48 protein-coding genes, 1 tRNA gene, 1 rRNA gene and 1 pseudogene (1 of these 51 running past the window's edge) are annotated in these 57,551 nt (G+C 71.0%); 33 read left to right on the forward strand and 18 right to left on the reverse strand.

The window, feature by feature from the left end; translation table 11 throughout:
* The 3 genes from rrf to AC07F0_RS17940 form a co-directional block, all read left to right on the forward strand.
* Positions 1-86, forward strand: a 5S ribosomal RNA gene (gene rrf / locus AC07F0_RS17930); the annotation flags it as partial.
* 114 nt (positions 87-200) lie between these two features.
* On the forward strand, positions 201-863 hold the full coding sequence (locus AC07F0_RS17935; protein WP_478980429.1) for a DegT/DnrJ/EryC1/StrS family aminotransferase: 663 nt from the start codon (positions 201-203) through the stop codon (positions 861-863).
* Between the two features lie 74 nt (positions 864-937).
* Positions 938-1,013 (forward strand) — tRNA-Thr (locus AC07F0_RS17940).
* Between the two features lie 43 nt (positions 1,014-1,056).
* Here the strand turns inward: AC07F0_RS17940 and AC07F0_RS17945 are convergent.
* Complete coding sequence (locus AC07F0_RS17945) at positions 1,057-3,810, reverse strand: SpoIIE family protein phosphatase (RefSeq protein WP_478979934.1); 2,754 nt, start codon at positions 3,808-3,810, stop codon at positions 1,057-1,059.
* A 378-nt stretch (positions 3,811-4,188) separates the two neighbouring features.
* Between AC07F0_RS17945 and AC07F0_RS17950 the strand changes: the two genes are divergently transcribed.
* The 10 genes from AC07F0_RS17950 (at position 4,189) to AC07F0_RS17995 (ending at position 19,219) form a co-directional block, all read left to right on the forward strand.
* A complete protein-coding gene (locus AC07F0_RS17950) occupies positions 4,189-9,660 on the forward strand; it encodes a HAMP domain-containing protein (protein WP_478979936.1) in 5,472 nt (1,823 codons plus the stop codon).
* 307 nt (positions 9,661-9,967) lie between these two features.
* The gene (locus tag AC07F0_RS17955; protein WP_478979938.1) at positions 9,968-10,648 is read left to right on the forward strand and encodes a response regulator; all 681 of its coding nucleotides are present in this window, start codon (positions 9,968-9,970) and stop codon (positions 10,646-10,648) included.
* Positions 10,649-10,775: 127 nt separating this feature from the next.
* The gene (locus tag AC07F0_RS17960; protein ID WP_478979940.1) at positions 10,776-13,502 is read left to right on the forward strand and encodes an FtsK/SpoIIIE family DNA translocase; all 2,727 of its coding nucleotides are present in this window, start codon (positions 10,776-10,778) and stop codon (positions 13,500-13,502) included.
* A gap of 260 nt (positions 13,503-13,762) precedes the next feature.
* The gene (locus tag AC07F0_RS17965; protein ID WP_478979942.1) at positions 13,763-14,617 is read left to right on the forward strand and encodes a helix-turn-helix domain-containing protein; all 855 of its coding nucleotides are present in this window, start codon (positions 13,763-13,765) and stop codon (positions 14,615-14,617) included.
* Between the two features lie 93 nt (positions 14,618-14,710).
* On the forward strand, positions 14,711-16,192 hold the full coding sequence (gene rimO, locus AC07F0_RS17970) for a 30S ribosomal protein S12 methylthiotransferase RimO (RefSeq protein ID WP_436730811.1): 1,482 nt from the start codon (positions 14,711-14,713) through the stop codon (positions 16,190-16,192).
* Positions 16,189-17,061: a CDP-diacylglycerol--glycerol-3-phosphate 3-phosphatidyltransferase gene (pgsA, locus tag AC07F0_RS17975; protein ID WP_478979944.1), complete on the forward strand. Its 873-nt coding sequence runs from the start codon at positions 16,189-16,191 to the stop codon at positions 17,059-17,061. Before rimO ends, pgsA begins: the two co-directional genes overlap by 4 nt.
* The gene (locus AC07F0_RS17980) at positions 17,058-17,603 is read left to right on the forward strand and encodes a CinA family protein (protein ID WP_478979946.1); all 546 of its coding nucleotides are present in this window, start codon (positions 17,058-17,060) and stop codon (positions 17,601-17,603) included. The genes pgsA and AC07F0_RS17980 overlap by 4 nt, the downstream gene beginning before the upstream one ends.
* A 109-nt stretch (positions 17,604-17,712) precedes the next feature.
* A complete protein-coding gene (locus AC07F0_RS17985; protein ID WP_003993396.1) occupies positions 17,713-18,093 on the forward strand; it encodes a helix-turn-helix domain-containing protein in 381 nt (126 codons plus the stop codon).
* Between the two features lie 222 nt (positions 18,094-18,315).
* Positions 18,316-18,786 carry a Dps family protein gene (locus tag AC07F0_RS17990; RefSeq protein WP_478979948.1) on the forward strand — a complete coding sequence of 157 codons (471 nt, stop codon included), beginning with the start codon at positions 18,316-18,318 and terminating at the stop codon, positions 18,784-18,786.
* 175 nt (positions 18,787-18,961) lie between these two features.
* A complete protein-coding gene (locus AC07F0_RS17995) occupies positions 18,962-19,219 on the forward strand; it encodes a hypothetical protein (RefSeq protein ID WP_478979950.1) in 258 nt (85 codons plus the stop codon).
* A 73-nt stretch (positions 19,220-19,292) separates the two neighbouring features.
* Here AC07F0_RS17995 and AC07F0_RS18000 read toward each other — a convergent pair whose 3' ends face one another.
* Genes AC07F0_RS18000 through AC07F0_RS18010 form a run of 3 tightly spaced genes read right to left on the reverse strand, consistent with a single transcriptional unit; the run spans position 19,293 to position 25,912 of the window.
* Positions 19,293-20,057 carry an SDR family NAD(P)-dependent oxidoreductase gene (locus AC07F0_RS18000; protein WP_478979952.1) on the reverse strand — a complete coding sequence of 255 codons (765 nt, stop codon included), beginning with the start codon at positions 20,055-20,057 and terminating at the stop codon, positions 19,293-19,295.
* 36 nt (positions 20,058-20,093) lie between these two features.
* Positions 20,094-20,921, reverse strand: coding sequence for an Fpg/Nei family DNA glycosylase (locus AC07F0_RS18005; protein WP_478979953.1), 828 nt, complete (start codon positions 20,919-20,921; stop codon positions 20,094-20,096).
* A gap of 29 nt (positions 20,922-20,950) precedes the next feature.
* Positions 20,951-25,912: an ATP-dependent helicase gene (locus AC07F0_RS18010; RefSeq protein WP_478979955.1), complete on the reverse strand. Its 4,962-nt coding sequence runs from the start codon at positions 25,910-25,912 to the stop codon at positions 20,951-20,953.
* 92 nt (positions 25,913-26,004) lie between these two features.
* Between AC07F0_RS18010 and AC07F0_RS18015 the strand changes: the two are divergent.
* The 3 genes and pseudogenes from AC07F0_RS18015 to AC07F0_RS18025 form a co-directional block, all read left to right on the forward strand.
* Positions 26,005-26,826: pseudogene (locus AC07F0_RS18015) on the forward strand (AraC family transcriptional regulator); the annotation flags it as partial.
* Positions 26,827-26,858: 32 nt separating this feature from the next.
* On the forward strand, positions 26,859-27,581 hold the full coding sequence (locus tag AC07F0_RS18020; protein ID WP_478979957.1) for an AzlC family ABC transporter permease: 723 nt from the start codon (positions 26,859-26,861) through the stop codon (positions 27,579-27,581).
* Positions 27,578-27,886: an AzlD domain-containing protein gene (locus AC07F0_RS18025; protein ID WP_478979958.1), complete on the forward strand. Its 309-nt coding sequence runs from the start codon at positions 27,578-27,580 to the stop codon at positions 27,884-27,886. Before AC07F0_RS18020 ends, AC07F0_RS18025 begins: the two co-directional genes overlap by 4 nt.
* Here AC07F0_RS18025 and AC07F0_RS18030 read toward each other — a convergent pair whose 3' ends face one another.
* The gene (locus AC07F0_RS18030) at positions 27,887-28,831 is read right to left on the reverse strand and encodes a hypothetical protein (protein ID WP_478979960.1); all 945 of its coding nucleotides are present in this window, start codon (positions 28,829-28,831) and stop codon (positions 27,887-27,889) included. It abuts the gene before it with no gap.
* Positions 28,832-28,911: 80 nt separating this feature from the next.
* Here AC07F0_RS18030 and AC07F0_RS18035 point away from each other — a divergent pair, with 80 nt between their 5' ends.
* From AC07F0_RS18035 to recX, 4 genes are all read left to right on the forward strand, one after another.
* On the forward strand, positions 28,912-29,106 hold the full coding sequence (locus AC07F0_RS18035; RefSeq protein WP_356923573.1) for a DUF3046 domain-containing protein: 195 nt from the start codon (positions 28,912-28,914) through the stop codon (positions 29,104-29,106).
* An 84-nt stretch (positions 29,107-29,190) separates the two neighbouring features.
* Complete coding sequence (locus tag AC07F0_RS18040) at positions 29,191-30,534, forward strand: AI-2E family transporter (RefSeq protein ID WP_478979961.1); 1,344 nt, start codon at positions 29,191-29,193, stop codon at positions 30,532-30,534.
* A gap of 229 nt (positions 30,535-30,763) precedes the next feature.
* Positions 30,764-31,888 (forward strand): recombinase RecA, encoded by a 1,125-nt coding sequence (gene recA, locus AC07F0_RS18045; RefSeq protein ID WP_397616751.1) that lies wholly within the window; start codon positions 30,764-30,766, stop codon positions 31,886-31,888.
* A 3-nt stretch (positions 31,889-31,891) separates the two neighbouring features.
* Positions 31,892-32,731, forward strand: coding sequence for a recombination regulator RecX (gene recX / locus AC07F0_RS18050; protein WP_478979962.1), 840 nt, complete (start codon positions 31,892-31,894; stop codon positions 32,729-32,731).
* Positions 32,732-32,780: 49 nt separating this feature from the next.
* On the opposite strand, the gene AC07F0_RS18055 is transcribed toward recX, so the two are convergent.
* The 8 genes from AC07F0_RS18055 to AC07F0_RS18090 all read right to left on the reverse strand — a co-directional run bounded on the left by AC07F0_RS18055 (position 32,781) and on the right by AC07F0_RS18090 (position 39,398).
* Positions 32,781-33,206, reverse strand: coding sequence for a rhodanese-like domain-containing protein (locus AC07F0_RS18055; protein WP_478980431.1), 426 nt, complete (start codon positions 33,204-33,206; stop codon positions 32,781-32,783).
* Between the two features lie 17 nt (positions 33,207-33,223).
* The gene (locus tag AC07F0_RS18060) at positions 33,224-33,772 is read right to left on the reverse strand and encodes a cupin domain-containing protein (RefSeq protein WP_478980433.1); all 549 of its coding nucleotides are present in this window, start codon (positions 33,770-33,772) and stop codon (positions 33,224-33,226) included.
* A gap of 149 nt (positions 33,773-33,921) precedes the next feature.
* Entirely contained in the window at positions 33,922-33,969 is a 48-nt protein-coding gene (locus tag AC07F0_RS18065) for a hypothetical protein (RefSeq protein WP_309506048.1), read from the reverse strand.
* Positions 33,970-34,101: 132 nt separating this feature from the next.
* Positions 34,102-35,709: an FAD-dependent monooxygenase gene (locus AC07F0_RS18070; RefSeq protein WP_478980435.1), complete on the reverse strand. Its 1,608-nt coding sequence runs from the start codon at positions 35,707-35,709 to the stop codon at positions 34,102-34,104.
* 282 nt (positions 35,710-35,991) lie between these two features.
* Complete coding sequence (locus tag AC07F0_RS18075; RefSeq protein WP_478979963.1) at positions 35,992-36,900, reverse strand: amino acid ABC transporter permease; 909 nt, start codon at positions 36,898-36,900, stop codon at positions 35,992-35,994.
* Complete coding sequence (locus AC07F0_RS18080; RefSeq protein ID WP_478979964.1) at positions 36,897-37,574, reverse strand: amino acid ABC transporter permease; 678 nt, start codon at positions 37,572-37,574, stop codon at positions 36,897-36,899. Before AC07F0_RS18080 ends, AC07F0_RS18075 begins: the two co-directional genes overlap by 4 nt.
* 128 nt (positions 37,575-37,702) lie before the next feature.
* A complete protein-coding gene (locus tag AC07F0_RS18085) occupies positions 37,703-38,545 on the reverse strand; it encodes a glutamate ABC transporter substrate-binding protein (RefSeq protein WP_478979966.1) in 843 nt (280 codons plus the stop codon).
* Between the two features lie 76 nt (positions 38,546-38,621).
* Positions 38,622-39,398 (reverse strand): amino acid ABC transporter ATP-binding protein, encoded by a 777-nt coding sequence (locus AC07F0_RS18090; RefSeq protein WP_086600642.1) that lies wholly within the window; start codon positions 39,396-39,398, stop codon positions 38,622-38,624.
* A 290-nt stretch (positions 39,399-39,688) separates the two neighbouring features.
* On the opposite strand from AC07F0_RS18090, the gene AC07F0_RS18095 reads away from it, so the two are divergent.
* Together AC07F0_RS18095 and AC07F0_RS18100 are read left to right on the forward strand one after the other, a co-directional pair.
* On the forward strand, positions 39,689-40,375 hold the full coding sequence (locus tag AC07F0_RS18095) for a response regulator transcription factor (protein ID WP_467364932.1): 687 nt from the start codon (positions 39,689-39,691) through the stop codon (positions 40,373-40,375).
* Between the two features lie 9 nt (positions 40,376-40,384).
* Positions 40,385-41,788 (forward strand): sensor histidine kinase, encoded by a 1,404-nt coding sequence (locus tag AC07F0_RS18100; protein ID WP_478979968.1) that lies wholly within the window; start codon positions 40,385-40,387, stop codon positions 41,786-41,788.
* A 27-nt stretch (positions 41,789-41,815) separates the two neighbouring features.
* Here the strand turns inward: AC07F0_RS18100 and AC07F0_RS18105 are convergent, their stop codons facing one another.
* The gene (locus AC07F0_RS18105) at positions 41,816-42,817 is read right to left on the reverse strand and encodes a TAXI family TRAP transporter solute-binding subunit (RefSeq protein ID WP_478979969.1); all 1,002 of its coding nucleotides are present in this window, start codon (positions 42,815-42,817) and stop codon (positions 41,816-41,818) included.
* Between the two features lie 97 nt (positions 42,818-42,914).
* On the opposite strand from AC07F0_RS18105, the gene AC07F0_RS18110 reads away from it, so the two are divergent.
* Positions 42,915-43,322 (forward strand): pyrophosphohydrolase domain-containing protein, encoded by a 408-nt coding sequence (locus AC07F0_RS18110; protein ID WP_020276293.1) that lies wholly within the window; start codon positions 42,915-42,917, stop codon positions 43,320-43,322.
* Between the two features lie 66 nt (positions 43,323-43,388).
* Here AC07F0_RS18110 and AC07F0_RS18115 read toward each other — a convergent pair whose 3' ends face one another.
* Positions 43,389-44,612 carry a cation:proton antiporter gene (locus AC07F0_RS18115; protein WP_478979970.1) on the reverse strand — a complete coding sequence of 408 codons (1,224 nt, stop codon included), beginning with the start codon at positions 44,610-44,612 and terminating at the stop codon, positions 43,389-43,391.
* A 4-nt stretch (positions 44,613-44,616) separates the two neighbouring features.
* On the reverse strand, positions 44,617-45,102 hold the full coding sequence (locus tag AC07F0_RS18120; RefSeq protein WP_436730058.1) for a cation:proton antiporter regulatory subunit: 486 nt from the start codon (positions 45,100-45,102) through the stop codon (positions 44,617-44,619).
* A gap of 102 nt (positions 45,103-45,204) precedes the next feature.
* Here AC07F0_RS18120 and AC07F0_RS18125 point away from each other — a divergent pair, with 102 nt between their 5' ends.
* The 4 genes from AC07F0_RS18125 (at position 45,205) to AC07F0_RS18140 (ending at position 49,303) form a co-directional block, all read left to right on the forward strand.
* A complete protein-coding gene (locus tag AC07F0_RS18125) occupies positions 45,205-46,266 on the forward strand; it encodes a sensor histidine kinase (RefSeq protein ID WP_478979972.1) in 1,062 nt (353 codons plus the stop codon).
* Positions 46,266-46,919, forward strand: a complete 654-nt coding sequence (locus AC07F0_RS18130; RefSeq protein WP_478979973.1) for a response regulator — start codon at positions 46,266-46,268, stop codon at positions 46,917-46,919. The genes AC07F0_RS18125 and AC07F0_RS18130 overlap by 1 nt, the downstream gene beginning before the upstream one ends.
* 64 nt (positions 46,920-46,983) lie before the next feature.
* Positions 46,984-48,507, forward strand: coding sequence for a tRNA (N6-isopentenyl adenosine(37)-C2)-methylthiotransferase MiaB (gene miaB, locus AC07F0_RS18135; protein WP_478979975.1), 1,524 nt, complete (start codon positions 46,984-46,986; stop codon positions 48,505-48,507).
* An 82-nt stretch (positions 48,508-48,589) separates the two neighbouring features.
* A complete protein-coding gene (locus tag AC07F0_RS18140) occupies positions 48,590-49,303 on the forward strand; it encodes a class III extradiol dioxygenase subunit B-like domain-containing protein (RefSeq protein ID WP_478979976.1) in 714 nt (237 codons plus the stop codon).
* A gap of 137 nt (positions 49,304-49,440) precedes the next feature.
* On the opposite strand, the gene AC07F0_RS18145 is transcribed toward AC07F0_RS18140, so the two are convergent.
* Together AC07F0_RS18145 and AC07F0_RS18150 are read right to left on the reverse strand one after the other, a co-directional pair.
* On the reverse strand, positions 49,441-49,812 hold the full coding sequence (locus tag AC07F0_RS18145; RefSeq protein ID WP_478979978.1) for an antitoxin: 372 nt from the start codon (positions 49,810-49,812) through the stop codon (positions 49,441-49,443).
* 26 nt (positions 49,813-49,838) lie between these two features.
* Positions 49,839-50,111 carry a hypothetical protein gene (locus AC07F0_RS18150; RefSeq protein ID WP_478979980.1) on the reverse strand — a complete coding sequence of 91 codons (273 nt, stop codon included), beginning with the start codon at positions 50,109-50,111 and terminating at the stop codon, positions 49,839-49,841.
* 182 nt (positions 50,112-50,293) lie between these two features.
* Between AC07F0_RS18150 and miaA the strand changes: the two genes are divergently transcribed.
* From miaA to hflX, 6 genes are all read left to right on the forward strand, one after another.
* The gene (gene miaA, locus AC07F0_RS18155; protein WP_478979982.1) at positions 50,294-51,232 is read left to right on the forward strand and encodes a tRNA (adenosine(37)-N6)-dimethylallyltransferase MiaA; all 939 of its coding nucleotides are present in this window, start codon (positions 50,294-50,296) and stop codon (positions 51,230-51,232) included.
* 108 nt (positions 51,233-51,340) lie between these two features.
* On the forward strand, positions 51,341-51,889 hold the full coding sequence (locus AC07F0_RS18160; protein WP_478980437.1) for a hypothetical protein: 549 nt from the start codon (positions 51,341-51,343) through the stop codon (positions 51,887-51,889).
* Positions 51,890-52,026: 137 nt separating this feature from the next.
* Positions 52,027-52,899 carry a diaminopimelate epimerase gene (gene dapF / locus AC07F0_RS18165; RefSeq protein WP_478979984.1) on the forward strand — a complete coding sequence of 291 codons (873 nt, stop codon included), beginning with the start codon at positions 52,027-52,029 and terminating at the stop codon, positions 52,897-52,899.
* Between the two features lie 300 nt (positions 52,900-53,199).
* Positions 53,200-55,395, forward strand: coding sequence for a RelA/SpoT family protein (locus AC07F0_RS18170; protein WP_478979986.1), 2,196 nt, complete (start codon positions 53,200-53,202; stop codon positions 55,393-55,395).
* Positions 55,396-55,592: 197 nt separating this feature from the next.
* Complete coding sequence (locus AC07F0_RS18175) at positions 55,593-57,161, forward strand: M1 family metallopeptidase (protein WP_478979988.1); 1,569 nt, start codon at positions 55,593-55,595, stop codon at positions 57,159-57,161.
* 156 nt (positions 57,162-57,317) lie between these two features.
* Positions 57,318-57,551, forward strand: the 5' end (the start) of a protein-coding gene (gene hflX, locus AC07F0_RS18180) for a GTPase HflX (protein ID WP_478979990.1). 1,260 nt of this gene lie beyond the right edge of the window; 234 of the gene's 1,494 nt are visible here — the first part of the coding sequence; its start codon is at positions 57,318-57,320; its stop codon lies beyond the right edge, outside the window.

Raw genomic sequence — 57,551 nt, forward strand, 5'->3', positions numbered from 1 at the left:
GTTACATTCCGAACCCGGAAGCTAAGCCTTACAGCGCCGATGGTACTGCAGGGGGGACCCTGTGGGAGAGTAGGACGCCGCCGAACAATTATTGACAGGGCTGGACCCGTAACTTCGGTTACGGGTCCAGCCCTTTTTTGTTCTCCGTCACTTGAAGTTCACGTTGCGCGATCAGCATCCAGAGCATGGGTACTGCCGCAATGCTCAGGGCCGCCGGTGTCGGACTCGGTGACGAAGTCGTCGTGCCGGCCTTCGGAAACGTCGAGGTCGCCGAGGCCGTGGCCAAAGCCGGGGCGCTGCCGGTGTTCGCCGACATAGATCCGGTCAGCTACTGCCTCGATGCCTCCGCTGTCGAAGCGGCGGTGACCCCGCGGACCGCGGCCGTCGTCGTGGTCCACCGCTTCGGGCGGCTCGCCGATATCGCGCGGCTGCACACGCTGGGAGCGCGGCACGGGCTGCTCGTGCTGGAGCAGGGGGAGTCCGAGGCACCGTACGACGAGATAGCCCAGCGCAGGGAGCGGGCGGCTTATCTCCATGCGAAGTTGAGGGGCGTGCGGACGCCGGACGACGGTGACGGACACACGTATCAGCAGTACGTCGTGCGCGTTCCGGGCAATGGAAGGCCGGATCGGGACGCTTTCGCGCGGGCTGTGCGGGGGCGGGGAGTCGAGTGCCGGGTACCGGTGAAGACTCCGGTACATCGACTGCCCGAATTCCGGCGGTGTGTTTCCCTCCCGGAGACGGAGCGGGCTGCCGACGAGACGCTCGCCCTGCCGGTGGACGCGACCCTGACCAAGCGGGACATGCAACGCATCGTGTCCGCCTGTAATGCCCTTGGAGGGCTTCTCCAGCCCGCTTTCTGACGTGGTTGGGAGCACGGGTCTGTTCGGGGTATGATCTATCCCGTTGCCGCGCGGGAAACTCCGCAAAGCGACAGGCCCCTATAGCTCAGTCGGTAGAGCGTCTCCATGGTAAGGAGAAGGTCAACGGTTCGATTCCGTTTGGGGGCTCCAGCAGAAAAGGCCCCACCCTCACGGGTGGGGCCCTTTTCATGTCCTAGTCCTTGTGGAGGCCCGGGACGCGCATCGCCAGGATCGCCATGTCATCGGACGGGGCGTCCGAAGCGAAGCGTTCCACCGCACGCATGATGCGGGCCGCGACCGCGCCGGCCGTGAGGCCCGTGCAGGTCGTCAGGACGTCGGCGAGGCCGTCGTCGCCCAGCATGCGGGCGCCTTCGCGGCGTTCGGTGACGCCGTCCGTGACGCACAGCAGGACGTCACCCGGGTCGAGCGTGACCGTCTGCTCGTAGAGCTCCAGGTCGTCGATGACACCGAGGAGCGGCTGGGGTTCGGCTGCCGGTTCCACCGAGCCGTCCTGGCGCAGGCGCAGCGGGAGCGGGTGGCCGGCGCAGACGACCTTCAGTTCGGCGCTGCCGTCCTCCTGGGGTCGCATCTCGCCGTAGAGGAGGGTGAGGAAGCGGCTGCGGGCGCCTTCGTCGAGGATGGCGGAGTTCAGGCGTTCCAGGACCGCCGGGCCGCTGAGGCCCTCGCGGGCCAGGAGGCGCAGGGCGTGGCGGGCCAGGCCCGTGACCGCGGCCGCGTTCGGGCCCGTACCGCAGACGTCGCCGATGGCGAAGCCGTAGGCGCCGTCGCGGATGGGGAAGACGTCGTAGAAGTCGCCGCCGACTTCGTTGCCCTCGCCGGCGGCGCGGTAGATGACCTCGACCTCGACTCCCTCGATCGTGGGGAGTTCCGGGGGGAGGAGGCTGCGCTGGAGGGACTGGCTGATGGCCGTGCGCTCGGAGTAGAGGCGGGCGTTGTCCAGGGCCAGGGCAGCGCGGCGGGACAGGTCCTCGGCGAGTTCCAGGATCTCCTGGCGGAAGTGCTCGTCGGTCGGCTTGCCGAGGGTCAGCATGCCGATGACGCGGTTGCGGGCGACCAGGGGGAGGACGACCGTCTCGCCGCCCACCGCGGAGGCCGTGGCGAGGGTCGGGCCGATGCCGGGGGTGACCTGGTGGGTGGGGCCGCCACTGAGGCCGAGGCTGCGCATGGAGCTGCGCAGGGCCGCCTGGTGTGCCACCTCGGCGGGGGCCGTCCAGACGCGGGCGCCCGGGGCGGGGACGGGGTCGGGCGGGGGGACCTTCGACAGCAGGGACTTGATGCCGTCGATGAGTTCCTCGTCCTCGTGCAGGACGTACGAGAGGTAGGGCTCGGAGGCCTGGTGGGCGATCGTGTAGACGGCGCACCAGGTGGCGAGGGTGGGGACCGTCATCTGGGCCATCAGGGCCAGGGTCTGGTCGCGGTCCAGGGTGCCGGCCAGCAGGTCGGAGGCCTCGACCAGGAAGTTCAAGGAGCCGCGGCGCAGGCGCTCCAGTTCGCCGAGGCGGGCCGATTCGACGGCGAGTGCGATGCGGTCGGCGGCGAACTGGAGGCGCAGGGCTTCCTCGTTCGAGTATCTCCCGGGGGCCTCGGCGGCGACGCCCAGCGAGCCGGTGAGGCGGCCCTCGACCTTCAGCGGGACCGTGACGACCGAGCGCATGCCCGTGCCGTTCAGCAGCGGCACCGCGCCGGGGACCGCGGTCAGGTCGTCGTGGACGGCCGGCATGCGGGCGGAGCCGTAGCGGCCGGAGCCCGCCTCGACGGGGACGCGGGCGAAGCGCTGGCGGGCGGAAGGCAGGCCCGTGGAGGCGCGGACCTCCAGTTCCGTCTCGTCATCGGTGGCCAGCAGGAGGAACGCGGAGTCGCCGTCGAGCATGTCGCGGGCGCGTTCGACCGTGCGCTGGAGAAGGCCGTCGAGGTCGTCCGGGGCGGGGTAGCCGATGAACACCTCGAAGGGGTCGGTGCTCTGGCCCTCGGAGGTGGTGCCGGTGTCGGAGGCGGGGACACGCAGGGGTGTCTGGAGAACGGCCCGTTCGTGGTCCCGTACCAGGAGGCACACGGTTGACGGTTCGCCGCCGGTGTCGCGCACGCGCAGGTGGGAGGCGTAGACGGGGGTCACGCGGCCGTCGGCGGCGCGGATGCCGTAACTGCCTTCCCAGCGGGAGAGCGTCAGTGCCTCCGCGATGCCGGTGCTGGTGCCCGGGGTGTGCGGCCAGGCCGCGAGGTCGGTCAGGGGCTTGCCGGTGACCTGCTCGGCCGGGTAGCCGAAGAGGTCCTCGGCGTCCTCGTTCCAGGCGGTGATGTGGCCGGTGCGGTCGATCTGGACGACGGCCACGCGGACCCGGCCGTCGGCGAGGGGGAGGAGGTCGGCGGGGAGGGCCGGGCCGGCCGCTCGGGTGCCCACGGCCCGGGCCGGGAGGTCGAGTTGGAACCAGACGGTCTTGTGGGTGGGGGTGTACTCGACGCCCCAGCGGCCGGCGAGGGCCGCGCACAGCTGGAGGCCGCGTCCGCCCTCGCGGTCGGGGCTGCCCATGTTGATCGCCGAGGCCTGGAGCGGGATCTCACGCTCGGGGTACCGGTCGGCCACCTCGACGCGCACTCCCTCGTCGGTGCGCAGGCAGAGCAGGTCGGCGGAGGTGCCGGCGTGGACGACGGCGTTGGTCACCAGTTCGCTGGTGAGAACGACGGCGTCGTCGACGATGTCCGCGAAGCCCCAGCCCTGGAGGGTGTCGCGGACGAAGGAGCGGGCGCTCGCGACCGATCGCCCGACGGGCTCGAAACTGGCGGCCGCGCGCGCGGTGATCACAGAACTCCTCGACCGGTTCTCGACGTGCTGGGCTGCGTGGCCGACCGGCTCGCGCCGCTGTTGCGGCAGGCCGCCCGTCGGCCGGGGGTCCGGGGGCTGTCCCCCAGGGATCAGTCCGGTGGTCATGTGTGCGGCCGCCCCTCCGATGCCCGCTCGTCTTCGTGCCACCGCCCAGGCCGGACGAACCGGCGCGGCTGGACAGCCGGATGCAAGGTTACTTACCTTCGCGGTCCATGCGGATGCCGGTCTGCAGTGTTTCCGTCCGGAGGGTGTGCGGACGATGTGCGAAGCTGCCGAACTGTTATGGCCTGGTTCGGGCAGGGTGAAACACTGGGCAAGCTTCTTGTGAAAGTCCGGGCAGGCTGAATGCCGTCTGCGTACGGGGGGCAGCAGCCCCCTGGGCACGGCCTGGTATGCAGGGCGGAGAATACGCAGTAGTAACCGGTACGCCGAGCGTGGTACCCCAGCACAGCAGTGATGGTCGACCCCTGCGGGAGGGACACAGTGGAGTCTGGCGCAGCGACGCGTGGCAAGAGGACGCGCGCGAAAGGCGGACAGTCCCCGAGCAACCAGGGAAAAGTGCGCAGCGGCACGACTGAGGTGGACACTGCGGCCCTGAACCGGCTGATGGTCGCCCTGGTGGCGATGCGGGACGGCAACTTCCGCAAGCGCCTCACGGTGTCCGGGGACGGCGTGATGGCCGAGATCGCGGCGGTTTTCAACGAGGTGGCCGACCGTAATCTGCATCTGACGGGTGAGCTCTCGCGGGTGCGGCGGATGGTGGGCCGGGAGGGCAAGCTCACCGAGCGGCTGGAGACGGGGGCGTGCGAGGGCTCCTGGGCGACCGCGATCGACAACTCGAACGCCCTGGTGGACGACCTGGTGCGGCCGGTCTCCGAGGTCAGCCGGGTGCTGTCCGCGGTGGCCGAGGGTGATCTGTCGCCGCGCATGGAGCTGCGCACGCAGGTGCCGGATGGGAACGGGCAGCCGTTGCGCGGCGAGTTCCTGAAGGTCGGGCGGACCGTCAACAACCTGGTCGACCAGCTGTCGACGTTCACCGACGAGGTCACGCGGGTGGCCAGCGAGGTGGGCACCGAGGGCAAGCTGGGCGGGCAGGCACGCGTGCGGGGCATGTCGGGTTCCTGGCGGGACCTGACGGACTCCGTCAACACGATGGCGAACCGGCTCACCGCTCAGGTGAGGGACATCGCGCTGGTGACGACAGCGGTCGCCAAGGGTGACCTGTCGCGGAAGGTCACGGTCCAGGTGGCCGGCGAGATGCTGGAGCTGAAGAACACCGTCAACACGATGGTGGACCAGCTGTCGGCGTTCTCCTCCGAGGTGACCCGGGTGGCCCGTGAGGTGGGCACCGAGGGCGCGCTGGGCGGCCAGGCGCAGGTGCCGGGCGTCGCCGGTGTGTGGAAGGAACTCACCGATTCGGTGAACACCATGGCCGGGAACCTCACAGCCCAGGTCCGTGGGATCGCGGAGGTGACGACCGCGGTCGCCAACGGTGACCTGTCACGCAAGGTGACGGTGCCGGCGCGCGGTGAGGTCGCGCAGCTCGCCGACACGATCAACCAGATGACCGAGACGCTGCGGATCTTCGCGGACGAGGTCACGCGCGTGGCCAACGAGGTCGGGGCCGAGGGGCAGCTCGGCGGTCAGGCGAACGTGCCGGGTGCGGCGGGGACGTGGAAGGACCTCACCGATTCGGTGAACACGGTCTTCCGGAATCTGACCACTCAGGTGCGGGACATCGCCGCCGTGACGACGGCCGTGGCCAATGGTGATCTGTCGCAGAAGGTCACCGTGGACGTGGCCGGCGAGATGCTGGAGCTGAAGAACACCGTCAACACGATGGTCGACCAGCTGTCCGCCTTCGGTGCCGAAGTGACCCGTGTGGCCCGCGAGATCGGTGTCGAGGGTGAGCTGGGCGGTCAGGCGCAGGTGCCGGGTGTGGCCGGGACGTGGAAGGACCTGACGGACTCCGTCAACACGGCGTTCCGGAACCTCACCGGACAGGTGCGCAACATCGCCCAGGTGACGACGGCGGTGGCCAACGGTGACCTCTCGCAGAAGGTGACGGTCGACGTCTCCGGCGAGATGCTCAAGATGAAGAACACCGTGAACACCATGGTGGACCAGCTGTCGAGCTTCGCCGACCAGGTGACCCGGATGGCCCGCGACGTGGGCACGGAGGGCCGGCTCGGCGGTCAGGCCCGGGTGGACGGCGTGTCCGGCACGTGGAAGGAGCTCACCGACTCCGTCAACTCCATGGCCGGGAACCTCACCTCCCAGGTGCGCAACATCGCGCAGGTGACGACGGCCGTGGCCCGGGGCGATCTGTCGCAGAAGATCGACGTCGACGCGCGCGGGGAGATCCTGGAGCTGAAGAACACCATCAACACGATGGTGGACCAGCTCTCGGCCTTCGCCGATCAGGTGACCCGGGTCGCCCGTGAGGTGGGTACGGACGGGCGGCTGGGCGGTCAGGCGCAGGTGCCCGGGGTCGCCGGTGTGTGGCGCGACCTGACGGACTCCGTGAACGGCATGGCCGGGAATCTCACCGCGCAGGTGCGCAACATCGCGCAGGTGGCGACCGCGGTGGCCCGGGGTGACCTGTCCCAGAAGATCACCGTGGACGCGCGCGGGGAGATCCTGGAGCTGAAGAACACCCTGAACACGATGGTGGACCAGCTGTCGTCGTTCGCCCAGGAGGTCACGCGTGTGGCCCGTGAGGTGGGTACGGAGGGCATCCTGGGTGGCCAGGCCGAGGTGCAGGGCGTCTCCGGCACCTGGAAGGACCTCACCCAGTCCGTGAACGGCATGGCGAACAACCTGACCATTCAGGTCCGCAACATCGCCGAGGTCACGACGGCGGTCGCCCGGGGCGATCTGTCGAAGAAGATCACCGTCGACGCCAAGGGCGAGATCCTCGAACTCGTCACGACCGTCAACACGATGGTGGACCAGCTGTCCTCCTTCGCCGAGCAGGTGACCCGGGTGGCCCGTGAGGTGGGCACCGAGGGCATCCTCGGCGGCCAGGCGCACGTGCCGGGTGTCACGGGCATCTGGAAGGACCTGAGCGACAACGTCAACCTGATGGCCAAGAACCTCACCACTCAGGTGCGGAACATCTCCCAGGTCTCGGCGGCGGTCGCCAACGGCGACCTGACGCGGCAGGTCACGATCGAGGCGCGCGGTGAGGTCGCGCAGCTCGCCGACACCATCAACACGATGGTGAAGACGCTGAGTTCGTTCGCCGAGCAGGTCACCAAGGTGGCCCGTGAGGTGGGCACGGACGGCATCCTCGGCGGTCAGGCGCACGTGCCGGGTGTGGCCGGTACGTGGAAGGACCTCACCGAGTCCGTGAACCAGATGGCGTCCAATCTGACCGGCCAGGTGCGCAACATCGCCATGGTGACCACGGCCATCGCCAAGGGTGACCTGACGAAGAAGATCGACATCGACGCGCGCGGGGAGATCCTGGAGCTGAAGACGACCATCAACACGATGGTCGACCAGCTGTCGTCCTTCGCCGAGGAGGTCACCCGCGTCGCCCGCGAGGTGGGTACGGAGGGACAGCTCGGCGGCCAGGCACGCGTGCGTGACGTCGACGGCACGTGGCGGGACCTGACCGAGTCCGTGAACGAGATGGCCGGGAACCTGACCCGGCAGGTGCGTGCCATCGCGCGCGTGGCGACCGCGGTGACCCGGGGCGATCTGAATCTGAAGATCGACGTGGACGCGTCCGGGGAGATCCAGGAGCTCCAGGACTACATCAACAAGATGATCGCCAACCTGCGCGACACCACGATCGCCAACAAGGAGCAGGACTGGCTCAAGGGCAACCTCGCCCGGATCTCCGCGCTGATGCAGGGCCGCCGTGACCTGGAGGACGTGGCCTCGCTCATCATGAGCGAGCTGACGCCGGTGGTCTCGGCGCAGCACGGTGCGTTCTTCCTGGCGATGCCGCTGGTCGACGGCGAGGACATGAACGCCGCCGACGACGACCAGTACGAGCTGCGCATGCTCGGCTCGTACGGCTACTCGATGGGCTCCATGCCTACGTCTTTCCAGCCCGGTGAGGCGCTGATCGGCACGGCCGCGACGGAGAAGCGCACGATCCTGGTGGAGAACGCGCCCAGCGGCTACCTGAGGATCTCCTCGGGGCTCGGTGAGGCGCCGCCCGCGCAGGTGATCGTGCTGCCGGTGCTGTTCGAGGGGAAGGTGCTCGGCGTCATCGAGCTGGCGTCCTTCACGCCGTTCACACAGATCCAGAAGGACTTCCTCAACCAGATCGCGGAGATGATCGCCACCAGCGTCAACACCATCTCCGTCAACACCAAGACCGAGTTGCTGCTGGCGCAGTCGCAGGAGCTGACCGAGCAGCTGCGTGAGCGCTCCGCCGAGTTGGAGCAGCGGCAGAAGGCCCTCCAGGCGTCCAACGCCGAACTGGAGGAGAAGGCCGAGCTGCTGGCCCAGCAGAACCGCGACATCGAGGTGAAGAACACCGAGATCGAGGAGGCGCGGCAGGTCCTGGAGGAGCGCGCCGAGCAGCTCGCGGTGTCGATGCGCTACAAGAGCGAGTTCCTGGCGAACATGTCGCACGAGCTGCGTACGCCGCTCAACTCGCTGCTGATCCTGGCCAAGCTGCTCGCCGACAACGCGGAGGGGAACCTCTCCCCGAAGCAGGTCGAGTTCGCCGAGACGATCCACGGGGCCGGTTCCGACCTGCTCCAGCTCATCAACGACATCCTCGACCTGTCGAAGGTCGAGGCGGGCAAGATGGACGTCTCCCCGACGCGGATCGCGCTCGTCCAGCTCGTGGACTACGTGGAGGCCACCTTCCGGCCGCTGACCGCGGAGAAGGGCCTGGACCTGTCCGTACGGGTGTCGCCGGAGCTGCCGGCGACGCTGCACACCGACGAGCAGCGGCTGCTGCAGGTGCTGCGCAACCTGCTGTCCAACGCGGTGAAGTTCACCGACTCCGGGTCGGTGGAGCTGGTCATCAGGCCGGCGCGGGACGACGTGCCGCAGAAGATCCGGGAGCAGTTGCTGGAGACCGGGTCGCTGACCGACCCGGACGCCGAGCTGATCGCGTTCTCCGTGACCGACACCGGGATCGGCATCGCGTCCAGCAAGATGCGGGTGATCTTCGAGGCGTTCAAGCAGGCCGACGGCACGACCAGCCGCAAGTACGGCGGTACGGGTCTCGGGCTGTCCATCTCGCGGGAGATCGCCCAGCTGCTCGGCGGTGAGATCCACGCGCAGAGCGAGCCGGGCCGCGGCTCGACGTTCACGCTGTACCTGCCGCTGCACCCCAGCGAACTGCCGCCGCAGGGCTACCAGCAGCAACTGCCGTCCCTGGAGGCCGGTGACCTGATGGCCTCGACGTCGGACCTGTCCGAGCTGTCCGAGGTCGAGGCCGAGACCCCGGCCGAGGTCAAGTCGTACCGCGAGACGCAGAACGGACCGGCCGCCCTGTTCCGGCGGCGGCGCAGGATGCCGGAGCTGGCTCCGCGCCCGGCGCAGCCCGAGCAGTGGACGCCGGCGGAGCAGGAGGCGGCGCCGAAGCCGCGGCGCGGCATCCGGTTCGGCGGCCAGAAGGTCCTGATCGTCGACGACGACATCCGCAACGTCTTCGCGCTGACCAGCGTCCTGGAGCAGCACGGCCTGTCCGTGCTGTACGCGGAGAACGGCCGTGAGGGCATCGAGGTCCTGGAGCAGCACGAGGACGTGGCGGTCGTCCTGATGGACATCATGATGCCGGAGATGGACGGGTACGCGACGACCACGGCGATCCGCAGGATGCCGCAGTTCGCCGGGCTGCCGATCATCGCGCTGACCGCGAAGGCGATGAAGGGCGACCGGGAGAAGGCGATCGAGTCGGGCGCATCCGACTACGTCACGAAGCCGGTCGACCCCGATCACCTGCTGACGGTGATGGATCAGTGGATGCGAGGGGAATGAGGGGAACGTTGGACCCTTACGCAACGTTGGCGGGAAGGTTCGGTGTTCACACGGAGTTGCGAACTCAGTGTGCGCATAGTCGTGTAGAAGTACGAGATCTGGGGAACCTTCTGGTCTCCTGCTGCGTTTCTGCTACGTGCACAGTGACATCCCGGTGACAGGGTGTGGCGACAGGCGGGGTGCGGCTACGATGACCGGCACAAGGACGGGCGGCGCAAGGGAGTCGTCCGCTGGGGCGGCACCCACCGGTGCGACCCCAGGTCCTGCGGACAGGGGAGGCCCCACGCCGGGGCGAGGAGGGCGGGCCATGGTGCAGAAGGCCAAGATCCTCCTGGTCGATGACCGGCCGGAGAATCTGCTTGCGCTGGAGGCGATCCTCTCTGCGCTCGATCAGACGCTGGTGCGGGCATCGTCCGGGGAGGAAGCGCTCAAAGCGCTGCTCACGGACGACTTCGCGGTCATTCTGCTGGATGTCCAGATGCCGGGCATGGACGGCTTCGAAACAGCCGCGCACATCAAGCGGCGGGAGCGGACCCGGGACATCCCGATCATCTTCCTCACCGCGATCAACCACGGGCCGCACCACACGTTCCGGGGTTATGCGGCGGGCGCGGTCGACTACATCTCCAAGCCGTTCGACCCGTGGGTGCTGCGCGCGAAGGTCTCCGTCTTCGTCGAGCTGTACATGAAGAACTGCCAGCTGCGTGAGCAGGCGTCGCTGCTGCGGCTCCAGTTGGAGGGCAACGGCAAGGATACGGACGGCGAGGCCAAGGAGTCGGCCGGGCTGCTCGCCGAGCTCTCCGCGCGGCTCGCGGCCGTCGAGGAGCAGGCCGAGGCGCTGACCAAGCAGCTCAACGACGACTCCACGGACGCGGCGGCGGTGGCCACGGCGGCTCATCTGGAGCGCAAGCTCACGGGGTTGCGGCGGGCGCTGGACGCGCTGGAGCCGGGCACCGGAAGCACGTCGTCGGTCTCCTCGCAGAACTGACGCCCGAGCAGGCGTGGTTGCGCGCCGATGAGCCCGCGTCAGTTCTGTGCCTCTCCCGGAGCGACACGAACGGGTGAAGCCGTAGGCACACGTGTCCCTACTCGTCTCCCCCGGTAACCTCACACCCATGGCCTCACGTCCCTCCGCAGCCAAGAAGCCGCCCGCGAAGAAGGCGGCCGGTTCGGCGAAGGCTCCGGCGAAGAAGGCCGCTGCCAAAAAGGCGCCCGCCAAGAAGGCCGCGGCGAAGAAAGCCGCGCCCAAACCGGCTCCGAGCCCCACCGGGGGCATCTATCGGCTCGTGCGCGCCCTGTGGCTCGGGGTCGCACATGCCGTCGGCGCCGTGTTCCGCGGCATAGGGCAGGGCGCCAAGAACCTCGACCCGGCACACCGCAAGGACGGCGTCGCCCTGCTGCTGCTCGGCATCGCGCTGATCGTCGCCGCGGGCACCTGGGCCGATTTGAAGGGCCCCGTGGGTGACCTGGTCGAGATCCTGGTGACCGGTGCCTTCGGCCGGCTCGACCTGCTCGTGCCGATCCTGCTCGCCGTCATCGCCGTGCGCTTCATCCGCCACCCGGAGAAGCCCGAGGCCAACGGACGCATCGTCATCGGCCTGTCCGCGCTGGTCATCGGCGTGCTCGGCCAGGTCCACATCGCCTGCGGCGCACCCGCGCGCGGCGACGGCATGCAGGCCATAAGGGCCGCCGGCGGCCTGATCGGCTGGGCCATGGCGACCCCGCTGTCGTACGCCATGGGCGACATGCTCGCCGTGCCGCTGCTCGTGCTGCTGACGGTCTTCGGGCTGCTGGTCGTCACGGCCACCCCGGTCAACGCCATCCCGCAGCGGCTGCGGCAGGCCGGGGTACGGCTCGGGATCGTCCGCGACCCGGCCGAGGACGAGTTCGGCTTCGCCGAGGACGACGAGCGCTACGACGAACAGTGGCGGGAGGCGCTGCCGGCGCGCCCGCGCGGCAGGCGTACGCCGGCGCCCGCGGCGTACGACCCCGACAGCGCCGAGCAGGAGGCGCTCTCCCGGCGTCGCGGCCGTCCCCGGCGGTCCGCCGTGCCGCAGCCCGACATGGACCGGCCCATGGACGCCGTGGACGTCGCCGCTGCGGCGGCCGCCGCGCTGGACGGCGCCGTGCTGCACGGGATGCCGCCCTCGCCGATCGTCGCGGACCTCACCCAGGGCGTGACCGTCGGGGACCGCGAGCCCACCACGCCGACGCCCGTCCCGGCAGCCCGGCCCCAGCAGGAGAAGCTCAAGCAGGACCAGCCCGAGCAGGAGAGGCCGAAGGCGGGCGTCCGCGACCTCACCAAGTCCCCGCCCGCCAAGCCCCGCGACCTGCCCCCGCGCGCGGAACAGCTCCAGCTGTCCGGGGACATCACGTACGCCCTGCCGTCCCTCGACCTCCTCACGCGCGGGGGCCCCGGCAAGGCGCGCAGCGCCGCCAACGACGCCATAGTCGCCGCGCTGACCAACGTCTTCACCGAGTTCAAGGTGGACGCCAGCGTCACCGGCTTCACGCGCGGGCCGACGGTCACGCGCTACGAGATCGAGCTCGGCCCGGCCGTGAAGGTCGAGCGGATCACCGCACTGGCCAAGAACATCGCCTACGCCGTCGCCAGCCCGGACGTGCGGATCATCAGCCCGATTCCCGGCAAGTCCGCGGTCGGCATCGAGATCCCGAACACCGACCGGGAGATGGTCAACCTCGGTGACGTACTGCGGCTCGCGGAGTCCGCGGAGGACGACGACCCGATGCTGGTGGCCTTCGGCAAGGACGTCGAGGGCGGCTACGTCATGCACTCGCTGGCGAAGATGCCGCACATGCTGGTCGCCGGCGCCACCGGCTCCGGCAAGTCGTCCTGCATCAACTGCCTGATCACATCGATCATGATGCGGGCGACCCCCGAGGACGTCCGGATGATCCTCGTCGACCCCAAGCGGGTGGAGCTGACCGCCTACGAGGGCATCCCGCACCTCATCACCCCGATCATCACCAATCCCAAGCGGGCCGCCGAGGCGCTCCAGTGGGTCGTACGCGAGATGGACCTGCGCTACGACGACCTGGCCGCCTACGGCTACCGGCACATCGACGACTTCAACAGGGCCGTGCGCGAGGGCAAGGTCAAGCCGCCCGAGGGCAGCGAGCGCGAGCTCCAGCCGTATCCGTATCTGCTGGTCATCGTCGACGAGCTCGCCGACCTGATGATGGTCGCGCCGCGGGACGTCGAAGACGCGATCGTGCGCATCACGCAGCTCGCGCGCGCGGCCGGCATCCATCTGGTGCTGGCCACACAGCGGCCGTCGGTCGACGTCGTCACCGGCCTGATCAAGGCCAACGTGCCGTCGCGGCTGGCCTTCGCCACGTCGTCCCTCGCCGACTCGCGGGTCATCCTCGACCAGCCGGGCGCCGAGAAGCTCATCGGCAAGGGTGACGGGCTGTTCCTGCCGATGGGCGCCAACAAGCCGACCCGTATGCAGGGTGCCTTCGTCACCGAGGAGGAGATCGCGGGCGTCGTCCAGCACTGCAAGGACCAGATGGCGCCCGTCTTCCGTGACGACGTCACCGTCGGGACCAAGCAGAAGAAGGAGATCGACGAGGACATCGGCGACGATCTCGACCTGCTGTGCCAGGCGGCCGAGCTGGTCGTCTCCACGCAGTTCGGGTCGACGTCCATGCTCCAGCGCAAACTGCGCGTCGGCTTCGCCAAGGCCGGGCGGCTGATGGACCTCATGGAGTCCCGGAACATCGTCGGGCCGAGCGAGGGTTCGAAGGCTCGTGACGTTCTTGTGAAGCCTGATGAGCTGGATGGCGTGCTCGCGCTGATCCGGGGGGAGTCTGAAGGGTAGGGAAGCGGGTCACGGCCGCCACGCCGAGTCGTACTGCAATCGGGTGTCCGGATCGTGACTCAGCTGTAAGGGATCCTTGAGCAACCGTTTCCCTTCGGCGTACGTCAAGTTGGGGGAAGCGAGAAACAGCTTCCCCACCATCGGAATGTCGGGCCATTCCGATGGCGTACAAAGTGCCACCGCCCGGTTGCCCCACCCTTTTGTACCCCCCCTAGACTGAACCACCAGCACAGGCGGCTACACGCTCGAAAGGCGCCCCCGTGTCCATCGGCAACTCCCCTGAAGACGAGCGTCCGTTCGAAGACGAGCGCGTCGAAGAAGACCGCGAGGAAGCCCGCCCCTCCATCGGCCGTGCCCTTCAGCAGGCGCGTATCGCCGCTGGGCTGACCGTCGACGACATCAGTAGCGCCACCCGGGTCCGCATGAACATCGTGCACGCCATCGAGGCGGACGACTTCACCGCCTGCGGCGGGGACGTCTACGCCCGGGGGCACATCAGGACCCTCGCCAAGGCCGTCCGCCTCGACCCGGCGCCGCTGCTCGCCCAGTACGGCGACGAACACGGCGGGCGCCCGGCGCCGACCCCGGCAGCTCCCCTCTTCGAAGCGGAACGCATCCGCCCGGAGCGGCGGGGCCCCAACTGGACCGCCGCCATGGTCGCGGCGATCGTCGCCGTGATCGGATTCGTCGGGTTCACCATGCTCCAGGGCGGCGGCGACAGCGGCGGCGAGGCGAACGTGGCCGAGGGCTCCACGCCCACCACCGGCGCCTCCGCCTCCCCGACCACCAAGACCAAGAAGCCCGCCGACCCCAAGCCCGAGGCGTCCGACAGCGCCATCGCGGCAGCGCCCCAGGACAAGGTGACGGTCCAGGTGGCCGCCGCCGACGGCCGCAGCTGGATCGCCGCCAAGGACCACAACGGCCGGTTGATCTTCGACGGCGTTCTCAAGCAGGGCGAGACCAAGACCTTCCAGGACAGCTCGAAGGTGCACCTCGTCCTCGGGGACGCCGGCGCTATCGACCTCTTCGTCAACGGCAAGAAGATCAAGGACGACTTCCAGCCGGGCGCCGTGGAGCGCCTGACCTACACGAAGGGTGACCCCGAGGCCGGATAACCGGTCCGAGGGGTGCGGTCGCCACGGGGTTGGTCCGGAAACGGCCAACCCCGTCGACGTGGGGTGTCAGCGGGACGAAGTACTCTTGAGCCCATGCCTGAACGCCGTACCGTCGCACTCGTCACCCTTGGCTGCGCCCGTAACGAGGTGGACTCGGAGGAGCTCGCAGGCCGTTTGGAGGCGGACGGCTGGCAGCTCGTGGAGGACGCCGAGGACGCGGACGTCGCCGTCGTGAACACCTGTGGCTTCGTCGAGGCCGCCAAGAAGGACTCCGTCGACGCCCTCCTGGAGGCCAACGACCTCAAGGGACACGGCAGAACCCAGGCCGTCGTGGCGGTGGGCTGCATGGCCGAGCGGTACGGCAAGGAACTCGCCGAGGCCCTCCCGGAGGCCGACGGAGTGCTCGGGTTCGACGACTACTCGGACATCTCGGACCGGCTCCAGACCATCCTCAACGGCGGCATCCACGCCTCGCACACCCCGCGTGACCGGCGCAAGCTGCTGCCGATCAGCCCGGCCGAGCGGCAGGAGTCGGCCACGGAGGTCGCGCTGCCCGGGCACGCCCCGGCCGACCTTCCGGAGGGTCTCGCTCCGGCCTCCGGCCCCCGTGCGCCCCTGCGGCGCCGTCTGGACGGCTCTCCGGTCGCCTCCGTGAAGCTGGCCTCCGGCTGCGACCGGCGCTGCTCCTTCTGCGCCATCCCGTCCTTCCGCGGCTCCTTCATCTCCCGCCGCCCGAGCGACGTGCTGAACGAGACGCGCTGGCTGGCCGAGCAGGGAGTGAAGGAGATCATGCTGGTCTCCGAGAACAACACCTCCTACGGCAAGGACCTCGGCGACATCCGCCTGCTGGAGTCGCTGCTGCCCGAGCTCGCCGAGGTGGACGGCATCGAGCGGGTCCGGGTGAGCTACCTGCAGCCCGCGGAGATGCGCCCGGGCCTGATCGACGTGCTGACGTCCACCCCGAAGGTCGCGCCGTACTTCGACCTGTCCTTCCAGCACTCCGCGCCCGGCGTGCTGCGCGCGATGCGCCGCTTCGGCGACACCGACCGGTTTCTGGAGCTGCTCGACACGATCCGCAGCAAGGCGCCCGAGGCCGGCGTGCGCTCCAACTTCATCGTCGGCTTCCCCGGCGAGAGCGAGGCCGACCTCGCCGAGCTGGAGCGGTTCCTGAACGGCGCGCGGCTGGACGCCATCGGCGTCTTCGGCTACTCCGACGAGGAGGGCACCGAGGCGGCGACCTACGAGAACAAGCTCGACGAGGACGTCGTCGCCGAGCGACTGGCCCGCGTCTCGCGGCTGGCCGAGGAACTCGTCTCGCAGCGCGCCGAGGAGCGCGTCGGCCAGACGGTGCACGTGCTCGTCGAGTCCGTCGACGACGAGGAGGGCGTGTACGGCCGCGCGGCGCACCAGGCGCCCGAGACGGACGGCCAGGTGCTGCTCACGAGCGGCGCGGGTCTGAGCAGCGGCCGTATGGTCGAGGCGAAGGTGGTCGGTACCGAGGGCGTCGACCTGGTGGCCGAGCCGCTTCAGGGCTCGTTCGCGTCGCCGGCGTGGAGTGAGGAGGCTGGCAGATGACCGGTGTTCCGGCATCCGCGGCGGGAGGCCCCTCCGGCGCGAGGAGGGCCGCTGCCGGTGCGGCTTCGGGGAAGGTTCCCGGGACTTCTGTGGGCCGGTCGGCCGCGCGGTCGGCCGAGGGCGGGGCGGCCGGTGCCGCGCCGACTGCTGGGCAGGGTGCGGCGGCCGGTGCCGGTGACGGTGGGGCCGCCGTCGGTGACGGCTCCGAGAGCGCCGTCGTCGACGCGCACGACGACGGGAGGCCGGCGCGGGGCGGGAAGCTGGCGGCCGCGGCCGTCAACCAGGCCAGCGTCTGGAACGTCGCCAACCTCCTGACCATGCTCCGGCTGATCCTCGTGCCGGTCTTCGTCGCGCTGATGCTCGCGGACGGCGGGTACGACCCGGCGTGGCGGTCCCTCGCCTGGGCGGCCTTCGCCATCGCCATGATCACCGACCTCTTCGACGGTCATCTGGCGCGCACGTACAACCTGGTCACGGACTTCGGGAAGATCGCCGACCCCATCGCCGACAAGGCGATCATGGGGGCGGCGCTGATCTGTCTGTCCGCGCTCGGCGATCTGCCGTGGTGGGTGACCGGCGTCATCCTCGGCCGGGAACTCGGGATCACCCTGCTGCGTTTTCTGGTCATCCGGTACGGCGTCATCCCCGCCAGTCGCGGAGGCAAGCTCAAGACGCTCACCCAGGGCGTGGCCGTGGGCATGTATGTGCTGGCACTGACGGGGTGGCTGGCCACGCTGAGGTTCTGGGTGATGGCCGTGGCGGTCGTTCTGACCGTGGTGACGGGGCTCGACTATGTGAAACAGGCCATTGTGCTGCGCAGGCAGGGAATCGCCGAGCGCAAGGCCGCGTTGGAGGAGAAGGAAGCGTGAGTTCCACGGCCACCGACGTGGTGCGACTACTCACGGTGAAGGGTGAGACGCTCGCCGTCGCGGAGTCGTTGACCGGTGGTCTCGTTGCGGCGGAGATCACATCCGTGCCCGGGGCGTCCAAGGTCTTCCGAGGTTCGGTGACGGCGTACGCCAGCGAACTGAAGCAGGAACTGCTCGGTGTCGACGCCGCCCTGCTGGCAACGCGAGGAGCGGTGGATCCGCAGGTCGCGGCCCAGATGGCGGCCGGAGTGCGCAAGGCGCTCGGCACGGACTGGGGCATCGCGACCACCGGTGTCGCGGGTCCGGAGCCGCAGGACGGACAAGCCGTCGGGACGGTCTTCGTCGCCGTGGACGGACCCCGGAGGACCGATTCCGGTTCTGCCGGCGGCGGAAAAGTGGAGGCTCTGCGGTTGAACGGCGACCGCGAGGAAATTCGTAGAGAGAGTGTACGGAGCGTACTCGCACTGCTCCTGGAGGAGCTTGCGGGCGAACAGACTGGGAATGAACGGGCACAGGATACGGAACGGAACGGGGGGTTTTGATGTTTGCAGCCCTGAGTGAACACGACATCGCTCCCCGCACGGCCGCGGCGCAAGGCGGTACGGTGGGGCGTAATGGATGCGGCTACGCGGTCCGAGGAGGGAGCCACCGATGATTCTGCTCCGTCGCCTGCTGGGTGACGTGCTGCGTCGGCAGCGCCAGCGCCAGGGCCGTACTCTGCGCGAAGTCTCCTCGTCCGCCCGAGTCTCACTCGGCTATCTCTCCGAGGTGGAGCGGGGGCAGAAGGAGGCTTCCTCCGAACTGCTCTCCGCCATCTGCGACGCGCTGGACGTACGGATGTCCGAGCTCATGCGGGAAGTGAGCGACGAGCTCGCCCTGGCCGAGCTGGCCCAGTCCGCTGCGGCCACCCCCAGCGAACCTGTGCCCACACCGGTTCGCCCGATGCTGGGTTCCGTTTCGGTGACCGGTGTGCCACCCGAACGGGTGACCATCAAGGCGCCCGCCGAGGCGGTGGACGTCGTCGCCGCGTGACGCTTCGCGCGTGCGTGGCATGAACGAGCGGCGCTGACCAGGCGTCGACACTGGTGAGGCCCCGGCCGGGGTTCTCCGGGAGATCCGGAGGGGTGACGGTCGGGGTTTTCGCTTGCTCGCGGATTGCCGGGCGGAACCGTGCCCGATTTATCTGCGTTTGCCCGTGGGGCTTGTGACGGTCATCGTTGAAGGGATGGCCGGGGAAAGCCAACGGAGGTGCGGATGTACGTCGTGAAGAGCCCGCTGTCCGACGCGAGCCTGAAGACCGTGTCCGAGGCGTTGCAGGGCGCCCTCGTCGACCTGGTGGACCTCGCCCTCGCGGCGAAGCAGATCCACTGGAACGTGGTGGGACCGCGCTTCCGTTCCGTGCATCTCCAGCTCGACGAGGTCGTCGACATCGCGCGGAAGTACTCCGACACCGTGGCGGAGCGCGCCGCGGCGCTCGGGATCTCCCCCGACGGGCGGGCCGCGACGGTCGCCGTCGGCAGTGGGATCGGTGTGACCCCCGAGGGGTGGGTCGACGACTCGACCGCCGTGGGGGCGCTCGTGGAGGCGCTGGGCGCGGTGATCGCCCGGATGCGGGAGCGGGTCGAGGCGACCGGTGAGCCGGATCCGGTGAGCCAGGACATCTTCATCGGGATCACGGCGGACCTGGAGAAGCATCACTGGATGTTCCAGGCCGAGAACGGGTGACCGCAGCGGGCGCGGCAGCGGGCGACGGGCCGGCCGGAGGGTGCGCCGCTCGGGGTTTCGCGGCCCGCGTTCTCGCAGCTCGGCGCGGTGGGGCATGCGGTGCGCCGGTGTGCTGTTGGTGCGCCCTGTCCGCCGGTCCGGGCGGCCGCACGGCGTCGGGCTGGAGGTGGCGGCCATGGCGGGGATAGGGCGCTGGGGGGCGCGCGGAGCCGTGCTGGGGCTGGGGGCGCTGTGGTGGTGGGCGGCGCTGCGGCTGGTGGTCGCGCCCGGGGCCGGGGTGCTGGAGGCGACGGTCGCGGCCGGGGGATGGGGGCTGAGCGTGCTGCCGGTGCACTGCATGCCGAAGGGGCGGGCGAGTGGAGTCGTGAGTACCGGGCGGTGGCGGAGGGTGCTGGGGGTGGGGGGCCGGGGTGTGGTGTCGCGGAGGGGGTGATGCCGCGGCGGCTTGCTTCAGAGGTGTGGAGGACGTCTTCTGAGTGGGCGGGCGTGCCGGGTGTGTCTGTTGCTCACCAGGGCATCGCCACGCCGCCGTTCGGGCGGATGATCTGGCCCGTCGTGAACGACGAGGCGTCGGAGGCCAGGTGCAGGACCGCGTGTGCGATGTCCTCGGGGGCGCCGACCCGGCCCAGGGGCGACATCCGCGCCATGACGGCCTCCGTCCTCGCCCGAGCCTCGGTGTCGTGGCGGTCGGTCATGGGCGTACGGATCCAGCCCGGCGCGACCGCGTTGACGCGGATGCCGTGCCGGCCCACCTCGGTCGCGAGGGTCTTGGTCAGCTGGACCACCGCCGCCTTGGCCGCGCCGTAGCAGAGCAGCCCGGGGGCGCCGGTGTCGACGGCGCCCGAGGCCATGGTGACGAGGCTGCCCCCGGTGCCCCGGGCGATCATGAAGCGGGCCGCCTCCTGGCAGGCGTACAGCACGCCCTTGAAGTTGACGTCGAGTACTCGGTCGAGGTCCTCCTCCCGGGTCTCCAGAACCGGGCTGGTGTGCAGGATCCCGGCGATCGCGGCCAGGACGTCGAGGCGTTCGCAGGAGGTGATGGCCTGCCTCAGCCGGGCGCGGTCGGTGACGTCGAGGGCGTGGGTGTGGGCGGCGCCGCCACCGTCCTTGATCAGGGTCACCGTCTCGTGCAGGCCCTCGGGGTCGCGGTCCGCACAGTGCACGGTGGCGCCCGCCTCCCCGAGCAGCAGCGCCGAGGCGCGGCCGATGCCGCTCGCGGCTCCGGTGACGAACGCGGTGCGGCCGGTGAAGTCGTACGCCGTGACGGGCATACAGGGACCGTACGAGCGTTTCTGACGGGTCGTCAATCAGTGCGGTCGTGCCCGCCGGGTCGGGGGAGTGGCCGGGGCGGGGCCCGGCTGGCAGGTGGGGCACCAGTACGTGGGGCGCTCACGGGAGCCGTCGCCCTGGTCGGCGACACGGACGGAGGTGTGGCAGCGCAGGCAGGGGCGGGGCGCCCGGCCGTACACGAAGAGGTCCTGGCCGCGGCGGCCCGTCGTCGTGCGGATCGGGCGGTCGCGGTTGGTCTCCAGCAGCTTCTTGGCGAGCGCGGGCAACTGGGCGGCGCGCTCGGTGGGCAGGTCGCCGACGGGGAGCCAGGGGGTGACGCCGAGCAGGAAGCAGAGCTCGCTCTTGTAGACATTGCCGATACCGGCGAGGTTGCGCTGGTCGAGCAGGGCCTCGCCGAGGGGGCGGGAGGGGTCCCTCAGGAGATTGGCGAGGGCCCGGTCGGGGTCCCAGTCCGGGCCCAGGAGGTCGGGGCCGAGGTGGCCGACCGCGCGGTGCTCATCGGTGGTGCGCAGGAGTTCCAGGACGGGGAGGCGGTAACCGACGGCCGTGTGGTCGGTGGTGCCGAGGATCGCGCGGATCTGGTGGCCGGGGCCGCCGCTCCAGCGCCTGCCGTTCTCGTACACCTTCCAGGAGCCGTCCATCCGCAAATGGGAGTGCAGGGTCAGGCCGCCCTCGACGCGGGTCAGGAGGTGTTTGCCGCGCGGGGTGACGTCCAGGACCGTACGGCCCGTGAGGTCGGCCGTGGCGAGCCGCGGCACCCGGAGGTCACTGCGGGTCAGCACCTTGCCCGCGAGGGCGTGGTGCAGCCGGCTCGCGGTCTGCCAGACCGTGTCACCTTCGGGCATGGGTCAAGGGTGGCACGTCGCCGGGACGATCAGGCGCGCAGGCGGAGGCCACGGGGGGTCGCGATGAAGCCCGCTCCTTCCAGAAGGGCGCCGATGGGGGAGGTCAGGGCCTGGGCGCCGTTGACGCGCTCCACCGTGACCGTGCCGAGGGAGCCCGCGCGGGCGGCTGCGGCCAGTGCCTCCGACGCGGTGCGCAGGCGGGGGTCGTCGGTGGGGTCGCCGTCCGGGGCGCTGGCCCAGGCGAGCAGGGTCTTGCCACCGCGCTCCATGTAGAGCGTCAGCTCGCCGTCGACGAGCACTACCAGGGAGCCTGCCTTGCGGCCCGGCTTGTGCCCGGCGCCGGTCGGGGGCTCGGGCCAGGGCAGGGCGGCGCCGTACGCGTTCGCCGGATCGGCGGCGGCAATGACGACGGCCCGGGAGGCGGGGTCCGGGCGGGTACGGCGGTCCGGGGATCCGGTGGCGTACGGGGCGCGTCCGCCGTTCTGCCAGGGCAGGGGGTCCTGCGGGGAGTAGTCCCGCGGCGAGACGTACTCGTCCCGGGACGGCTGGGGGGCCGGGGTGACGTGGGCGGGGCCGAGGCCGGGGAAGCCGTCCGGGCCGGGGTCGCCGGTGTCGCGGGGGTGGTCGTGGGACGGGAGCCCGTCGTCCTGTCCGGCGAAGTCATGGGCGGGGAAGTCATGGGCGAAGACGTCATGGGCGGGGAACGGATCGAGGTCGGGGCCCGGCGGGGCGCCGGGCAGGTCCTCGCCGCGGTCGCGGGCGTTGGCCACCGCGCGCAGGCGGTCCACGGCACCGTCCATCGCGAACTGCGCGGCGCCGAGGCCCTCCACGACGTAGCCGCGGCGGGCCTGGCCGCTCTCCTCGAAGGCGGACAGGACGCGGTACGTCGCCGAGAAGCCGCCCTCGACGCCCTCAGCCGAGACCGCGCCCCTGGTCACCACGCCGTGCCGGTCGAGGAGGGTGCGGGCGAGGGCGTGGGCCCGCACCGTCGGGTCCGGCTCGTGGGCGGGGAGCAGGGACCAGCGGCCGGCGACGGTCGGCGGGCCGGAGCGGGAGGCGGGCCGGGCCGCGGCCGTCAGGGAGCCGTAGCGGCCGCGCGGGACCGCGCGCTTGGCGCGGTGGGCCGTGGAGCCGGCGGTACGGCCCGAGCCGAGCAGGGAGCGCAGGGGGGCGAGCGTGTCGTTGGTCAGACGGCCGGACCAGGCCAGGTCCCAGAGCACGTCGGCCAGCTGGGGGTCGGTGGCGTCGGGGTGGGTGGTGGCCCGGACCTGGTCGGCGATCTGGCGGAAGAACAGGCCGTAGCCGCCGGAGAGGATGTCCAGGACGGACTGGTGCAGGGCGGTCAGCTCCAAGGGGTGCGGGGGCGGCAGGAGCAGGGGGGCCGCGTCCGCCAGGTAGAGGGAGACCCAGCCGTCCTTGCCCGGGAGGGAGCCCGCCCCGGCCCAGACGACCTCTCCGGCGGCGGTGAGCTCGTCCAGCATGGCCGGGTTGTAGTTCACGACCCGGGAGGGCAGAACCAGCTTCTCCAGGGCGGAGGCGGGCACGGACGCGCCCTGCACCTGCTCGATGGCGCGCACCAGGCCGTCGATGCCGCGCAGGGAGTGCCCCTTGCCGATGTGCTGCCACTGGGGCAGGAACTGGGCGAGGGCGGCCGGCGGCACCGGCTCCAGCTCATGGCGCAGGGCGGCCAGGGAGCGGCGGCGAAGTCGGCGCAGCACGGCCGCGTCGCACCACTCCTGGCCGATCCCGGCCGGGTGGAACTCGCCCTGGACGATACGGCCCGCCGCGGCCAGCCGCTGGAGGGCGCCCTCGGTGACGGCCACGCCCAGGCCGAAGCGGGCCGCCACCGTGGTCGAAGTGAACGGGCCGTGGGTGCGGGCGTAGCGCGCGAGGAGGTCGCCGAGCGGGTCCTTGACGGGCTCCGTGAAGGCCTCCGGGACACCGACCGGCAAGGCGGTGCCCAGTGCGTCGCGCAGCCGGCCCGCGTCCTCGATCGCCGCCCAGTGGTCCCTGCCCGCGATCCGGACCCGGATGGCGCGGCGGGCGCCGGCCAGTTCCTGAGCCCACTGCGGTTCGGCGCCCCGTTCGGCCAGTTCCGCCTCCGTGAGCGGGCCGAGGAGGCGAAGGAGGTCCGCGATGCCTTCGGCGTCCTTGACGCGGCGGTCCTCGGTCAGCCACTGAAGCTCCCGCTCCAGCTCCGTCAGCACCTCCGCGTCGAGGAGCTCGCGCAGCTCGGCCTGGCCCAGCAGTTCGGCCAGCAGCCGCGAGTCCAGCGACAGGGCCGCGGCGCGGCGCTCGGCGAGCGGGGAGTCGCCCTCGTACAGGAACTGGGCGACGTAGCCGAAGAGGAGGGAGCGCGCGAAGGGGGACGGCTCGGGCGTGGTGACCTCGACGAGGCGCACCTTGCGGGACTCCAGGTCACCCATCAGTTCGACGAGACCGGGAACGTCGAAGACGTCCTGGAGGCACTCGCGGACCGCCTCCAGGACGATCGGGAACGAGCCGAACTCGCTCGCCACCTGGAGCAACTGGGAGGCGCGCTGGCGCTGCTGCCACAGCGGCGTGCGCTTGCCCGGGTTGCGGCGCGGCAGTAGCAGCGCGCGGGCGGCGCACTCGCGGAACCGGGCCGCGAACAGCGCCGAGCTGCCCACCTGGTCGGTGACGACCTGGTCGACCTCGCCCTTGTCGAAGACGACGTCGGCGGCGCCCACGGGGGCCTGCTCGGCGTCGTACTCCCGGCCCATCTTCACCGGCTCCTGGTCCAGCAGGTCCAGGCCCATCAGGTCGGCGTCCGGCAGACGCAGCACGATGCCGTCGTCGGCGTGCATGACCTGCGCGTCCATCCCGTAGCGCTCGGAGAGTTTCGCGCCGAGCGCGAGGGCCCAGGGCGCGTGCACCTGGGCGCCGAAGGGGGAGTGCACGACCACGCGCCAGTCGCCGAGCTCGTCGCGGAAGCGCTCCACGACGATCGTCCGGTCGTCCGGGACGTGGCCGCAGGCCTCGCGCTGCTCGTCCAGGTACGACAGCACGTTGTCCGCCGCCCAGGCGTCCAGGCCGGCGGCGAGGAGGCGCAGCCGGGCGTCCTCCTTGGACAGCGAGCCGACCTCACGCAGGAACGCGCCCACCGCCCGGCCCAGTTCGAGCGGGCGGCCCAACTGGTCGCCCTTCCAGAAGGGCAGCCGGCCCGGCACGCCCGGGGCCGGGGAGACCAGGACGCGGTCGCGGGTGATGTCCTCGATGCGCCAGGAACTGGTGCCGAGCGTGAAGATGTCGCCGACGCGGGACTCGTAGACCATCTCCTCGTCGAGCTCGCCGACCCGGCCGCCGCCCTTCTTCGGGTCGGCTCCGGCGAGGAAGACGCCGAAGAGGCCACGGTCGGGGATCGTCCCCCCGGACGTGACGGCGAGGCGCTGGGCGCCGGGGCGGCCCGTGATCTCGCCGGTGACGCGGTCCCACACCACGCGGGGGCGCAGCTCGGCGAAGGCGTCGGACGGGTAGCGGCCGGCCAGCATGTCGAGGACCGCCGTGAAGGCCGACTCCGGGAGCGAGGCGAAGGGGGCGGCCCGGCGGACGGCGGCGAGGAGGTCGTCGAACTGCCAGGTGTCCATGGCCGTCATCGCGACGATCTGCTGGGCCAGGACGTCCAACGGGTTGGCGGGGACCCTGAGGGACTCGATGGCACCGGTCCGCATGCGTTCGGTGACCACCGCCGCCTGGACCAGGTCGCCGCGGTACTTCGGGAAGACCACGCCGGTGGAGACCGCGCCCACCTGGTGACCCGCCCGGCCGACGCGTTGCAGGCCGGAGGCCACCGAGGGAGGTGATTCGACCTGGACCACCAGGTCGACCGCGCCCATGTCGATGCCCAGTTCGAGACTGGAAGTGGCCACGACCGCGGGGAGGCGGCCCGCTTTGAGGTCCTCCTCGACCAGGGCACGCTGCTCCTTGGACACCGAGCCGTGGTGGGCGCGGGCGATGACCTGGGGTGCGCCCTGGGCGGCTCCCGAGCCGCCCATGAGCTCGGCGGGGGAGTGGTGCTCGTCGAGGGTCTCGCCCGTGGCCCGTTCGTACGCGATCTCGTTCAGGCGGTTGCACAGGCGCTCCGCGAGACGACGGGAGTTCGCGAAGACGATCGTGGAGCGGTGGGACTGGACGAGGTCGGTGATCCGCTCCTCCACATGCGGCCAGATCGACGGGCGCTCGGCGCCCTCCGAGCCGTCCGCCACCGGGGAGCCGCCCAGTTCGCCCAGGTCCTCGACCGGGACGACCACGGAGAGGTCGAACTCCTTGCCCGACTCCGGCTGGACGATCTCCACCTTGCGCCGCGGCGAGAGGAAGCGGGCCACCTCGTCGACCGGGCGGACCGTCGCGGAGAGGCCGATGCGGCGGGCGGGCTTGGGGAGGATCTCGTCCAGCCGCTCCAGGGAGAGCGCGAGGTGGGCGCCGCGTTTGGTGCCCGCGACCGCGTGCACCTCGTCGAGGATCACCGTCTCCACGCCGGTCAGCGCGTCGCGCGTGGCCGACGTCAGCATCAGGAACAGCGACTCGGGGGTGGTGATCAGGATGTCCGGCGGGCGAGTGGCCAGGGCGCGGCGCTCGGCGGCGGGGGTGTCGCCCGAGCGGATGCCCACCTTGACCTCGGGCTCGGGCAGGCCCATCCGTACGGATTCCTGCCGGATGCCGGTCAGAGGGCTGCGGAGGTTGCGCTCGACGTCCACGGCCAGGGCCTTCAGCGGGGAGATGTACAGGACCCGGCAGCGCTTCCTGGGGTCGGCGGGGGGAGGGGTCGAGGCGAGCTGGTCCAGGGCGGCGAGGAAGGCGGCCAGGGTCTTGCCGGAGCCGGTGGGGGCGACGACCAGCACGTCCGAACCCTCGTGGATGGCCTGCCACGCACCGGACTGGGCCGTGGTGGGCGCCGAGAAGGCGCCCGAGAACCAGGCGCGGGTCGCGGGGGAGAAGCCGTCCAGGGGTCCGGGTGCTTTGCTGGGCATGCGTCCATCGTGCACCCCGGCACTGACAACGGGAGGCCGCGGCGGTCCCGCCTGGCGTTCAGTGGTCGGCCGGGGGACCGGACAATGGCCGTATGAGCGAGCGTGCGCGGCACTGGCAGTACGACGAGCTGCCCGGGGTGGATCTGCTGCGGGCCCGGTACGTGCGGAAGACGTTCGTGCGGCATACGCACGAGAACTTCGTGATCGCCGCCATCGCCGACGGGGTGGAGGTCTTCCACCACGGCGGGGGCGATCAGTACGCGGGCGCCGGTGCGCTCGCGCTGGTGAATCCGGATACTCCGCACACGGGGCGGGCCGGTGTGCCCGAGGGGTGGCGGTACGGGGCCGTGTATCCGTCCGTCGATGTGGTGGCGCAGATCGCGGCCGAGACCACGACGCTGCGAGGGACCCCGGGGTTCGTCAGCCCGGTGGTGGATGATCCGTATGCCGTCGGGCTGGTGCATCAGGTGCTGCGCGCCGCCGACGAGGGCAACGCGCTGGCCGCGGACACGCTGCTGCGGGTCGCCGTGACCAGGTTGCTGCGGCTGAACGGCGGGCCCATGCCGCGGCGGGAAGTGCGGACGGCAGGGGCCCGGATCGCCGCACGCGCGCGTGCGGTGCTGGAAGAGCGAATGGACCGGCCGCCGACCCTGGAGCGGTTGGCGGCCGATCTCGGGACCAGTCCCTTCGCCTTGTTGCGGGCCTTCCGGGGCGCCTACGGGATGCCGCCGCACGCGTGGCTCACGGACGCGCGGGTACGGCGGGCGCGGCGGCTGCTGGACCTCGGGACGGCGCCCTCGGAGGTCGCCGTGACCGTGGGATTCACCGACCAGCCGCATCTCAACCGGCACTTCAGCCGGATCGTCGGGGTGCCTCCCGGGGCCTATCAGCGAGAGCGCAAGAACGTACAAGACCTGCGGTAGCGGCTCCTCGTAGCGTGCGGGGCGTGGTGGATCGGACAGCTCTCGGAGATACAGAGACCGGTGGGAAGACGGACCGGGCCGTCGTGCGGGACGCCCTGGGGGTGGGGGTGGCCGTCGGGCTCTCCGGCTTCGCCTTCGGGGTGACGTCGGCGGGCGGCGGACTCACGCTCATGCAGACGTGCGCGCTCAGTCTGCTGGTGTTCACCGGGGCGTCGCAGTTCGCCCTGGTGGGCGCCCTCGCGGCCGGTGGCGGCCCGTTCACGGCGGCGGCCGGGGCCTTCTTCCTGGGTGTGCGGAACGCCTTCTACGGCCTGCGTCTGTCGCAGGTGCTGGCTCTCCCGCGCGCGGTGCGGCCGTTCGCCGCACAGTGGGTGATCGACGAGACGGCCGCCGTCGCGCTCGCACAGCCCACGCGGCGCAGTGCGCGGGTCGGGTTCCTGGTGACGGGGCTGAGCCTGTACGTCCTGTGGAACCTCACCACGCTGCTCGGGGCACTGGGCGCCGAGGCCATCGGGGACACCGACGCCTGGGGGCTCGACGCGGCGGGACCCGCGGTGTTCCTGGCGCTGCTCGCGCCGATGCTGAAGACCGGCACCGAGCGGGCCGTCGCCGGGCTCGCCGTGCTGCTGGGGCTCGGGCTGCTGCCCGTGCTGCCCGCCGGCGTGCCGGTTCTGCTGGCCGCGCTGGCGGCGCCGGTCGTGCTCTGGGCGGACGGCCGTCGCAAGGGACAGGGGGAGCAGGAGTGAACGTCTGGGTCGCGATCGGTGTGACCGTCCTCGGGTGCTACGCCGTCAAGCTGGCCGGGCTGCTGGTGCCCGCGGGGGCTCTGGAGCGGCCCCTCGTGAAGCGGCTCGCCGCTCTGCTGCCCGTCGCGCTGCTGGCGGCCCTCACGGCCCAGCAGACCTTCGCCGACGGGCAGGCGCTGGTCCTGGACGCGCGGGCCGCCGGGCTCGGAGCCGCCGCCGTGGCGCTGATGCTGCGGGCACCGTTCCTGCTCGTCGTCGCGGCGGCCGTGGTGGTGACCGCGGGAGTGCGGGCCATGGGGGCCTGATCAGCCGATGCCGCGGCCGTACGCCCTGAGGGTGAGCAGGGCCTCGATCGTCACCGCCGGGCGGGCCTCCAGGGCGGGAGCCGGGGCCCAGCGGAGCCAGCTGAGGGGCCAGCCGCCGTCCTCCTGCTGCCGGGCCGCGAGGTGGTCCAGGGAGCGGGCCATCTCGTCGTCCGTGAACCACGCGCGCGCGAGGGAGCTCGGTGTCCTCGCGTAGTCGTGCGGGAAGTGGTGCTCGCCCGGGGCGTAACCGGGAGAGACCGGGTACGCGTCCAGGTTGTCGGGGTCCAGCGCCGCCAGACGGTGCTCGCGGACCAGACGGCCCAGACGGTCGGCGGCCGCCTCCGCGCGCGGCCGGTCCGGGGCGGAGTCGAGGAAGGCCACGGCGGCCTCGATCTCGTACGGGTGGGACTTCTCCAGGGACTCGACCGTCTGCCAGCAGAAGTCCGTGGCCCGGAACAGCCAGGCGTGCCACACCTCGTTGCGGTGCAGCAGCCCCACCACCGGCCCGGTGGCCAGGAGGTCGCTGGGCGGGTCGTCCACGACCGGCACGAAGGGTGCCGTCGGGTAGCCGCGCTGGCTGGGGTGGACCGCCGGGAGGGCGCCGTCCGCGGTGGAGACGGACGTCAGATAGCGGCACATGTGTTCCACCCGCTGTCCGGCGCAGCGTCCCACGGCGTCCAGGACGCGCAGGGCGCGGGCGGTGTGGAGCGGCTGGCTGACCGGGCCGCGCAGATCGGGCTCCAGCGCGTGGCCGTACCCGCCGTCCTCGTTGCGGTAGGCGTCCAGGGCGGTCTCCACCGGGTCGGCGGCGCCGTCCCGGAAGTGGTGGGCGAAGAGGCGCTGCTCGAGCACGCGTGCGGTGAGCCAGACGAAGCGTTCCGCGCGCGCCACGGGGGTGTGCGGCGGGAGCGACGGGGGGAGTGGGGGAGCTCCTGTTTCGGCCATGGATCAGACCGTAGGGCGGAACAGGGCGCCGGCAGGCGGTCCCGGCCGAGGCCCACCCTCAGGGGCGGGATACTGGAGTCATGCGGTTGACGGTCTTCTGGCAGCGGATGGCGGAGCATTTCGGTCCGGGGTACGCGGACACCTTCGCGCGTGACCATGTGATGGCGGAGCTCGGCGGGCGCACCGTCCACGAGGCGCTCGACGCCGGCTGGGACGCCAAGGAGGTCTGGCAGGTGGTGTGCGCGGTGATGGACGTGCCGAGGGAGAAGCGTTGACCCGTCGTGGAGACCGGTGACTGACCGCCCCCGAAGATCGCAGGTGGGCAGACGGCTGTCGGTGGCGTGGGTGAGACTTGGTGCGTGGCACCCACTGACGAGACCGGGCAGGCAGCCCCGCAGTCCTCCCCGTTCGGTACGACACCGCCCGCCCCGCCCCGGCCCCCGGCCGGGGACTCCGGGCCGAACGGCCGCATGCCGCGCTGGCTGCCGCGCGCCCTGGTGCTCGCACTCGCCCTCGTCGCCCTGTTCCAGCTGGGCAGTTGGGCCTTCCACCAGCTCACCGGGCTGCTGATCAACATCCTCATCGCGTTCTTCCTGGCGCTCGCCATCGAACCGGCGGTGAGCTGGATGGCCTCGCGTGGCATGCGCAGGGGACTGGCCACGTTCATCGTCTTCATCGGCGTGATCGTCGTGGCGGCGGGCTTCGTCACACTGCTCGGCTCCATCCTCGCGGACCAGATCATCAAGATGATCGAGGGTTTCCCGGGCTACCTCGACTCCGTCATCAACTGGATCAACACGCACTTCAAGACCGACCTGAAGCGCGTGGACATTCAGGAGGGCCTCCTCCGCTCCGACTGGCTGCGCACCTACGTGCAGAACAGCGCCACGGGTGTCCTGGACGTGTCCGCCCAGGTCATCGGGGGTCTCTTCCAGCTGTTGACGATCGCGCTGTTCTCGTTCTACTTCGCCGCGGACGGCCCGCGGCTGCGCCGCACGATCTGTTCCCTGCTGCCGCCCGCCCGGCAGGCCGAGGTGCTGCGCGCCTGGGAGATCGCCGTGAACAAGACCGGCGGCTACATCTACTCGCGCGGCCTGATGGCACTGATCTCCGGCATAGCGCACTTCGTCCTCCTGCAGGCCCTGGACGTGCCCTACGCGCCCGTGCTCGCCGTGTGGGTGGGCCTGGTGTCGCAGTTCATCCCCACCATCGGCACGTATCTCGCGGGTGCGCTGCCCATGCTGATCGCGTTCACGGTCAACCCCTGGTACGCGCTGTGGGTGCTGATCTTCGTGGTGATCTACCAGCAGTTCGAGAACTACGTGCTTCAGCCGAAGCTGACGTCCAAGACCGTCGACATCCACCCCGCGGTCGCCTTCGGCTCGGTCATCGCGGGCACCGCGCTCCTGGGCGCGGTCGGCGCGCTGATCGCCATCCCCGCCATCGCCACGCTCCAGGCCTTCCTGGGGGCGTACGTGAAGCGGTACGCCGTCACGGACGACCCCCGGGTGCACGGCCATCGCCGACGCGGGGAGGGGCCGAGCTTCGCCACGCGCGCGAGGCAGCTGTGGGCAGGGCGGGCCGGGGCGGAGCGACCCGACGGTGGGCCGGCCGAGGACGAGGGCTCCGGGCGTGGGCGGTCCGAGGACGAGGGCTCCGGGGGCGGGCGGTCCGATGAGGGCTCCGGGCAGGGCCCGGACTGAGTCGCTGCGGGGTGTGACGGAGGTGCCGCGTGGTGCGCTTGACACGAAAATCGAACATCCATTCTTATGGAGTCTCCGGCGAAGCTCAACGACGGGCAGTTCGACGTACTTTGGGTGGAGAAGTGCCCGAGTTATCCACAGGCCGGACGTGCGTCGGGGCGCATTGTCAGTGGCAGGCGTTAGCGTCTTTGACGTGAAGCGATCGACTCAAGCAAATCGGGTGGAACCCATGGCAGGAACCGACCGCGAGAAGGCCCTGGATGCCGCTCTCGCACAGATTGAACGGCAATTCGGCAAGGGCGCGGTCATGCGCATGGGCGACCGGACCAAGGAGCCCATCGAGGTCATCCCGACCGGATCCACCGCCCTCGACGTGGCCCTCGGCGTGGGCGGCCTGCCCCGCGGCCGTGTCGTGGAGATCTACGGACCGGAGTCCTCCGGTAAGACCACCCTGACCCTGCACGCGGTGGCGAACGCGCAGAAGGCCGGTGGCCAGGTCGCCTTCGTCGACGCGGAGCACGCACTCGACCCCGAGTACGCGAAGAAGCTCGGCGTCGACATCGACAACCTCATCCTCTCCCAGCCGGACAACGGCGAGCAGGCCCTGGAGATCGTGGACATGCTGGTCCGCTCCGGTGCCCTCGACCTCATCGTCATCGACTCCGTCGCGGCGCTCGTCCCGCGCGCGGAGATCGAGGGCGAGATGGGCGACAGCCACGTGGGTCTGCAGGCCCGCCTGATGAGCCAGGCCCTGCGGAAGATCACCAGCGCGCTCAACCAGTCCAAGACCACCGCGATCTTCATCAACCAGCTCCGCGAGAAGATCGGAGTGATGTTCGGCTCCCCGGAGACCACGACCGGTGGCCGGGCGCTGAAGTTCTACGCCTCGGTGCGCATCGACATCCGCCGTATCGAGACCCTGAAGGACGGCACGGACGCGGTCGGCAACCGCACCCGCTGCAAGGTCGTCAAGAACAAGGTCGCGCCGCCCTTCAAGCAGGCCGAGTTCGACATCCTCTACGGTCACGGCATCAGCCGCGAGGGCGGCCTGATCGACATGGGCGTGGAGCACGGCTTCGTCCGCAAGGCCGGCGCCTGGTACACGTACGAGGGCGACCAGCTCGGCCAGGGCAAGGAGAACGCGCGCAACTTCCTGAAGGACAACCCCGACCTGGCCAACGAGATCGAGAAGAAGATCAAGGAGAAGCTGGGCGTCGGCGTGCGTCCCGAGGAGCCGGCCGCCGAGCCGGGTACGGACGCGGCGGTCTCCCCGGCACCGGCCGAGGCTGCGGCGGTCCCCGCCCCGGCACCGGCCAAGACGGCCAAGTCCAAGGCCGCCGCAGCCAAGAGCTGACCCGTGACACGACGAACCGACTGGGCGGAGTACGAGTACGCCGCCTCCGGTGCCCCACGGGGGAGGGGCACCGGAGGGGAGCCGGGCTCGGCCGTGGACGGGGAGGGCGGGCGGTACGAGGCTGACGGGCCATATGGGGAAGCCTCCCCGGGCGGCGGCTCATCCCGCAGAGGCTCATCGGCTGGTGGAGCACGCGGAGGCGATTCCTCCAGGGACGGCTCGCGCGGCGATGAGCCGCCCGGTGGGCGTGGACGTGGGCGCCGCCGACGCGGCTTCGGCGCGGCGGATGCCGAAGACGGAGGTTCCCTCTCCTCGTCGAGGGCCGAGCAGGGGGAACCTCCGGGGGACCCGGTCGAGCAGGCTCGGGCGATCTGCCTGCGCCTGCTCACCGGGACCCCGCGGACCCGCAAGCAACTCGCCGACGCCCTGCGCAAGCGGCAGATCCCGGACGACGCCGCCGAGGAGGTGCTGTCGCGGTTCGAAGAGGTCGGCCTCATCAACGACGGCGCCTTCGCGGACGCCTGGGTGGAGTCCCGGCACCACGGCCGAGGGCTGGCCCGGCGTGCGCTCGCCCGGGAGCTGCGAACCAAGGGCGTCGACTCCACACTGATCGACGAGGCCGTCTCCCAGCTCGACTCCGAGCAGGAGGAGGCGACCGCGCGGGAACTCGTCGCGCGCAAGCTCCGCTCCACCCGGGGGCTCGACCGGGACAAGCGTCTCCGTCGCCTCGCGGGCATGCTCGCCCGCAAGGGCTACTCCGAGGGCATGGCCCTGCGCGTGGTCCGGCAGGCGCTGGAGGAGGAGGGCGAGGACACGGAGTTCCTCGGGGGCGAGGAGTTCTGAGGCGACGGCGAGTTCCTCGTGCGGCCAAGCCCGCTGTCGAGACGCCGGGTCACACCACCGGAAGCCCCGCCGCCCGCCAAGCCTGGAATCCGCCGACCAGATCGGTGGCCCGGTGCAGTCCCAGCTGGTGCAGGGACTGGACCGCCAGGCTGGAGGCGTACCCCTCGTTGCAGATCACGACGACGCGCAGGGCGTGGCTCGTGGCCTCGGGGAGACGGTGGCTGCCCTGCGGATCGAGGCGCCACTCCAGCTCGTTGCGCTCGACGACGAGGGCGCCGGAGATCAGGCCGTCCCGTTCGCGCAGGGCCGCGTAGCGGATGTCCACCAGCATCGCGTCACCGGCCAGCGCGGCCTCGTACGCCTCCTGCGGCTCGATGCGCTCGTAGCCCGCCCGTACGCGCTCCAGCAGCGCGTCGATGCCGACGGGCCGTTGGACACCACCACCACTGGTGCCACTGCCGTCCCCGTCGCTCACCCGCTCGTGTGTCGCGCTCACTGCCAGTCCTCCGGCCGTTCCACCTGCTCGAGCCGCAGGACTGACCCGCTGCGGCTGTAGCGGCGGATCTGCGGCAGAGGTGGGTAGTAGGCGTGGACGGAGATCGCGTGACGGTCGGGGGATTCGTTGAGCACCTCGTGGACGTGGTGGCGGCCGAAGGCGCGGCCCTGGCCGGACCGCAGCCGGCGTTCGCGGTCGACACCGTCGGTGAGTTCCAGCGTCTTCCAGCCGTCGGTGGGCAGCCGCGCGGCGAGTGAGTTCTCCTTGAGCTCGCCCGACGCGGTCAGGAAGGCGCCGACGGAGTCGGCGTGGTCGTGCCAGCCGGTGCCCGTGCCGGGCGGCCAGCCGATCAGCCAGGCCTCGCTGCCGCCGGGTCCGTCCAGCCGCACCCAGGTGCGGCCTTCCGGGTCGAGCGGCAGGGAGGCGATCAGTTCGCTGTCGGCGGCCGTACGCCGCACGAAGTCGAAGAGGTCGGCCTGAGTGGGCGCCGAAACGGCGGAGGAGGCAGACGAGGAGCCGGAAGTGGACCCGGGGGCGGATCCCAGGGCGGATCCGGGAGAGGAGACAGCGGGGGATGCGGAAGGGGATACAGACACGGGTGCCGTCCTGAAGGTCCTGATGAGGGTTCGCGAATCAGGCGCGTCGGCCGGGCAGACAGAGCGCGGCGCGCGCACAGAGGAAGAGGGAGGCGAAGTCAGCAGGACGGGCGACACACGCAGCCCGCATAGCGGACGAGGTCCATATGGACCCTCCGCCACAGGCGCACACAGGTGTCGGTCACGCACCGGAGTACACCATGACCGCCCGGACCGGTCAACTCACTGTCACCATGCGGACGCACGGTGACAGTGAGCACGTCGCCCCGGTGCCGACGTCAGCGAGAGCCGGCCGACGCACCGGCTTCAGCCTGTGCCTTCACTTGTCCGCCCACCGCGGCCTCCGCCGCCGCGTACAGGTCGTCCGGGCGCACTCCGCTCAGCGCGGTGACGAGGTGCCCGTCGGGCCGGACCAGGAGCACCGTGTGCGCGGCAGCACCCGGATAGCTCTCGGCGACCAGCAGTTCGGCGGGGTGGGGCAGTGCCGTGACGGCGGCCGCGAGCCGGGGCATGATGCCGGCGCCGACCCAGTGCTTGCGTTCCCACACACCCGTGCCCGGCGCGATCAGCACCACGAGCAGTGCGCCGCGGCCGAGCCGGTCCCGTAGCCGTACGAAGGTGCCGTCCTCCGCGGTGACCCGCACGTCGGTGACCGGCGCTCCGGGCGGTGTGTCGACGGGGGTCTCCCCTTCGAGGCGTGGGGGCGCGAGGGGCGAGTCGGCGTACCCCCCCGGCGCGCCCAGTTGGCCGTGCCCCAAGTGACCGTCCGTGAGGAGCGCGTCGTGACCCCGCGACGAGCCGGGGACGTAGGAGCGCAGGCCTCCGCCCCCGCGTAGAAGTGGCAGTGCCTGGTCGGCGGCGCGCAACCGGGCGGCGACGACCGCCCGGCGCTCGGTCTGGTAGCTGTCGAGGAGCGCGTCGTGCGGCCCGTGGTGCCAGGCCAGGGCCAGCTTCCAGGCGAGGTTGTCGGCGTCCCTGAGGCCCTCGTCGAGACCGTGCGTGCCCAGCGCGCCGAGCAGGTGGGCCGCGTCCCCGGCGAGGAAGACGCGCTCGGCGCGCCAGCGGCGGGCCAGCCGGTGGTGGACCGTGTGGACTCCGGTGTCCAGCAGCTCGTACGGCGGGGTCGTGCCGCCCGCCCAGCCGGCCAGGGTCTCCCGGATGCGGGTCAGCAGCAGTTCGGGGGTGACCAGGTCCTTGCCGGGCGGCAGGAGCCAGTCCAGACGCCAGACGCCGTCCGGCAGCGGACGTGCGGTGATCTCACCGGCCGAGGGGCCCGACATGCGCCACGGCGGCATGCGGTGCAGCAACGCCTCGTCGTGCCAGGGCAGTTCCGTACGCAGCGCGGCAACGGCGTGACGTTCCACCGCCGTGCGGCCCGGGAAGCGGATGTCCTGGAGCTTGCGCACGGTCGAACGGGGGCCGTCGCAGCCGACCAGGTAACTGCCGCGCCACCAGGTGCATTTGGGGCCGCGGGTGTGGGCCGTGACGCCCGAGGACTCCTGTTCGATGCCGTCGAGCCGGCTGTCCACCGCGACTTTGACGAGCCGTTCGCCGGAGAGGGCGGTCCGCAGGGCATCGGTCAGCACGTGCTGGGCGATGTGCAGGGGGGCGGGTTCTGTGCCGTCGAAAAAGATCTCGCGCATCACCTGCTTGCGCCGCATCGACCGCCATCCGGCCCAGTGGACGCCGGCCCGGGACAGGGGCACACCGGTCAGCCGTTCCATGAGGGCGGCGGTGTCCTCGCGCAGAACGACGGTGCGCGCCGCACGGGGTTCGTCCTTGCCCGGCCCCTCGTCGAGGACGACGCACGGCACCTCCTGCCGCGCCAGCGCCAGGGCGAGCGTGAGCCCGACGGGCCCCGCTCCGACGATGATCACCGGGTCCACGGCGCGGCGCCCCCTGCCCGTGGTGATGTCCTGGGAGACGTAGGTGAACAGGAAGTTGGAGCAGGGTGCACGATCACAGAACGTATGCAACCCATTGCCGGTGCTTGCGTCAAGTGACCGGCGGCCGGTGGCGATCATGCGTCGCACCAAGGGTAGCCGGGCGACACGCTCGTCACGTGATGGGGTGTCAGCGTTGGCCGGAGCCGGATGGCTCAGGGCTCGGCACGACTGTGGCCCGCCGGATTTTCCGGCGGGCCACAAGCGTAGGGGTTGTTCGGGTCGTCAGATCGAGCCGCCGGCACCGGTGCCGTAGGTGCCGCCCACTTCGGCCGCGTTCACGTCGTCGACCTTGTCGGCACCGAGAACAGCTCCCGTGCTGCGCTTGCTGCGGCGCAGCCTGCCCTCCAGCCAGGAGGCGAAGGACGTGAGGATGAAGTTCAGGATGATGAAGATGACCGCCACGACGATGAAGCTGGGGATGACGTTGGCGTAGTTGGCCGCGAGCGTGCTGCGCGTGTTGAGCAGCTCGGTGAATCCGAGCATCACGCCGCCCAGCGCGGTGTCCTTCACGATGACGACCAGCTGGCTGACGATGGCGGGCAGCATGGCGGTGACGGCCTGCGGGAGCAGGATGCTCGACATGGTCTGGCTCTTGCGCAGGCCGATCGCCATGGCGGCCTCGGACTGCCCCTTGGGGAGGGACAGAATGCCGGCCCGGACGATCTCGGCGAGGACCGAGGCGTTGTAGAGCACCAGGCCAGTGACGACCGCGTAGAGGGGCCGCTCGTCGCTGGGGATGCCCGTCGAGCGGACGTAGAACTCGTTGGCGAACAGCATCAGCAGCAGCACCGGGATGGCCCGGAAGAACTCGACCACCGCACCGGCCGGGATGCGCACCCAGCGGTGGTCGGACAGGCGGAGGATGCCGAGGACGGCGCCCAGCGGGAGGGCGATGACCATGGCGAGGGCTGCGGCCTTCAGTGTGTCGCCCAGACCGGGCAGCAGATAGGTCGTCCAGGCCTCGGACGTGGTGAACGGCTTCCACAGGGACCACTGCAGCTGGCCCTTCTCGTCCAGCGTCTGCCAGATCCACCACAGGAGCAGGGCGAGCAGGACGAAGAAGAGCACCGAGAACAGCAGATTGCGCCGCTTGGCCTTCGGGCCGGGGGCGTCGTAGAGAACGGACGTCATCGCTTCACCGCCAGTCGCTTGCTCAGCCAGCCGAGGATCAGGCCGGTGGGCAGAGTCAGTACCACGAACCCGAAGGCGAAGATCGCGCCGATGAGCAGCGTCTGCGCCTCGTTCTCGATCATTTCCTTCATCAGGAGGGCGGCCTCCGCCACGCCGATCGCGGCCGCCACGGTGGTGTTCTTGGTCAGTGCGATGAGCACGTTGGCAAGTGGTCCGATGACGGAACGGAACGCCTGCGGCAGTACGACGAGCCTCAGTACTTGACTGAAGCTGAGTCCGATGGCCCGTGCTGCCTCAGCCTGCCCGACGGGCACGGTGTTGATGCCGGAGCGGATCGCCTCGCAGACGAAGGCAGCTGTATAGGCGACGAGACCGAGTACAGCCAGTCGGAAGTACTTAAGTTCGAAGTCATCGGGCGCGCCCATCGTGACGCCGAAGATGTCGGCTAGGCCGAGCGACGTGAAGACGATGATGACGGTCAGAGGAATGTTTCGGACGATGTTCACGTAGGCAGTGCCGAAACCGCGCATCAGTGGCACGGGGCTCACCCGCATGGCCGCCAGGAGGGTGCCCCAGATCAGGGAGCCGATGGCCGAGAAGACGGTGAGCTGCACTGTGACCCAGAAAGCGCCCAGCAGGGACGGGTCGTCATAGTCTGAAAGAAAGTCGAACACGATCTCCCGCGCTTCCGGGTGTGTGGCGTAGGTGGCGGACGTGGCGCGCCGCCGTCAGACAAGTGGTGGCGGCGCGCCCGCGGACCCCCGCATCGAGTGCGGGGATCCTGCGTCGGCGGAGTCCCGCGTTACTGGACGATCTGGCCGATCTTCGGTGCGGGCTCGTACTTGTAGTTCGCCGGCCCGAAGTTCTCCTTGACGGCCTTCTCCCAGGAACCGTCGCTGACCATCTTCTCGAGGGCAGCGTTGATCTTGTCGAGGGTCGCCTTGTCGCCCTTCTTGACGCCGATGCCGTAGTTCTCGTTGCTCAGCTTCAGGCCGGCCAGCTTGAACTGGCCCTTGTACTGCTCCTGCGCGGCGTAGCCCGCGAGGATCGAGTCGTCGGTGGTCAGCGCGTCCACGGCGCCGCTCTGCAGGGCGGAGAGGCACTCCGAGTAGCCACCGCGCTGAGTCAGCTGGGCCTTCGGCGCGAAGTCCTCCTTGACGTTCTGAGCCGAAGTGGACCCGGCGACCGAGCACAGCTTCTTCTCGTTCAGGTCCGTGGCCTTGGTGATGTCCGAGTCCTTCTTCACCAGCAGGTCCTGGTGGGCCAGCAGGTACGGACCGGCGAAGTCCACCTTCTGCTTGCGCTCGTCGGTGATCGAGTACGTGGCCGCGATCATCTTCACGTCACCGCGGGACAGCGCGTTCTCACGGTCGGCGCTCTTGGTCTCGACCCACTCGATCTGGTCGGGCTTGTAGCCCAGTTCCTTGGCCACGTACGTCGCCACGTCCACGTCGAAGCCGGAGAAGGAACCGTCGGGCTCCTTCAGGCCCAGACCGGGCTGGTCGTACTTGATTCCGATCTTGATCTTGTCGCCGCCGCCGGAGCCGGAGTTGGAGTCACCGCCGTCATCGCCACCACAGGCGGTAGCCGTCAGGGCGAGAACGAGAGCGGTGGCGGCCGCGGCGGAGACCTTGCGGAGCTTCATGGTGAACATCCTTTGCCGTGAAGAGAAAAACCGTCGTTTTCGGGTGACGCGGGTCGTCGCAGGAGCGACGCGCGCCTCAGTGATGCAGGATCTTCGACAGGAAGTCCTTGGCACGGTCGCTGCGCGGGTTGCTGAAGAACTGGTCGGGCGCAGCCTCCTCGACGATTCGGCCGTCCGCCATGAACACCACGCGGTTTGCGGCCGATCGTGCGAAACCCATCTCATGGGTGACGACGATCATGGTCATGCCGTCCCGGGCGAGCTGCTGCATGACCTCCAGCACCTCGTTGATCATCTCGGGGTCGAGCGCGGAGGTCGGCTCGTCGAAGAGCATGACCTTCGGCTCCATGGCCAGTGCCCGCGCGATCGCGACGCGCTGCTGCTGGCCGCCGGAGAGCTGTGCCGGGTACTTCTCGGCCTGCGCGGCCACGCCGACCCGGTCGAGCAGGGCACGGGCCCGCTCCTCGGCCGCCTGCTTGTCCTTCTTGCGGACCTTGACCTGGCCGAGCGTCACGTTCTCGAGCACGGTCTTGTGCGCGAAGAGGTTGAAGGACTGGAAGACCATCCCGACGTCGGCCCGCAGCCGGGCGAGCCCCTTGCCCTCGGCGGGCAGCGGCTTGCCGTCGATCTCTATCGTGCCGGAGTCGATCGTCTCCAGGCGGTTGATGGTGCGGCACAGGGTGGACTTGCCGGACCCGGAGGGTCCGATGACCACGACGACTTCACCGCGCGCGATCGTCAGGTCGATGTCCTGGAGTACGTGCAACGCGCCGAAGTGCTTGTTGACGCTCTTCAGGACGACCAGTTCTCCGGTCGCGGCCACATCTTCCTTGGCCACCGATACTTCGGTCATCGCTCTCAGGCTCCGTCCTCCTCGGTTTCGGAGGACAGTAGTGACGCTCTACGACCTGCGTCATTACATCTGAGGGGAATCTGAGCATCACGATCCGATAGCAATCGGACACGTGTCGTAGCACTTATGAGCAGCGCTCATATCGGCCGGGTAACGGAAGCTCTGCGCAACCGGAACCCTCTTGACGCCGTCCTCATCCATCAGCGTGACTGCACAAGGTGCACGCGCGCGCGTGCACGCGTTTTTGTACACAGATAGATCGTACGGCCAGTGAACCGAAGGGGGCCCGGGTGAGACTGCTGCTCGTCGAGGACGACAACCACGTCGCCGCCGCCCTGTCGGCGGTCCTGGCGCGGCACGGGTTCGACGTCACGCACGCGCGCAGCGGCGAGGAGGCCCTTCAGGCGCTGGTCCCCGAGGTCGACGGCTTCGGTGTCGTCCTGCTCGACCTCGGCCTGCCCGACCAGGACGGATACGAGGTCTGCGGCAAGATCCGCAAGCGCACCAGCACGCCGGTGATCATGGTCACCGCGCGCTCCGACGTGCGCTCCCGCATCCACGGCCTCAATCTCGGCGCCGACGACTACGTGGTGAAGCCGTACGACACCGGGGAACTGCTCGCCCGCATCCACGCGGTCAGCCGGCGCACCTCGCAGGAGGACACCTCCAGCGGCATTGAGACGGAGCTGCGCCTCGGCCCCGTGCACATCGAGCTGCCCACGCGCCGGGTCAGCGTGGACGGAACCGTGATCCAGCTGACCCGCAAGGAGTTCGACCTCCTGGCCCTGCTCGCGCAGCGGCCCGGGGTGGTCTTCCGCCGGGAGCAGATCATCAGCGAGGTGTGGCGGACCAGCTGGGAGGGGACCGGGCGCACGCTGGAGGTGCACGTCGCGTCCCTGCGCTCCAAGCTGCGGATGCCGGCCCTCATCGAGACCGTACGCGGAGTCGGCTACCGGCTCGTCGCGCCTGCCGGATAGCGGGGCCGCGTGCGCACTCGTCTGCTCCCGCTGCTGATCGTCCTGATGGCGGCGGTGCTGCTCGCGCTCGGCGTCCCGCTCGCCGTCAGTCTGGCCGGCGCCCAGCAGCAGAAGGTCGTCGTGGACCGCATCGACGACACGGCACGCTTCGCGGCTCTCGCCCAGTTCGTCACCGACTCGCCCACCGGGACCGCCAGCGCGTTCGAGAACGAGCGCCTGGCCACGCTCAGCCGCGAACTCGACAGCTACTACACGGTCTACGGCATCCGCGCCGGTGTCTTCTACCGCAGCGGCAGTGCCATGGCCCACGCACCCGCCCGGTGGTCCCTGCCGAAGGAGGGTGAGGTACGCGACGCCTTCGGCGAGGCGCTGCTCAGCCGCCGCAGCCACGACCCGCGGCAGGTGTGGCCCTGGCAGCGCCGCAACCTGGTGGTCGCGTCGCCGGTCATCAGGGACGGCGACGTCGTCGCGGTCGTCGTCACCGACTCGCCCACCGGGCAGCTGCGCTCGCGCACGCTGCACGGCTGGCTGGTCATCGGCGCGGGGGAGTTCGCCGCGATGCTGCTGGCCGTCGGTGCCGCCCTGCGGCTGACCGGCTGGGTGCTCAAGCCCGTACGGGTGCTGGACGCCACCACCCACGACATCGCCACGGGGCGGCTGAAGTCCCGGGTCGCGGCCGCCGGCGGTCCGCCGGAACTCAGGCGCCTGGCCCGGTCGTTCAACGAGATGGCGGACAACGTAGAGGACGTGCTGGAGCAGCAGCGCGCCTTCGTCGCCGATGCCTCGCATCAGCTGCGCAACCCGCTCGCGGCGCTGCTGCTGCGCATCGAGCTGCTCTCCTTCGAGCTGCCCGAGGGCAACAAGGAGATCGCCTCGGTCCAGTCCGAGGGCAAACGCCTCGCGCAGGTCCTGGACGATCTGCTCGACCTGGCGCTGGCCGAGCACACCGAGGCCGATCTGAAGATCACCGACATCGGCGGGCTCGCCGCCGAACGGGTCGCGGCCTGGTCCCCGACCGCCGAGGCCAAGGGCGTACGCCTGGTGGGCGACTGCCCGCCGACGACCGCGTGGGCCGACCCGGTGGCGCTGTCCAGCGCGCTGGACGGGATCATCGACAACGCGGTGAAGTTCACGCCCGAGGGCCGGACCGTCGAGGTGACCGTCGCCCGCAACGGCGACACCTCCACCGTCGTCGTCACCGACCAGGGGCCGGGCCTCACCGACGAGGAACTGGCCCGCATCGGTGACCGCTTCTGGCGCAGCAGCCGCCACCAGAACATCAAGGGCTCGGGCCTCGGCCTGTCCATCGCGCGGGCGTTGCTCGCGGCGGGCGGCGGTTCGATCGCGTACGACCGTCACGAGCCGCACGGGCTGAAGGTGACGGTGACGGTGCCCAGGGTCGGACCGGCGTAGCGAAGCCGAAGCGGGGTCGAGGGCGGGCTACGGCTTGACGGACCGGTAGTAGCGCCGGGCCCCGTCGTGCAGCTTGAGCGGATCGGTGTAGATCGCCGTGCGGACGTCGACCAGCTGGGCGGAGTGGACGGTCGAGCCGATGCCGTCCCGGCTGTCGATCACTGTACGGGTCAGCCACTCGGTGAGCCGGGGGTCCATGTCGTCGCGCGTGACCAGCAGGTTGGACACCGCCAGGGTGGGGACCGGGTCGCCGCGCTGGATCGTGGGGTAGGCCGACTCCGGCATCTTGGTGGCGCGGTAGTAGCGCGTGGCGCCGCCCTGGTCGTGCAGCTTGGCCACGAGGCCGACGTCGATCGGCACGAAGCGGAAGGCCGACGCCGACTTCTTCGCCAGCCGGCTGAGCCCGTCCGTGGGCAGTCCGCCGGACCAGAAGAACGCGTCGAGTCCGTGTCCCAGCCGTTTGGGCCCGGTGTCGATGCCGTCCGACGACGGCTTGATGTCCTTCTCCGGGTCGATGCCGGCCGCCCTGAGCACGCCGTTCGCGATCAGCCGTACGCCGGAGTTCGGCAGCCCTATGGCCACGCGCTTGCCGCGCAGGTCCGCGACGGAGCGGATGTCCGAGTCCGGCGGCACGACGAGTTGGGCGTAGTCGTCGTACAGGCGCGCGACACCGCGCAGCCGGTCGGCGCCCGTGCCGTTGTCGAGCTTGTACGTGGCGACCGCGTCGGCAGCGGCGATCGCGAAGTCGGCCTTGCCCGTCGCCACGTCCGCGACGTTCTCCTGCGAACCGGCACTGGTCAGCAACCGCACCCGCAGATCGGGCATGTCCTTGTCGATCTCGGTGCGCAGGAGCTTGCCGTACTCGTGGTAGACCCCCGCCTGGGTGCCCGTGCTGAACCTGATCGTCCCGCCCGGAGGCTCCTCGGCCCAGGGGCGCAGCCACCACAGCAGCAGCCCGAGGACCACGAGGGCGGCGGCGCCACCCTGAAGGGCCCGGCGCCTGCCGAGAGGGGGGAACGTCTTGGGCATGCGCGAGATCCTGCCAGCCGTGGTGCCCCGCTGACCAGGGGCGGGCTCACACGGTGGGGGCGGGGGAGTGTCAGTGGCGGCCACTACAGTCGGCCCCATGAGCTCCTCGCCCGCTGACCTGGTCCGTGAATTCCACCTCGCCTTCGGCCTGGACGCCCGCAGTACCCCGACGGAGGTGTCCCCGGAACTCGCCGCCCACCGCGGCGAACTCCTCGCGGAGGAGGCCGCGGAGGTCGCCGAGGTGTCGGTGACGGGCCCGCTCGACCGTCTCGCCCACGAACTGGCCGATGTCGTCTACGTGGCGTACGGCACCGCCCTCGTCCATGGCATCGACCTCGACGCGGTACTGGCCGAGATCCACCGTTCCAACATGACCAAGATCGGTCCCGACGGCTCCGTCTCCCGCCGCGAGGACGGCAAGGTGCTCAAGGGGGAGCACTACGAGGCACCGGATGTGCCGGGGGTGCTGAGGAAGCAGGGGTGGGAACCGGCGGCGGGCGCCTGAGCCGCCGCCCGGGCCGGCGGCGGCTCCCCTGCCCCGTTCCCGCCGTGTCTCCTTCGGCGCCGCCCCTCAGTCGGCCACCTGCGCGTCCGCCTCCGTGGCGCGCGGCGCCGTCTGCGCCGTGTCCCGGCGTGGCTCACGGCGCCGGGTCCACCAGGTCGCCACGGGCTCCGTGTAGCGCGCCGTGAGCGGGCCCAGGACGACCAGGATGAGGACGTAGGCCGTGGCCAGGGGGCCGAGGGACGGTTCGATGCCCGCCGAGACGGCCAGACCTGCGATGACGATCGAGAACTCGCCACGGGCCACCAGCGCACCGCCCGCACGCCAGCGGCCCTTGACGGAGACCCCGGCCCGCCGCGCCGCCCAGTAGCCGGTGGCGATCTTCGTCAGGGCGGTGACGACGGCCAGGCCCAGGGCGGGCAGCAGAACGGGCGGGATGCTGGACGGGTCGGTGTGCAGTCCGAAGAAGACGAAGAACACCGCCGCGAACAGGTCACGCAGGGGGCTGAGGAGCGTGTGCGCACCCTCCGCCACCTCTCCCGACAGCGCGATGCCCACCAGGAAGGCCCCCACGGCCGCCGACACCTGGAGCTGCTGTGCCACACCCGCGACCAGGATCGTCAGACCCAGCACGACCAGCAGCAGCTTCTCCGGGTCGTCGCTGGAGACGAAGCGGGAGATCACCCTGCCGTAGCGCAGGGCCAGGAACAGGACGATGCCCGCCGCGCCCAGAGCGATCGCCAGGGTCAGGCTGCCGGCCAGCAGCCCGGCTCCGGCCACCAGCGCCGTGACGATGGGCAGATACACCGCCATCGCGAGGTCCTCCAGCACGAGCACGCTGAGGATCACCGGCGTCTCCCGGTTGCCGACCCGGCCCAGATCGCCGAGCACCTTCGCGATCACGCCGGACGACGAGATCCAGGTGACACCGGCGAGGACGACGGCGGCCACCGGCCCCCAGCCGAGCACCAGCGCCACCGCCGCCCCCGGCAGCGCGTTGAGCGCGCAGTCGACCAGGCCGGACGGGTAATGGGTCTTGAGGTTGGAGACCAGGTCGCTCGCCGTGTACTCCAGACCCAGCATCAACAGCAGCAGGATGACGCCGATCTCGGCGCCGGTGGCCACGAACTCCTCGCTCGCGCCCAGCGGCAGCAGACCGCCCTCGCCGAAGGCCAGACCGGCCAGCAGGTACAGCGGTATCGGCGAGAGCCGGAAACGGGCGGCGAACCGGCCGAGCAGGCCGAGGCCGAGGATGATGGAACCGAACTCGATCAGCAGAACCGCGGAATGCACCTGCTCACTCCCGACCGAGTATCGTCGCGGCGGCGTCGACGCCCTCACGGGTACCGACGACGATCAGCGTGTCACCGCCCGCCAGCCGGAAGTCCGGCGCGGGAGAGGGGATGGCCTCGGCCCGGCGCAGCACCGCCACGACCGACGCGCCCGTCTCCGTACGCATCCGCGTGTCGCCCAGCACCCGCCCGTTCCAGCGCGAGGTCGCGGCCACCTCGATCCGCTCGGCGACCAGCCCCAAGTCCGTGGTGTACAGCAGGCTCGGGCTGTGGTGGGACGGCTTCAGCGCGTCGATCAGCGACCCCGCCTCCGCACCGGTCAGCCGCAGCGACTGCGCGCAGGAGTCCGGGTCGTCGGCCCGGTACACGTTCACCGTGCGCGTGCCGTCGCGGTGCGCCACCACCGACAGATGGCGGTGTTCCCGGGTCTCCAGGTCGTACTGGACCCCGATGCCCGGCAGCGGCGTCGCCCTCAGGCGCGGAGCTGACACGTTTCTTCCCCTTGTTCGTCTGGCTTTTCTCGGTCTGGTGAACGGTGTCGATCAACGGACGGGTCAAATCCGCATGCTGTCATCCAGCCGTACGGTGGCGACATGGGTGTCGTGACGGATATACGCAGCGGCCGGTCGCCGGACAGGGTGGAGGGGGCGGTGGCATACGCGAAGTCCGGAAGGAACGGATCCAGGAACGTGTCGTTGTTCTGGCGGATCTTCTCGCTCAACGCGGCCGGCCTGGTCGTGGCCACCGCGTTGCTGCTCGGCCCGGTCACCGTGTCGACCCCCGTCCTGGCGGGCGAGGCACTCGTCCTGCTCGGCGGCCTGGCGGTGCTGCTCACCGGCAACGCGCTCGTACTGCGCTTCGGCCTCGGGCCCCTGCAACGGCTCGACCGGGCCATGGCCACCGTGGACCTGCTGCGTCCGGGCTCCCGCCCGGTGGTCGCGGGACCCGCGGAGACGGCCGGGCTGATCACGACGTACAACGCGATGCTCGACCGGCTGGAGGCCGAGCGTGCCGCGGGCACCGCCCGGGCGCTGTCCGCACAGGAGAGCGAACGGCACCGGATCGCCCGGGAGCTCCACGACGAGGTGGGACAGACTCTGACCGCCGTCCTGCTCCAGCTCAAGCGCGTCGCGGACCGGGCGCCCGAAGACCTGCGTGACGAGGTCGGCCAGGCGCAGGAGGCGACCCGGGCCGGCCTGGACGAGATCCGCCGGATCGCCCGGCGGCTGCGCCCCGGCGTCCTGGAGGAACTCGGTCTCGCCAGCGCCCTGCGCTCGCTCGCCGCCGAGTTCACGACCCACGGGCTGACCGTGCGCCACCACGTCACCGGCGACCTCCCCGCCCTGACCCCGGAATCGGAACTCGTCGTCTACCGAGTGGCCCAGGAAGGCGTGACCAACACCGCCCGGCACGCCGGTGCCGACCGTGCCGAACTCCGCCTCCGGCCGGTCCCCGGCGGCGTCGAACTCCTCGTACGCGACAACGGCACGGGCCTCGGCGACGCCCCCGAGGGCTCCGGCATCACGGGCATGCGCGAACGCGCGCTGCTGATCGGGGCCGCTCTCACCCTGGAACCGGCACCGGGCGGGGGCACCGACGTACGGCTGCGCATCCCGGTGACCTCGCGCGAACCAGCGACCGAAGGACCCCGCTGATGTCCACACCGATCCGTGTCCTGCTCGCCGACGACCACACCCTCGTGCGCCGGGGCGTGCGCCTCATCCTCGACGGGGAGCCCGACCTGACGGTCGTGGCCGAGGCCGGGGACGGGGCCGAGGCCGTCGCCAAGGCCCGGGACACCGCCGTCGACCTGGCCGTCCTGGACGTCGCCATGCCCCGCATGACCGGCCTCCAGGCGGCCCGGGAACTCTCCCGCCGGCTCCCCGACCTGCACATCCTCATCCTGACGATGTACGACAACGAGGAGTACTTCTTCGAGGCGCTCAGGGCCGGAGCCAGCGGCTACGTCCTCAAGTCCGTCGCCGACCGCGACCTGGTCGAGGCCTGCCGGGCGGCCGTGCGCGACGAGCCGTTCATCTACCCGGGCGCCGAGCGGGCCCTCGTCCGCTCCTACCTGGAGCGGCTGCACCGTGGCGACGGCCTGCCGGAACGCGCCATCACCGAACGCGAGGAGGAGATCCTCAAGCTGGTCGCCGAGGGCCACACCTCCAAGGAGATCGGCGAACTCCTCTTCATCAGCGCCAAGACGGTCGAACGCCACCGCGCCAACCTCCTCCAGAAGCTCGGCATGCGCGACCGTCTGGAGCTGACCAGGTACGCGATCCGCGCCGGTCTCATCGAGGCGTGAGCCCGGGCCCCGGGTTGTCCACAGGCGGGCGAGCCACTCCCGGCGACCGCCTACCCTTGTCCCCATGAGCAGCATCGACCGGAGCCAGTCAGTGGGCGGCACGCGCACATATGAGGTACGCACCTACGGGTGCCAGATGAACGTCCACGACTCCGAGCGATTGGCCGGTCTGCTGGAGGACGCGGGCTACGTCCGCGCCCCCGAGGGCGCCGACGAGGCCGACGTCGTCGTCTTCAACACCTGCGCCGTGCGGGAGAACGCCGACAACAAGCTGTACGGCAACCTCGGCCACCTCGCGCCGAAGAAGGCCGCCCGCCCGGGCATGCAGATCGCGGTCGGCGGCTGCCTCGCGCAGAAGGACCGCGACACCATCGTGAAGAAGGCGCCCTGGGTGGACGTCGTCTTCGGCACACACAACATCGGCAAGCTGCCGGTCCTGCTGGAACGCGCGCGTGTGCAGGAGGAGGCGCAGGTCGAGATCGCCGAGTCGCTGGAAGCGTTCCCCTCGACGCTGCCGACGCGGCGCGAGAGCGCGTACGCGGCCTGGGTCTCCATCTCCGTCGGCTGCAACAACACCTGCACCTTCTGCATCGTGCCGGCCCTGCGCGGCAAGGAGAAGGACCGCCGCCCCGGCGACATCCTCGCCGAGATCGAGGCCCTGGTCGCCGAGGGTGTCTCCGAGATCACGCTCCTCGGGCAGAACGTCAACGCGTACGGCTCCGACATCGGCGACCGCGAGGCCTTCAGCAAGCTGCTGCGCGCCTGCGGGAAGATCGAAGGCCTGGAGCGCGTCCGTTTCACCTCCCCGCACCCGCGCGACTTCACCGACGACGTCATCGCCGCCATGGCCGAGACGCCGAACGTGATGCCGCAGCTGCACATGCCGCTCCAGTCCGGCTCGGACACGGTCCTGAAGGCCATGCGCCGCTCCTACCGTCAGGACCGCTACCTGGGGATCATCGAGAAGGTCCGCGCCGCCATCCCGCACGCGGCGATCAGCACCGACATCATCGTGGGCTTCCCCGGCGAGACCGACGAGGACTTCGAGCAGACGCTGCACGTGGTGCGCGAGGCCCGCTTCGCCCAGGCCTTCACCTTCCAGTACTCCAAGCGCCCGGGCACCCCGGCCGCCGAGATGGACGGCCAGATCCCCAAGAAGGTCGTTCAGGAGCGCTACGAGCGTCTGGTCGCCCTCCAGGAGGAGATCTCCTGGGAGGAGAACAAGAAGCAGGTCGGCCGCACGCTGGAGCTGATGGTCGCCGAGGGTGAGGGCCGCAAGGACGACAGCACCCACCGCCTGTCCGGCCGCGCCCCCGACAACCGCCTCGTCCACTTCACCAAGCCGGACCAGGAGGTCCGCCCCGGCGACGTGGTCACGGTCGAGATCACCTACGCCGCCCCGCACCACCTTCTCGCCGAGGGCCCCGTGCTGGACGTGCGCCGCACGCGCGCGGGCGACGCCTGGGAGAAGCGCAACGCCGAGAAGGCGGGCAAGCCGGCCCAGCCGGCCGGCGTGCTCCTGGGCCTGCCGAAGATCGGCGTACCGGAGCCGCTCCCGGTGGCGGCGAGCGGCTGCGGCTGCGACTGAGCCGGGCTGCGGCCGGCCGCGGCCGGTCCTGACCGGGCTGGGCTCGGCAGGGCCTGTGTCCTGCTGGGTTACCCTGCCGATCATGCTTGTCGCCGCCGCTGTCTGCCCCTGCCCACCCCTACTGGTGCCGGACGTCGCCGCCGGCGCCGCTGGAGAGTTGGACGCCGCGCGGGCCGCCTGCACGGACGCGCTCGGCGTGCTCGCCGCCGCCCGGCCCGGCCGGCTCGTGGTCGTCGGGCCGGTGGAGAGTGAGGGGCCCGTGGCCTACCGGGAGGGCACACGGGGCTCGTTCCGGGGCTTCGGCGTCGATCTCGACGTAGGGCTGGGACGGGACGCCGGCCCGCCCGCGGACCAACGGCTACCGTACTCGCTGGCGGTGGCCGCATGGCTGCTGGAGCGGACCGGGTGGTCCGACGCCCCGGTCGAGGGACTCGGCGTGGGGGACCGGCTCGAGCCCGAGCTGTGCGGCCGGATCGGACGGGACCTCGCCTCACGGGCCGAGCGGGTGGCGCTGCTGGTGATGGGGGATGCCAGCGCGTGCCGGACGCTCAAGGCCCCTGGATATCTGGACGAACGGGCGGCGCCCTTCGACGCGGAGGTCGCGCGCGCACTCGGCACGGCGGACGTGGCCGCGCTCACGGCCCTGGACACAGGGCTGGCGCGCGAGCTGAAGGCCTCCGGCCGGGCGCCCTGGCAGGTCCTGGCGGGCGCGGCCGAGGGCGCGGACCTCGGCGGATCACTGCTGTACGAGGACGCGCCGTACGGGGTGGGGTACCTGGTGGCCACCTGGTCGTAGCCCTGGCGGCAGGACGGCCCCCGCAGCGAAACACGGGAAACGGCGGACGGCCGGGAGCCCTCGTGCTCCGCGGCCGTCCGCCGATGTGCCCTTCGGTGTGCCGATGTGTGGTCATGACCTGGTGCGTCGATGTGCGCTCAGGAAGTGGGCGGTGGTGCGTCCGGCGGTGGGGTGCCTCCGGCGTCCCGCGGCGGTGCCGTGCGGCCCATGTCCGAAGGTGCCGTACGACCCGCGTCCGACGGCATGGTGCCGGCCGGGCCCGGCGGCGGCGTCGTGCGGCCCGTGCCCGGCCCGCTGTCGCCCTTGTGCGCGAGTCGGTCCACGGCGCCCTTGGCCTTGCCCGTGCCCGACTGGATCCTGTCGCTGTACTTGCCCTTGGTCCTCTTGTCGACGACCTGCGCGGCCTTGTCGAGGCCGTGCTGGATCTTGTCCTCGTGCCGCTGTGCGAGGTCTGAGACCTTGCCCTTGGCCGGGCCCAGTTTGGCCTTCACGTTCTCCAGGAGACCCATGGTTCACCTTCCCTCGCGCGGGGCGGTCAGGTGCGGGCGCCCTCGCCGGCCTCGTGGTCGGCCGCCTTGTCGGTGGACTGCTGCTTGGGGATGTCGACGCCTTCGGTCTCCGTGACTTCGGCAGTCTCCACCACCGGCTCGGCCGCTTCCGATGCCCCGTCAGCCCCCTTCGCCGCCTCTTCCCCTGCCGTTTCCTCCGCCGTGGTCCCGGCCGTCGCCTGGTCGGCCTGAGTCTCGGCGGCAGTGGCCGCCTCCTCCGTGGCCTTGGACCGCCGGAGAAGTCGTGCAAAAACGCCCATATCCACTCCATACGTTACTCGTGCGGGCGAAATCCCGCGTCGCCCGGTGCGTCCGTTTGCGCGACCCGGGCCACCGCCTCTGTGATCCGGCGGCAGGAACCTCGCAACGGGCAACGACCCCGCGGCCGTGGCGTCACGTAACTCGTTCGAGAGCAGGGTTCGAGGTTTGCGAGACTGGGTCCGTGAGCAGTGCACCCCCCGCCCCCCGCGTCATCGCCGTCGTCGGACCGACTGCGGCCGGAAAGTCCGATCTGGGCGTCTTCCTGGCCCAGCGTCTCGGCGGTGAGATCGTCAACGCCGACTCCATGCAGCTCTACCGAGGGATGGATATCGGCACCGCCAAGCTGACGCCCGAAGAGCGCGGTGGCGTACCCCACCACCTGCTGGACATCTGGGACGTGACCGTCACGGCGTCCGTCGCCGAGTACCAGCGCCTGGCCCGCGAGCGGATCGAGGCCCTGCTCGCCGAGGGCCGCTGGCCGATCCTGGTGGGCGGTTCCGGACTGTATGTGCGCGGGGCCGTCGACAACCTGGAGTTCCCCGGCACCGACCCCCAGGTCCGCGCCCGCCTGGAGGAGGAACTCACGCTGCGCGGCTCGGGCGCGCTGCACGCCCGGCTGGCCGCCGCCGACCCGGAGGCCGCGCGGGCGATCCTGCCGAGCAACGGCCGCCGGGTCGTCCGGGCCCTGGAGGTGATCGAGATCACCGGCAGGCCCTTCACCGCCAACCTCCCCGGGCACGACTCCGTGTACGACACGATCCAGATCGGCGTCGACGTGGCCCGGCCCGAGCTGGACGAGCGCATCGCGCGCCGGGTCGACCGGATGTGGGAGGCCGGCCTCGTGGACGAGGTGCGCGCACTGGAGGCACAAGGGTTGCGCGAGGGGCGTACCGCCTCGCGCGCGCTCGGCTACCAGCAGGTGCTCGCGGCGCTCGCCGGGGAGTGCACCCTGGAGGACGCGCGGGCCGAGACCGTGCGTGCCACCAAGCGCTTCGCGCGCCGTCAGGATTCATGGTTCAGGCGCGATCCCCGGGTGCACTGGTTGAGTGGGGCCGCGGCCGATCGCACAGAACTTCCGCAGCTCGCGCTGTCTTTGGTCGAACGACCGGTTACAGCCTGATCACGTCATGGCATCGGGACGCCCAGGCCGCCATCCGGGCCTGCGGTGGCGTGCCATCATCGAGCTTCGATCGACCAAGTTGAGTCCTAGTTGGGAGGGCGCGTGGCGATGGAGGCCGGCCCTCGCGACACCGCACAAGGCACCGATCACATCACCGCCGACCGGGATGACCCCGAGCGCCGGGATGACCCGGAGCGCCGGGACGGACCGGAGTACGGGAACGGACCGGAGCAGGAGTCGGACCGTCTCAGCTCCGACGGTCCCGACGAGATGCAGGGTGTGACGGACGACGGCCCCGAGCCCGAGGAGATGTTCGCGGGCGAGGTCGAGGTCGAGCTGCGCCCGCAGCGCAGGCTGCGCATCTGGCAGCTCGCACCCATCGTGAGCCTGGCCGCGCTCGGCTCCCTGATGTTCGCGTTCCCGCTCGCCTTCGACTTCGGCGACAGCGGGGCCGTGATCGCCATGCTCGGGCTGCTGATCTGCTCGTGCGCGGCCGGCTGGGGCATGATGGCCGCCCGCCGCGTGGGCTACACCCTTCCGGGCCTGCCGGCCAAGGGATCGGGCCGCAGACCGGACTGGCGGGTCGTCCTCGCGTACGCGGTGATGGTGGCAGCGGTGGTCGTACTGGCGGTCTGGCGCGTAGCAAGACTCCGCTAGAGCCGCATGCTGGGGCGCCCGTAAGGGGCGCGGGGAACTGCGCGACAAGCCACGACGCACCGCACACCCCGAAGCATCAGCACACCCACGACGAATCCGCCGGGCCCTCACCTCGGAGCAGACCGTACGATCGAGGAATGAGCACGCGGATCCCCTTCCTCAAGGGCCACGGCACCGAGAACGACTTCGTGATCGTCCCGGACCCCGAGAACGACATCGACCTGCCCCCGGCCGCCGTCGCCGTCCTCTGCGACCGCCGTGCGGGCATCGGCGGTGACGGACTGCTGCACGTGGTGCGATCCGCGGCGCACCCCGAGGCGAAGGCCATGGCGCCCGAGGCGGAGTGGTTCATGGACTACCGCAACGGCGACGGCTCGATCGCGGAGATGTGCGGCAATGGCGTGCGGGTGTTCGCACGCTACCTCCAGCGCGCCGGACACGTCGCCGAGGGGGACCTCGCCGTCGCCACGCGCGGGGGCGTGAAGACCGTGCACATCGCCAAGGACGGCGAGGTCACCGTGGGCATGGGCAAGGCGCTGCTCCCCGAGGGCGACGTCACGGTGAGCGTCGGCGAGCGCAGCTGGCCCGCGCGGAACGTGAACATGGGCAACCCGCACGCGGTCGCCTTCGTGGACGACCTGTCCCACGCCGGTGACCTGCTCTCGCCGCCACCCTTCAGTCCGGCCGCCGCATACCCGGACGGCGTGAACGTCGAGTTCGTGGTCGACCGGGGCCCCGGGCACGTCGCGCTGCGCGTGCACGAGCGCGGCGCCGGCGAGACCCGCTCCTGCGGCACGGGCGCGTGCGCGGTCGCCGTGGCCGCCGCCCGCCGCGACGGTGCCGACCCGACGGCCACCGGCACCCCGGCGACGTACACCGTGGACGTGCCCGGCGGCACCCTGGTGATCACCGAGCGGCCCGATGGCGAGATCGAGATGACCGGCCCCGCGGTGATCGTGGCCGAGGGCGAGATCGACGCGGAGTGGCTGGCGACCGCCACGCGCGCGTGAGCGGGCGCGGCCGGCCGTCCGGAAAACACTGCGCGATGTCGGCCGTACGACCCGAAACAGTCGCATGGAACCGGCCACTTGGCGGGAACGAAACCGTAAAGGCCACGAGGTACCGGGGTGCAAACTTCACATTCATCCCTCGAATGGGTGATCAGTTTCACGCTCGGCGAGAGGCGGTCAGTCACGCGTGGTGGGCTCGGTAGCATCAAGCACCGGCCCGGACGGGGGACCGAAGCCACCCCCTGAGCCGTGTCCGCCCTGGGGCACCCCGTCCGCCGGTCCATGCAGCCGGAGGTGCCCATGAGTGCGGAGGCCACGAATTCCGTGACCCCAGGCCCGATGCCGGGCGCGGTGTCAGGGCCCGTGACGCCGACAGCCCCGCGCAGAAAGTCCCGCCCCCGGATCGACCTGCGCCGCCTCGGCCGCGCCGCGCTGCTCGGCCCGGCCGCCCGCGGCCGGCTGCCCGACGCCATCAGCCACGTCGTCGACGCGCACCGCGCCCACCACCCCGACGCGGACCTCGAACCCCTGCGCCGCGCCTACGTCCTGGCCGAGTCCTCGCACCGCGGCCAGATGCGCAAGAGCGGCGAGCCGTACATCACGCACCCGCTCGCCGTGACCCTGATCCTTGCCGAACTCGGCGCCGAGACCACGACGTTGACCGCGTCCCTGCTCCACGACACCGTTGAGGACACGGATGTGACGCTCAACCAGGTCCGCGACCAGTTCGGTGAGGAGGTCCGCTACCTCGTCGACGGCGTCACCAAACTGGAGAAGGTCGACTACGGCGCCGCCGCCGAGCCCGAGACCTTCCGCAAGATGCTGGTCGCCACCGGCAACGACGTCCGCGTCATGTCGATCAAACTCGCCGACCGGCTGCACAACATGCGCACCCTCGGCGTCATGCGTCCCGAGAAGCAGGAGCGCATCGCGAAGGTGACACGTGACGTGCTGATCCCGCTCGCCGAACGGCTCGGCGTCCAGGCGCTCAAGACCGAACTGGAAGACCTCGTCTTCGCGATCCTGCGCCCCGAGGAGTACGCCCACACCAGGGAGTTGATCGTCCGCAACGCCTCCCGCGCGGACGACCCGCTCGCCGAGGTCGCCGACGAGGTGCGCACCGTGCTGCGCGAGGCGGACATCCCCGCCGAAGTCCTCATCAGGCCCCGCCACTTCGTCTCCGTGCACCGGGTCTCCCGCAAACGCGGCCGGCTCCGCGGCTCCGACTTCGGCCGCCTGCTGGTGCTGGTGAACGAGGACGCCGACTGCTACGGCGTCCTGGGCGAACTCCACACCTGCATGACGCCGGTCGTCTCGGAGTTCAAGGACTTCATCGCCGTACCGAAGTTCAACCTGTACCAGTCGCTGCACACGGCCGTCGCCCGTGAGGACGGCCAGGTCGTCGAAGTCCTCATCCGCACGCACCAGATGCACAAGGTCGCCGAGGCCGGCGTCGTCGCCCTCGGCAACCCGTACGCGCCCGCCCCCGACGACCCGGCCGACGGCGAGCGCGTCGACCCCACCCGCCCCGGCTGGCTCTCCCGGCTTCTCGACTGGCAGGAGGCGGCACCCGACCCGGACCACTTCTGGTCGACCCTGCGCGAGGACCTCGCCCAGGACCGCGAGATCACGGTCTTCCGGCCCGACGGCGGCACGATCGGCCTGCCCGAGGGGGCGACCTGTGTGGACGCCGCGTACGCGCAGTACGGCGAGGACGCGCACGCGTGCATCGGCGCCCGCGTGAACGGCCGTCTGGCGACGCTGAGCACCGTGCTGAAGGACGGCGACACCGTCCAGCTCCTCATGGGCCAGGACCCGGCGTCCGAGCCCTCCCGGGAGTGGCTGGAGCACGCGCACACGCCCGCGGCCCGGATCGCCATCCAGCGGTGGCTGGCCGCCCACCCGGCGCAGGCCGAGGCCCAGCAGACCGAGGCCCGCGAGGACCGGCAGGCCGAGGAGCGCGCCGCGGCTGTCCGGCCCGCGACCGCCGACCCGTCCGATCCGGCCGGGCCGGCCTCCGAGCAGGCGGCCGTACGCCCCGCCGGCGGCAATGTCCTCACCGACCGGCCCGGCGCGCCCGTCCGTCTCGCCGGCTGCTGCACGCCCGTACGGCCCGACGAGATCACCGGCTTCGCCGTACGCGGGGGAGCGGTCACCGTCCATCGCGTCGAGTGCGCCGCGGTGGCGCGTATGAAGGACGCGGGGCGCGCGGAGGTCGGCGTGCGCTGGGGTGAGGCCACCGAGTGCCGGGTCACGCTGGTCGCCGAATCGTTCGTCCGTCCCCATCTGCTCGCGGACCTCACGGAGGCCATGGCCCTCGAAGGCGCCGAGATCGTCTCCGCGACGGTCGAACCCCCGACCCAGCAGCAGGTCCGTCACACATACACGGTGCAGCTCCCGGACGCGGCCCACCTGCCCGCCCTCATGCGCGCGATGCGCAACGTGGCCGGGGTCTACGACGTCACGCGCGCCCAGCCGCAGACGCAGGGCGGCTGAGGCGCACGGCGCCGGGCACCGGATACGGGGTTGGCACCGCCTGGCCGTCCGCCACCGATTACGGGGCCGGCTGAGCCCGCCCGGGCGGCGGCCGTCCGACGTGGGGGCGGCACCCGGCGCAGGCCCCGGTCCCCGGTTCGGGTGGGCCGGACGCGCGTCGTCCGCGCCGCGCACGCACGCGCTGATAGCCGTGAGGCATGCGCCTCACCCCCCACCGCACCCGCCCCCGCCCCCGTTCCCGACCCTGCCGTCGGCGGACGTCCGCGGTGCTGCTCGCCTCGGCCGTCTCCGTCTGCCTCGTCGCCGCGAGCGCCCCCGTCGTCCCGCTCGGCGTCGGCGACCGCCTCTTCCCGTACCTGGGCAACCCCGGCTACGACGTCGCGTCGTACGACCTCTCCTTCACCTATCCCGGCAGCAACAACGAGCCGCTGCGGGCCGTGACCACCATCGACGCCTGGACCACCGCCGACCTGGACCGCGTCAACCTGGACTTCGCCCACGGCACCGTCCACTCGGTCGAGGTCGACGGCGAGCCCGCCACCTTCAGCACCGCCGGTGAGGACCTGGTGATCACACCCGAGGATTCCGTGCCGGACGGCAACTGGATGCGGATCGCCGTGTGGCACACCAGCGACCCCGTGCCCCCCGAGGGGCGCGAGGGCGGCTGGCTGCGCACCGCGGACGGCCTCGCCATGGCCAATCAGGCCGACGCCGCGCACCTGGTGTTCCCGTGCAACGACCACCCCTCCGACAAGGCGATGTTCACCATCCGGGTCACCGCACCCGACGGCCACACGGCCGTCGCCAACGGGCTGCCCGCCGGAGTGGACCGGTCCGGCGGGTCGACCACCTGGACGTACCGCACTCAGCACCCCATGGCCACCGAGCTCACCCAGGTCTCCATCGGCCGCTCCACCGTGCTGCACCGCACCGGCCCGCACGGGCTGCCCGTACGGGACGTGGTCCCGGCCGAGCACCGCAAGGCGCTCGAACCCTGGCTGGAGAAGACCCCGGAGCAGATCGCCTGGATGGAGCGCAAGGTCGGCCGCTACCCCTTCGAGACGTACGGCTTGCTCATGGCCGACGTCTCCACCGGCTTCGAGCTGGAGACGCAGACGCTCTCCCTCTTCGAGCGGGAGCTGTTCACCGAGTCCGTCTACCCCGCCTGGTACGTCGAGGCGGTCATGGTCCATGAACTGGCCCACCAGTGGTTCGGCAACAGCGTCGGCCCCCGCACCTGGTCCGACCTGTGGCTCAACGAGGGACACGCCACCTGGTACGAGGCGTTGTACGCCGAGGAGCAGGCCGGCAAGCCGATGCGGGACCGTATGAAGGCCGCGTACGGCGCCTCCGACCGCTGGCGCGCGTCCGGCGGACCACCCGCCGCCCCGAAGGCCCCCGAGCCCGGCAGCAAGACCAGCATCTTCCGGCCCAACGTCTACGACGGCGCCGCGCTCGTGCTGTACGCCCTGCGCGAGGAGATCGGCCGCCCGGCCTTCGAACGCCTGGAACGCACCTGGGCCGACCGGTACCGGGACGACACCGTCACGACGGACGACTTCGTCCGGCTCGCCGCCGAGATCTCCGGGCGCGACCTGGACGGCTTCTTCCACGGCTGGCTGTACGGAGAGAAGACCCCGCCGATGCCGGGGCACCCGGACTGGAAGCCGGCCGCGCCCGCCGATGCGGCCGCGTCCGCGAACCCGGCCGCGCCCGCGAACCCGGCCGCGAAGCTGGCGGCGCCCGCGAAGGCGGCCGCTCGATAACACGGTGACGAGACGCCCCGTGCCGTGCGACTATCTTCAGGTCGGCGCGGCACGGAGCGCCGGGAATCTCCCGGCACGCTCGCGCGTTATGCCCGGTGACGGAAAGCTCGCAGCGCTCCGTCGCCGTAAACGGTTTCCCAGCTACGTAAGGATCCAATGACCTCCTCTTCTTCCCCTTCCCAGGACACCCAGCGCTTCGCGCACAGCCACCCCGAGGGTCTTCGGGCCGATGCCCTGATGGAAGAGGACGTCGCCTGGAGCCACGAGATCGACGGAGAGCGGGACGGCGACCAGTTCGACCGCTCCGACCGCGCGGCCCTGCGCCGTGTGGCGGGCCTCTCCACCGAGCTCGAGGACGTCACCGAGGTCGAGTACCGCCAGCTCCGTCTG

It is taken from the genome of Streptomyces sp. NPDC045955 (genome assembly GCF_056430805.1).

Coding starts and splice junctions, on each gene's coding strand:
- AC07F0_RS17935 (WP_478980429.1), top strand. CDS start 201: ATGCTCAGGGCCGCCGGTGTCGGACTCGGTGACGAAGTCGTCGTGCCG.
- AC07F0_RS17945 (WP_478979934.1), bottom strand. CDS start 3,810: ATGACCACCGGACTGATCCCTGGGGGACAGCCCCCGGACCCCCGGCCG.
- AC07F0_RS17955 (WP_478979938.1), top strand. CDS start 9,968: ATGGTGCAGAAGGCCAAGATCCTCCTGGTCGATGACCGGCCGGAGAAT.
- AC07F0_RS17960 (WP_478979940.1), top strand. CDS start 10,776: ATGGCCTCACGTCCCTCCGCAGCCAAGAAGCCGCCCGCGAAGAAGGCG.
- rimO (WP_436730811.1), top strand. CDS start 14,711: ATGCCTGAACGCCGTACCGTCGCACTCGTCACCCTTGGCTGCGCCCGT.
- pgsA (WP_478979944.1), top strand. CDS start 16,189: ATGACCGGTGTTCCGGCATCCGCGGCGGGAGGCCCCTCCGGCGCGAGG.
- AC07F0_RS17985 (WP_003993396.1), top strand. CDS start 17,713: ATGATTCTGCTCCGTCGCCTGCTGGGTGACGTGCTGCGTCGGCAGCGC.
- AC07F0_RS17990 (WP_478979948.1), top strand. CDS start 18,316: ATGTACGTCGTGAAGAGCCCGCTGTCCGACGCGAGCCTGAAGACCGTG.
- AC07F0_RS17995 (WP_478979950.1), top strand. CDS start 18,962: ATGGCGGGGATAGGGCGCTGGGGGGCGCGCGGAGCCGTGCTGGGGCTG.
- AC07F0_RS18000 (WP_478979952.1), bottom strand. CDS start 20,057: ATGCCCGTCACGGCGTACGACTTCACCGGCCGCACCGCGTTCGTCACC.
- AC07F0_RS18005 (WP_478979953.1), bottom strand. CDS start 20,921: ATGCCCGAAGGTGACACGGTCTGGCAGACCGCGAGCCGGCTGCACCAC.
- AC07F0_RS18010 (WP_478979955.1), bottom strand. CDS start 25,912: ATGCCCAGCAAAGCACCCGGACCCCTGGACGGCTTCTCCCCCGCGACC.
- AC07F0_RS18030 (WP_478979960.1), bottom strand. CDS start 28,831: ATGGCCGAAACAGGAGCTCCCCCACTCCCCCCGTCGCTCCCGCCGCAC.
- AC07F0_RS18035 (WP_356923573.1), top strand. CDS start 28,912: ATGCGGTTGACGGTCTTCTGGCAGCGGATGGCGGAGCATTTCGGTCCG.
- recA (WP_397616751.1), top strand. CDS start 30,764: ATGGCAGGAACCGACCGCGAGAAGGCCCTGGATGCCGCTCTCGCACAG.
- AC07F0_RS18075 (WP_478979963.1), bottom strand. CDS start 36,900: ATGACGTCCGTTCTCTACGACGCCCCCGGCCCGAAGGCCAAGCGGCGC.
- AC07F0_RS18085 (WP_478979966.1), bottom strand. CDS start 38,545: ATGAAGCTCCGCAAGGTCTCCGCCGCGGCCGCCACCGCTCTCGTTCTC.
- AC07F0_RS18090 (WP_086600642.1), bottom strand. CDS start 39,398: ATGACCGAAGTATCGGTGGCCAAGGAAGATGTGGCCGCGACCGGAGAA.
- AC07F0_RS18105 (WP_478979969.1), bottom strand. CDS start 42,817: ATGCCCAAGACGTTCCCCCCTCTCGGCAGGCGCCGGGCCCTTCAGGGT.
- AC07F0_RS18110 (WP_020276293.1), top strand. CDS start 42,915: ATGAGCTCCTCGCCCGCTGACCTGGTCCGTGAATTCCACCTCGCCTTC.
- AC07F0_RS18125 (WP_478979972.1), top strand. CDS start 45,205: ATGGGTGTCGTGACGGATATACGCAGCGGCCGGTCGCCGGACAGGGTG.
- AC07F0_RS18130 (WP_478979973.1), top strand. CDS start 46,266: ATGTCCACACCGATCCGTGTCCTGCTCGCCGACGACCACACCCTCGTG.
- miaB (WP_478979975.1), top strand. CDS start 46,984: ATGAGCAGCATCGACCGGAGCCAGTCAGTGGGCGGCACGCGCACATAT.
- AC07F0_RS18140 (WP_478979976.1), top strand. CDS start 48,590: ATGCTTGTCGCCGCCGCTGTCTGCCCCTGCCCACCCCTACTGGTGCCG.
- AC07F0_RS18145 (WP_478979978.1), bottom strand. CDS start 49,812: ATGGGTCTCCTGGAGAACGTGAAGGCCAAACTGGGCCCGGCCAAGGGC.
- AC07F0_RS18150 (WP_478979980.1), bottom strand. CDS start 50,111: ATGGGCGTTTTTGCACGACTTCTCCGGCGGTCCAAGGCCACGGAGGAG.
- AC07F0_RS18160 (WP_478980437.1), top strand. CDS start 51,341: ATGGAGGCCGGCCCTCGCGACACCGCACAAGGCACCGATCACATCACC.
- dapF (WP_478979984.1), top strand. CDS start 52,027: ATGAGCACGCGGATCCCCTTCCTCAAGGGCCACGGCACCGAGAACGAC.
- AC07F0_RS18170 (WP_478979986.1), top strand. CDS start 53,200: ATGAGTGCGGAGGCCACGAATTCCGTGACCCCAGGCCCGATGCCGGGC.
- AC07F0_RS18175 (WP_478979988.1), top strand. CDS start 55,593: ATGCGCCTCACCCCCCACCGCACCCGCCCCCGCCCCCGTTCCCGACCC.